This is a genomic window from Pseudomonas sp. FG43 (assembly GCF_057809175.1).
The window spans coordinates 1-57671 of the sequence record NZ_JBMDJL010000009.1; the positions used below are offsets into that span (position 1 = coordinate 1).

Genomic DNA, 57671 nt, shown 5'->3' on the forward strand with positions numbered 1-57671 from the left:
GAAACCGTGCAGCACACCATCATCAGCCTGAGCACCAGCTTCGATACCGTGCGCAAGACCCATACCCTGCAACACTCGCTGCTCAACGGCCAGCCACTGCTCAACCGCGACGACAACGACGTGGAAGTTGCCTACCGCTACGATGCGCTGGGCCGGGTCATCGAGGAAACCGCAGCCCCTGGCACGCTCTACGAAGCTTCGCGCCATTATCGCTATGTGCTCAGCGCCGTGGACGGCCAACAGGCCGAACAGGAAACCACCAACGTCAAGGGGATCAAGACCCGCACCTTGCTCGATGGCATGAACCGTGTGGTGAAGGAGTTGCGGCAGGGCGCCGACGAGAACAAACCTGCCGATTACTTCCAGACCTACAGCGCGCTGTACGACGCTCGCGGGCTGTTGACCGAGGACACCGAGAGTGACTGGCTGCTGGTGGAAATCGAGGATGAGCCGGAGCTGCAATTGCGTGAACTGCCCCTGACCAATACCTATCAATACGATGACTGGGGTGAACAGCGCAGTATCACCGGCCCGGACGGGATCGAGCGGCACAAGGTCCAGGACCCCATCAAGCGCACCACCAGCGAGTGGCAGGCGGGGATGGGCAAGACCGTCACCGTGAACAATCTGTTCGACAAGCCTGATTCTATCGAGCGGCTGGCGCTGGATGAGTCGCGTATCAGCCTCGAAACCACTACTTACGATGGCCTTGGGCGAACCTTCGGGCAATTCGATGCGTTGCGCAATTACCGGGAATCCAGTTATGACGCCTTTGACCGCCTGCGCATCAGTCAACTGCCTGACAGAGCACAGGTAGAGCGGACCTACGCCTTGCACAGCCGCGAGGACTTGCCTGTATCGATTGCTGTCGATGGCGTGGTAGTAGGCGAACAGACATTCGATGGTTTGAAGCGCATGACCGACTCCACCATTGGTGGCCGGGTCAGCCGGTTCGAGTATCCAGGCGCTCAGCTACAGCCCGGCAAGGTCTATACGCCAGGCGGCGAGGCCATTGATTATGTCTACCAGCCTCAATTGGGCGATCAACCGGTCCAGCGCAAGATGCTGAGCAGCACGGCCGATTACACCTATGACCTGCAGAGTGCCCGGCTGCTGAGCAGCAAGGAACAGGATCAGGAGCTGGAGCGCGATTACTACAGCAATGGCGAGATCAAGGAGGAGCGCAGGGTTCAGGGCGGCGAAGCCTATGCCATGCAGTATCGCTACAGCTTAAAGGGGCTTTTGCTCAGATATACCGATGTACTCGGCCAGACCCAGACTTATCGCTATGACGAAAGCGGTCGGCTCGAACAGCTCGATGCTGGCGCGCTGGTCTCGGCTTTTGGCTATAACGCCCAGGGTCTGCTCGACAGCATCACAACCGTGGACAGCGGCCAGAGCCTGAGTGTCAGCCTGGAGTATGACGATGCAGGTCGTGAGGTCTTGCGCAGTTTTACTCTGCCGGGAGGAACGATACAGCAACTGGTTCAGGCCTATGACGCGGCCGATCACCTGAAACAGCGCACCTTGAAAGAGGGCAGTACGGTGCTGCGTGATGAAACCTTCGTTTACGATGCCAGGGGGCGGCTGGAGCTGTACACCGCTTCCGGCCCTGATGCGCCGGTGGACCCGCAGGGCAAACAGATCCAGAGCCAGACGTTCAAGTTCGATGCGCTCGATAATATCCTGAGCGTTGAGACGGTCTTCGCAGGTGGCAGCAATGTTGCCGATTACGAATATACCGGGCGCGACCCGACCCAGCTCAGTGCCGTGCGTAACAGCCATGCCGATTATCCTGCCAATATCGAGCTGGATTACGATGACAACGGCAACCTGACGCTTGACGAAGCCGGACGCGGATTGGAATACGACGCCTTGGGGCGCCTGCTTGCGGTGTCCGCAAACGATGGGTCTGCTGTGGTGGATTATGGCTATGATGCGCAGGACAGCCTGACCCGCTCCAGCGAAGCGGGTGCTCATGAGCGGCGTTTCTATCGGGAGGGGCAACTGGCAAATCAGTTGCAGGGCGCGCAGCAGCGAACCTTTATCGGGAGCAGTGATACCTTGCTGGCCGAACGTCTGGGCGGAGCAACGGCTGCGACTTTGCTGCTGGCGACCGATGCAAAAAAGACGGTAATGGCTGAGGCCGATGCAGGCAGCGTCACGTCTGCCGAATACAGCGCTTATGGTCATCGCAGCGACACACCGGCAGTGGACAGCCGCTGCGCCTTCAACGGCGAACTGTGTGAGCCGTCCACGGGCTGGTACCTGCTCGGTCAGGGGTATCGCGCCTATAACCCGGTGCTGATGCGGTTTCATAGCCCGGACAACCTGAGCCCGTTTGATCGGGGAGGGGTGAACCCTTATGCGTATTGCCTGGGGGATCCGGTCAATTATCTGGATCCGGACGGGCATATTCCATGGTGGGTCGGCTTGGTTGCAGGGGTCGCGGCCACAGTCTTGACTGCTGGCATCGCCGCTCCCGTCAGTGCAGTGTTAGGTATAACTGCGGCTACTGCTTCAATGGTGGGATATGTTGCGGGCAGTGTCTCAACTGTAGCTACAGTTTTTTCTGTGGGGACGGGGGTAGGCAGTTCGTTAACGTCGGGCGGTTTAAGCGAGTCGTTGGCATGGCTCAGTCTTGGGGCTGGAGTTGTGGCGGGAGCTACAGGTGGGTTAGCTATAGGTGTCAATATCGGAGCATCTTTAGGAGGTGCAGCGAAAGTGGTGTCGAGTGCTGGAAGTTCTCCGAAAGTTTCGTTTAGTGCCGCGAGTATATCGTCGAATTCCGTTGTTGATGATACTTCTGGGATGTTCTCGGTCGGTGATCTTAGTCGCAAGGAAATTAAACTATGGAAAAAGGTAAGCGGGCGTCGTGAAGGAGTCATGCGAGGGAGCACTAGTCAAGATGAATTGACTTGGCAACAACGAGACGCGATTCATGAGGCTATCGACGAAGGTGCTAGAGCACGTGTCGCTCTTGAAGATGCGCGTCGTATCGTTAAGAGAGGGAAGGACATTGCAGTCAAGGGAGCTAGTGCGAACACAGTTAGTGAAAAAACTGCCGTTGTGAACCGAGTGAGCCAAAAAGTGAGGTTTGGCCAATGAGTTCAACCGTCAATACTTGACGGTATAGTCCATCGAAATCCCGTTCACACATACCCAAACACCTCCTGCACGAAACTCACCCGCTGTTCGGGCGTCTCCTTTATCCCCTGGCGTGCCAGTTCTTCCAGACGCGCCTCAACCGCCTGGGTCCGGTGAGTCAGCCCGCAGTTGTTGGCGATCTGGATATTCAGGCCGGGGCGGGCGTTGAGCTCAAGAATCAGCGGGCCTTTTTCCTGGTCCAGCACCATGTCTACGCCGATGTAGCCCAGGCCACACAGTTCGTAGCACTCGGCGGCGAGTTTCATGAAACCGTTCCAGTAGGGCAGTTGTACACCGTCCACGGCATTGGTGGTGTCGGGGTGCTTGTTGATGATGCTGTTGAGCCAGGTGCCTTCGAGGGTCACGCCGCTGGCCAGGCCCACGCCGACCCCGATGGCGCCCTGGTGCAGGTTGGCTTTGCCGCCGGACTGGCGCGTCGGCAGGCGCAGCATGGCCATTACCGGGTAGCCCATCAGCACGATGATGCGGATATCGGGCACGCCTTCGTAGCTGATGCTCTTGAATATCTGGTCCGGAATGACCCGGTATTCGATCAACGCCCGGTCACGATGCCCGCCTAGCGAGTAAAGCCCGGTCAGGATGCTGGACACCTGATGTTCGATGTCCGAGTGGGTGATGATGCGCCCCGAGACCGTTTTGTAATGCCCCTCGAAACGGTCGGCCACCACCAGAATTCCGTCTCCGCCAGCGCCTTGTGCGGGCTTGATGACGAAGTCGGTATGCTGGCCGAGGATATCGCCGAGGCGGTCGATTTCCTTTTCCGTGGAAATGACACCATACATTTCCGGGACCTGGATGCCCGCCTGCATGGCCCGTTCCTTGGTGATGATCTTGTCATCGACAATCGGGTACAGGCTGCGCTTGTTGTACTTGAGCACGTAGTCGGCATTACGCCGGTTGATGCCCATGATGCCCTTGGCTTCCAGGGCTTTCCAGGTCTTCCACAAACCGATCATTTGGCGTCTTCTGCTTTGATGAATGCCTTGAAACGCAGCAGTTCGGTCAGGCGGTAGCCACGGTATCTGCCCATCGCCAGCATGAAGCCAACCAGAATCAGCAGCACCGCCGGGAAGGTGAAGACGAAGTAGGTCAGCTCCGGCACACTCATGATCAGGTGCGCCAGAGAGGCCGCGAACAGGGTGCCGATGGCCACTTTCATGGCATGGCCGCCACCGCGCTCTTCCCAGGTGATCGACAGGCGCTCGATGGTCATGGTCAGAATCACCATCGGGAACAGGGCTACCGACAAGCCGCGTTCCAGACCCAGTTTGTGGCTGAACAGGCTGATGGCCGCGATCAGCACCACGACAAAGGTCAGGACCACCGACAGACGCGGCAGCATTTGCAGTTTCAGGTGTTCAAGATAGGAGCGCAGCGACAGGCCAAGGGCCGTGATCACGGTAAACAGCGCGATGCCAAAGCCCAGCTGGGTTTCCCTGAAGGCCAGGGCGATCAGCACCGGGGTAAAGGTGCCGAGTGTCTGCAGGCCGACCAGATTGCGCAGGATCAGGATGACCAGTACGCCAATCGGGATCATCACCATGATCATGAAGGTCTGCTGGGTTTGCAGGGGCAGGCCGTACAGCGAATAGGACAGGAAGTCCGTATCGGTGCTTTCATCGGTCAGCTTGGCCAGCCGCATGGCGTTCATTTCGCTGTTATTGAGGCTGAAGCTGACTGAAGCTTTTCTACCGCCCTCGATGCTGATCAGGTTTTCATCGCCTGTCCACCACAGCAGCCGGTCATCCGGCAGGCCGGCTTCACCGGTGTCCGGGTTGAAATACAACCATTCCTTGCCATTGAAACTGCGCAGCCACAGTTCGGGTGTCTGCGGCTGGTCGGTGATCAGGCGCAGGGTGTGTACCTTTTCCATCGGCACGTGGGCCATGGACAGCAGAAGCTCGGTGATCTGGGCTTTCTTGACGGCCGAGGTATCGCCCGCCAGCAGCAGCCTGGCGTTATCGTCCTTGAGGTTGTTGACGCGCTTGATGGCCTCGCTGATGAAGGTTTCGACATCGGCGGAGTGGCGACGAATAGGCGCAAGCAGCGCTTCGGCGGCGATTTTCTCGGCGCCTTCTACCGCAATGCTGTCGCGAAAGATCGGGCCTTTGCTCTTGGGCTTGTCTGCGCCATAGCGCTTGGTCAGCACCAGTCGGTAATACAGCGTCTGGTTGCCGTTGGCGCGTCGTGAGGACCAGGTCACCTTGCGGTTGCCGTCAACGCGGTTGACGCTGACGCCGTAATTATTGGAAATGAAGCTTTCGTTGAGGCTGATGTAGTCGGTGGTCAGGGGCGGGACGAACATCTGGATCTTGATCGATTCTTTACTGTTGGCCTGAAACTCTACCTTGGCGTCGATATTCCACAGGTTGTCGGTCTCGTCCTCGGTCAGCGGGATGCCGAGAATGACGATCTGATAGGCCGTGATCGCGATGCCCAGGGCCACCAGAAACGTGATCAGGATTTTCAGATGAAGTGTAAGAGAGCGCATTTATTTACTCTGCGTTTTGAACGACGGAGGCACAGGCGGGCTTGCCCGCCACAAATTTAAGACTTGGATCGACCAGCGCATCGAAGTGTTTGAGTGCATCGGAGCCAATCAAAAGCGGGTATTGGAAAGCACTTCGGTCGGTCAAGTTCACTTCTATGGTGCGTAAAACTTCACCCATGCAGATATCGAGGTTGATAACCGGGCGCGCGCTGTATTTTTTTTCGTCATCCGCATCGACATCGTCGGCCCGGCGCTTGATCTGGCTGATGCGCGTCAGTGGCTGTTCGATGGGGTGGGCGTGGCTGTTGTCGATGGCCAGATAGAACCTGACCCAGGTCTCGCCGTTGCGCTTGAAATGCTTGATGTCACGCGCACTCAACGATGCGGTCTTGGCGCCGGTATCGAGTTTGGCGGCGACCTCAAGGTCAATGTTGGTGAGTCTGGCGTATTCGTTCAGGCCGTAGACGGTCTTGTTGGCGGCAGCGCACAGGGCAGGAAGAAACAGCAGACAGAGCAACGTGGTGAGGGTTTCGAGTCTCATAGGTCCTTGCGCGACAGGCGGAAAACTTCAGGGCCGCAGCGCAGGTTTTTCAGCCTGGCGTGTCTGGCAGGCCGTGTCCTTTGAAGAGCTGCACTCGGCAGATGCGGCCGCCATTCTAGCATGAAGGTTTCGTGATGCCAGTTATCCCTGCCTGTCGTAGTAATGCCGATCAGTCAGAGGCATGAATAACTTTGTGAGAGGCAGCTTGCTGGCGACTTGGTGTACAGACGCAGAATATCTGTCGGTTTCACGGGCCTTTTCGCCAGCAAGCTGCCTCCTGCAAGTTTGTGTGTGTTTTCATTGATTGGAATTGGTCTGTAGCTGGGGGAATCTCGTTTTTTGGTAGATTGTCGACAATTATGAGAATTATTTTGACGAGATGTGCCGTATTTACTAGATTTACCCACATGTCATTTTGAAGGTGTCGACAATATGTTGGATGCAGTCGAGACTTCCACGGTCGCCGTCGAGGACTCGGAAACACTTTCCGAAAATGTCTTCAGGCGTATTCAGGCGGCTATCGTCAAGGGCGAGATCGCCCCCGGCAGCAAGATTTCCGAGCCGGAACTGGCCCGCACCTACGGCATCAGTCGCGGGCCGTTGCGTGAGGCCATTCACCGGCTGGAAGGTCAGCGACTGCTGGTCCGGGTTCCGCATGTGGGCGCGCGCGTCGTATCGCTCAGCCATGCCGAACTGATCGAACTGTATGAAATTCGTGAGTCCCTTGAAGGCATGGCCTGTCGTCTGGCGGCCGAGCGCATGACCACCGAACAGATCGATGAGTTGCGCAATGTGCTCGATACCCATGAGCGCGATGCCGCGTTTCAGGCCGGCGTGGGTTACTACCAGCAGGAAGGGGATTTCGACTTCCACTACCGGATCATTCAGGGCAGCGGTAACAAGACCCTCAGCCAGATGCTCTGTGGCGAGCTTTATCAACTGGTGCGCATGTACCGCATCCAGTTTTCCACCACCCCCAATCGTCCGCGCCAGGCCTTTGCCGAACACCATCGCATTCTGGACGCCATTGCCGAGCGCGATGGCGAGCTGGCCGAATTATTGATGCGCCGCCATATCGGTGCTTCCAGACGCAACATCGAGCGCCATTACCAGGCTGCTCCCGACCGAGGTGAAAAATGAGTCACAACAATAAAACTCCCGGCCAGCGTTTCCGTGATGCCGTTGCCAGCGAGCAGCCCTTGCAGGTGGTGGGGGCGATCAATGCCAACCATGCGCTGCTGGCCAGGCGCGCAGGGTTCAAGGCGATCTATTTGTCAGGTGGCGGGGTGGCGGCCGGTTCCCTGGGTATTCCCGATCTGGGGATCACCGGGCTGGATGATGTGCTGACCGATGTGCGGCGCATTACCGATGTCTGCGACTTGCCATTGCTGGTGGATGTGGACACCGGTTTCGGTTCTTCGGCGTTCAACGTGGCGCGCACTGTCAGGTCGATGATCAAGGCGGGCGCGGCGGCGATTCATATCGAGGATCAGGTCGGCGCCAAGCGTTGCGGGCACCGCCCCAACAAGGAAATCGTTTCGCAGCAGGAAATGGTCGACCGCATCAAGGCTGCGGTGGATGCACGAACCGACGACAGCTTCGTGATCATGGCGCGCACCGATGCTCTGGCAGTCGAAGGGCTGGAGTCGGCGCTGGAGCGGGCGGCAGCCTGTATCGAGGCAGGCGCCGACATGGTCTTTCCCGAAGCCATTACCGAACTGAGCATGTACAAGCAGTTTGCCAATCGCGCAGGTGTGCCGATCCTGGCCAATATCACCGAATTCGGTGCCACGCCGTTGTTCACGGTGGATGAGCTGCGGGCCGCTGACGTTTCGCTGGTGCTCTATCCTTTATCGGCATTCCGCGCCATGAACAAGGCGGCGGAAAACGTCTATGGCGCTATCCGTCGCGATGGCACACAAAAGAATGTGATCGACACCATGCAGACGCGCATGGAGCTGTATGACGCCATCGACTACCACACTTTCGAGCAGAAGCTGGATGCGCTGTTTGCTCAGAAGAAGGGGTGATGTACACACTTTGTGGGAGGCAGCTTGCTGGCGACAGTGTGAAGAGATGCAGACTATGCGTCAGTTTTGCTGGCCCCCTCGCCAGCAAGCTGCCTCCCACAGGTGCCAATCGGCATGCATGGAATTCATCCGCCAAGAAAAACGAATCGCCAATTCCCGACAATTTCAAGAACTGGAGAATGCAATGGCTGAAGCAAAAGTATTGAGTGGTGCCGGCCTGCGGGGTCAGGTTGCCGGCCAGACAGCCCTGTCCACCGTCGGCCTGGCTGGCGCGGGCTTGACCTATCGTGGTTATGACGTGCGCGAACTGGCTGCCGAGGCCCGCTTTGAAGAGGTGGCCTATCTGCTGCTGTACGGCGAATTGCCGACCCAGGCGCAACTGACGGCCTACCTGGAACGCCTCAAGAACCTGCGCGATCTGCCACAGGCGCTGAAAGAAGTGCTGGAGCGCATTCCCGCCGACACCCATCCGATGGATGTGATGCGTACTGGCGCTTCGATGCTTGGCACCCTTGAGCCGGAACTGAGCTTCGAGCAGCAGCGCGATGCGACCGACCGGTTGCTGGCGGCTTTCCCGGCAATCATGTGCTACTGGTATCGCTTCTCCCATGATGGCAAGCGCATCGATTGCGTGACGGATGAAACCTCCATCGGCGGCCACTTCCTGCACCTGCTGCTCGACAAATCCCCCAGCGAACTGCATCGCAAGGTCATGGATGTCTCCCTGATCCTCTACGCCGAGCATGAGTTCAACGCCTCGACCTTTACCGCACGGGTCTGTGCTTCGACCCTGTCGGATCTGTATTCCTGCGTCACGGCGGCCATTGGCACCTTGCGCGGCCCGCTGCATGGCGGCGCCAATGAAGCGGCGATGGAGATGATCCAGCGTTTTGCTTCGGCTGAAGAGGCCACCAAAGGCACTCTTGGCATGCTGGAGCGCAAGGAAAAGATCATGGGCTTCGGCCATGCGATCTACAAGGAGTCCGACCCGCGCAACGAGGTCATCAAGGGCTGGTCGAAGAAGCTTGCGGATGAAGTGGGCGATACGGTGTTGTTCCCGGTTTCCGAAGCCATCGACAAGACCATGTGGGAACAGAAGAAGCTGTTTCCCAATGCGGATTTCTATCATGCCTCGGCGTATCACTTCATGGGGATTCCCACCAAGCTGTTCACACCGATTTTCGTCTGTTCGCGCCTGACCGGCTGGGCCGCTCACGTCTTCGAGCAGCGTTCCAACAATCGCATCATTCGCCCGAGCGCCGAGTATGTCGGCGTTGAGCAGCGCAAGTTCGTGCCCATCGAACAGCGCTGAAAAAAGGGAAGGGGAGCCGCTCATGAGTTCCCCTCTCTACTCCCAAACTCCGTGATCGAGTCCTGTGCCATGAACACTGAATACCGCAAGCCGCTTCCCGGCACTTCGCTGGATTACTTCGACGCCCGAGGGGCTATCGAGGCTATCAGGCCGGGTGCTTACGACCTGTTGCCTTACACCTCTCGTGTGCTGGCTGAAAATCTGGTGCGTCGCTGTGATCCTGCCACGTTGAAGGCTTCCCTGAGCCAGCTTGTTGAGCGCAGGCGCGATCTGGACTTTCCCTGGTTTCCGGCGCGGGTGGTGTGCCATGACATTCTTGGCCAGACCGCTCTGGTGGACCTGGCTGGCTTGCGTGATGCCATTGCCTCTATGGGCGGCGACCCGGCGCTGGTCAACCCGGTGGTGCCGGTGCAGTTGATCGTCGACCACTCGCTGGCCGTGGAGTGTGGCGGCAATGACCCGCAGGCTTTCGAGAAGAATCGGGCCATCGAGGACCGGCGCAACGAGGATCGTTTCCACTTCATCGACTGGACCAAAAAGGCCTTCAAGAATGTCGAGGTGATCCCGCCGGGCAACGGCATCATGCACCAGATCAACCTGGAGAAAATGTCGCCGGTGGTGCAGGTCCGCGAAGGCGTGGCTTTCCCGGATACGCTGGTGGGCACTGACAGCCACACGCCCCATGTCGATGCGCTGGGCGTGATCGCCATTGGCGTGGGTGGCCTGGAAGCCGAGAACGTCATGCTCGGGCGTGCCTCCTGGATGCGTCTGCCGGATATCGTCGGTGTCGAACTGACCGGTCGCCGCGAGCCCGGCATTACCGCCACTGACGTGGTGCTGGCTCTGACTGAATACCTGCGCAAGCAAAAAGTCGTCGGCGCCTATCTTGAGTTCTACGGTGAAGGTGCATCGAGCCTGACCCTTGGGGACCGGGCGACGATTTCCAATATGGCCCCGGAATACGGCGCCACTGCCGCGATGTTCTCCATCGATCAGCAAACCATCGATTACCTGCGCCTGACCGGGCGCGAGGACGAGCAGGTGCGTCTGGTGGAGTTGTATGCCAGGCACACAGGGCTGTGGTCCGACAGTTTACAGCAGGTCGCATACGAGCGGGTATTGAGCTTCGATCTGTCCAGCGTAGTGCGCAACATGGCCGGGCCATCCAACCCTCATGCCCGTGTCGCAACCACCGATCTTGCGGCCAGAGGCATTGCCGGGCAGTGGCAGGACGTGCCGGGCCAGATGCCTGACGGCGCGGTGATCATCGCTGCCATCACCAGTTGCACCAACACCAGCAACCCGCGCAACGTGATTGCGGCAGGCTTGCTGGCGCGCAACGCCAATCGTCTTGGCTTGACTCGCAAGCCCTGGGTGAAATCATCGCTGGCACCCGGCTCCAGAACGGTCGCGCTGTATCTGGACGAGGCCGGGCTGACCCCGGAGCTTGAGCAGCTGGGCTTTGGTGTCGTGGCATTTGCCTGCACCACCTGCAATGGCATGTCCGGCGCGCTGGCGCCGAAGATTCAGCAGGAAATCATTGAGCGCGATCTGTATGCCACGGCGGTGTTGTCCGGCAATCGCAACTTCGACGGGCGTATCCATCCTTATGCCCGGCAGGCTTTTCTGGCTTCGCCGCCGCTGGTGGTGGCTTATGCCATTGCTGGCACCATTCGTTTCGATATCGAAAACGATGTGCTGGGCATTGCCGACGGCAAGGAAATCCGCCTCAAGGATATCTGGCCGAGCGACGAGGAAATCGACGCCGTGGTCCAGGCTTCGGTCAAGCCGGAGCAGTTTCGTCAGGTCTACATCCCGATGTTCGCTCTTGAGGAAGATTACGGCCCGAAAGTCGAACCGCTCTATGACTGGCGTCCGATGAGCACCTACATCCGCCGCCCGCCTTATTGGGAAGGCGCGCTGGCCGGTGAGCGGACACTCAAGGGCATGCGCCCGCTGGCGGTGCTGCCGGACAACATCACCACCGATCACCTGTCGCCTTCCAATGCGATCCTGCTCGACAGCGCGGCAGGTGAGTACCTGGCAAAGATGGGCCTGCCGGAAGAGGACTTCAACTCCTATGCAACTCACCGTGGCGACCACCTGACCGCACAGCGCGCCACCTTCGCCAACCCGCAATTGCTCAACGAGATGGCGCTGGTGGATGGCAAGGTCAAGAAAGGTTCGCTGACCCGTATCGAGCCGGAAGGCAAGGTGACCCGCATGTGGGAAGCCATCGAAACCTACATGGAGCGCAAGCAGCCGCTGATCATCATCGCTGGTGCTGACTACGGCCAGGGCTCGTCCCGGGACTGGGCGGCCAAAGGCGTGCGTCTGGCGGGTGTCGAAGCCATTGCTGCCGAAGGCTTCGAGCGTATCCACCGCACCAATCTGGTGGGCATGGGCGTCTTGCCGCTGGAGTTTCAGGCTGGCACCAATCGCCTGACGCTGGGGATCGACGGCACTGAGACATTCGACGTGATCGGCAAGCGCACGCCACGGGCAACCCTGACGCTGGTGATCCAGCGCAAGAACGGTGGGCGGCTGGAAGTGCCAGTGACCTGCCGTCTGGATACCGCTGAAGAGGTGTCTATCTATGAGGCAGGCGGTGTGCTGCAACGCTTCGCCCAGGATTTTCTGGAGTCCGCGTAGGAGCGATTCATCCGCGAAAGGCGATAATCCGTGGAAGGGGCCCTTGGCCGCGACAGCGCAGTTTCAGGCACTGAAAATGTGTTGTCTGTCAGTAGGTCGTCGCGGCCAAGGCCCCTCCCACAGGTGACATGTATGCCCTGACTGATCGGCATTAGTCTTACATATGCACTTGAGGTTTCCATGCCCCACAAACCCCAGATCCGTATCCCGGCCACTTACATGCGTGGCGGCACCAGCAAAGGCGTGTTTTTCAATCTGAAGGACCTGCCGGAAGTCGCGCAGGTTCCGGGCTCGGCCCGTGACGCATTGCTGCTGCGGGTCATCGGCAGCCCCGATCCTTATGAAAAACAGATTGATGGCATGGGCGGTGCGACGTCCAGTACCAGCAAGACGGTCATCCTGTCGCGCAGCAGCAAGGCCGACCACGATGTCGATTACCTGTTCGGCCAGGTTTCCATCGACAAGCCTTTTGTCGACTGGAGTGGCAACTGCGGCAATCTTTCCGCTGCCGTGGGTTCTTTTGCCATCAGCCAGGGGCTGGTTGATGCCGCTCGTATCCCGTCCAGCGGCGTGGCTGTCGTACGGATCTGGCAGGCCAATATCGGCAAGACCATCATTGCCCACGTGCCCGTCACGGACGGTGAAGTGCAGGAAACCGGCGACTTCGAGTTGGATGGCGTGACCTTTCCGGCTGCCGAAGTGCAACTGGAGTTCCTGAATCCGGCCGCCGATGAAGAGGGCGCGGGTGGTTCGATGTTTCCCACCGGTAACCTGATCGATGAGTTGCAAGTGCCGGGTATCGGCACCCTCAAGGCGACCATGATCAACGCCGGTATTCCCACGGTCTTCGTCAATGCAGCCGACATTGGCTATATCGGTACCGAGTTGCAGACCGATATCAATGGCGATGCCCAGGCGCTGGCGAAACTGGAAAGCATTCGGGCTCACGGTGCTTTGCGCATGGGGCTGATCAACAGCATTGATGATCCTTCTTTGCGTCAGCACACCCCCAAGGTCGCTTTCGTTGCCGGACCTGCCGACTATCTGTCCTCCAGTGGCAAGCCGGTCAACAGACAGGATATCGACCTGCTGGTGCGAGCCGTCTCCATGGGCAAACTGCACCACGCCATGATGGGCACAGCGGCCGTGGCCATCGGCACTGCGGCGGCGATTCCGGGCACGCTGGTCAATCTTGCAGCAGGTGGCGGCGAGCGTGAGGCTGTGACTTTCGGGCACCCGTCCGGCACCTTGCGCGTGGGGGCTCAGGCGCAGCAGGAAGAGGGCGAATGGAAGGTTACCAAAGCCATCATGAGCCGTAGCGCCAGGGTGTTGATGGAAGGTTGGGTGCGGGTGCCGGGTACGTCCTGGTAATGCCGGTCAGTCAAGGTATAAACAAAACTTGTGGGGGGCAGCTTGCTGGCGAAAAGGCCTGTGAAGCGGCATATATTCTGCGTTTGTACGCTGAAGTCGCCAGCAAGCTGCCTCCCAAAAAGTAATAGGCACTCCTGCGTGGGAAGGGCTATTTGAAGCGCCGCTCAACCCCTTTCTCCACCAGCACCTTGGCCGAAATCTCTTCCACCGAAAAATGCGTGGAATTGATGTTCGGGATGTTTTCCCGGCGAAACAGGCTTTCCACTTCGCGCACTTCAAACTCGCACTGGGCATAGCTGGAATAGCGGCTGTTGGGCTTTCGCTCATGGCGAATGGCGGTCAACCGATCTGGATCAATGGTCAGGCCGAACAGTTTGTTACGGTGAGCCTTGAGTGCGTCCGGCAGTTGCAGGCGCTCCATGTCGTCTTCGGTCAGCGGGTAGTTGGCGGCACGGATGCCGAACTGCATGGCCATGTACAGGCAGGTCGGGGTCTTGCCGCAGCGCGAGACGCCCACCAGGATGATGTCGGCCTTGTCGTAATAATGGGTTCGCGCCCCGTCGTCGTTGTCCAGAGCGAAGTTTACGGCCTCGATGCGCTCCATGTAGTTGGAGTTATGACCGATGGAATGAGATTTGCCCACCGAGTAGGAGGAGTGTGAACTAAGCTCTTGCTCCAGCGGCGCGAGGAAGGTCGAGAAAATATCGATCATGAAGCCGTTGGAGGTCGCCAGAATCTCGCGAATTTCCTGATTGACGATGGTATCGAAGATGATCGGCCGCACCTCGTCCTTGTCGGCGGCATTGTTGATTTGTTGTACCATCGCCCGCGCCTTTTCGACGCTGTCGATGTAGGGTCGCGTGAACTTGTTGAACGTAATGTTTTCAAATTGTGCCAGCAGGCTCTGGCCCAACGTTTCAGCGGTGATGCCTGTGCCGTCCGAGATGAAGAAAGCGGATCGTTTCATTTGCGCCTTTGGCCTTAAGCTAGTGACGATTCTTGGATATCATAGGCGCGCTTGCAGGCCCTGATGGCCTGCATTCTCACCTTTTTTCAAGGTTGCTGCTTCAAGTCAGTCCAGAACAGACCCGCTGTCACACTGCGCGTGGCTCGGGTCCATGAGCTTTTCCCAACAACAAACACAGTTAGTGGAGAGATCACCTTGGTAGAGTACGTAGTTTCCCTCGATAAGCTCGGCGTCCATGATGTGGAGCACGTGGGAGGCAAGAACGCATCCCTCGGCGAAATGATCAGCAACCTGGCAGGCGCTGGTGTTTCGGTGCCCGGTGGTTTCGCTACGACAGCCCAGGCCTACCGTGATTTCCTTGAGCAGAGTGGTCTGAACGATCAGATCCATGCAGCCCTGGACGCTCTGGATGTCGACGACGTCAACGCTCTGGCCAGAACCGGCGCGCAGATTCGTCAGTGGATCATGGAGGCCGAGTTCCCCGAGAGGCTCAATGCCGAGATTCGCACTGCTTTCGCCGCCTTGTCGGCAGGCAATCCGAACCTGGCCGTAGCCGTGCGTTCTTCGGCAACTGCAGAAGACTTGCCCGATGCCTCCTTCGCTGGCCAGCAGGAAACCTTCCTCAATATCCGTGGTGTCGATAACGTCATTCGTGCCGCCAAGGAAGTGTTTGCTTCTCTCTTCAATGACCGCGCCATTTCCTACCGTGTGCACCAGGGCTTCGACCACAAGCTGGTGGCCCTGTCGGCAGGCGTTCAGCGCATGGTTCGCTCCGAAACCGGTACTGCCGGGGTGATGTTCACCCTTGATACCGAGTCCGGCTTCCGTGACGTGGTGTTCATCACCGGCGCCTATGGCCTGGGCGAAACGGTGGTGCAGGGCGCGGTCAACCCGGACGAGTTCTATGTCCACAAGGACACCCTGACAGCCGGTCGCCCGGCCATTCTGCGCCGCAATCTGGGCAGCAAGGCCATCAAGATGATCTACGGCGACGAGGCCAAGGCCGGTCGTTCGGTGAAGACCGTTGATGTCGACGTCGCCGACCGTGCTCGTTTCTGCCTCACCGATGCCGAAGTCAGCGAGCTGGCCAAGCAGGCGATGATCATCGAGAAGCACTACAAGGCGCCGATGGACATCGAGTGGGCCAAAGACGGCGACGATGGCAAGCTCTACATCGTTCAGGCGCGCCCTGAAACCGTGAAAAGCCGTTCCTCGGCCAATGTCATGGAGCGCTACCTGCTCAAGGAAACCGGCACCGTTCTGGTTGAAGGTCGTGCCATTGGCCAGCGCATTGGCGCGGGCAAGGTACGGATCATCAAGGACGTGTCCGAGATGGACAAGGTCCAGGCCGGCGATGTTCTGGTTTCCGACATGACCGACCCGGACTGGGAGCCGGTCATGAAGCGCGCCAGCGCTATCGTTACCAACCGTGGTGGCCGTACCTGCCACGCAGCGATCATCGCTCGCGAACTGGGTATCCCGGCTGTTGTGGGTTGCGGTAATGCGACTCAACTGCTGAAAGACGGGCAGGGCGTCACCGTGTCCTGTGCCGAAGGCGATACCGGTTATATCTTCGAGGGTGAGCTGGGCTTCGACATCAAGACCAACTCGGTCGATGCCATGCCTGAGCTGCCGTTCAAGATCATGATGAACGTCGGCAACCCCGATCGTGCGTTCGATTTCGCCCAGCTGCCCAACGCCGGTGTCGGTCTGGCGCGCCTGGAATTCATCATCAACCGCATGATCGGCGTACACCCCAAGGCTTTGCTCAACTACGCCGGCCTGCCACCCGAGATCAAGGACAGCGTCGACAAGCGCATTGCCGGTTACAACGACCCGGTCGGTTTCTATGTCGACAAGCTGGTCGAGGGTATCAGCACCCTGGCGGCAGCGTTCACACCGAAGAAGGTCATCGTGCGTCTGTCGGACTTCAAGTCCAACGAATACGCCAACCTGATCGGCGGCAAGCTGTACGAGCCGGAAGAAGAGAACCCGATGCTGGGCTTCCGCGGTGCTTCGCGCTATATCAGCGAGAATTTCCGCGACTGCTTCGAGCTTGAATGCCGTGCCCTCAAGCGTGTGCGCGAGGACATGGGCCTGACCAACGTCGAAATCATGGTGCCGTTCGTGCGCACTCTGGGTGAAGCGAGTCAGGTCATCGATCTGCTGGCGGCCAATGGCCTCAAGCGTGGCGAGAACGGTCTGCGCATCATCATGATGTGCGAGTTGCCGTCCAACGCTATCCTGGCCGAAGAGTTCCTGGAGTACTTCGACGGTTTCTCTATCGGCTCCAACGACCTGACCCAGTTGACGTTGGGCCTGGACCGCGACTCGGGCGTCATTGCGCACCTGTTCGACGAGCGTAATCCGGCGGTCAAGAAGCTGCTGTCCAATGCCATCCAGGCCTGTAACAAGGCGGGCAAATACATCGGCATCTGTGGTCAGGGCCCTTCGGATCACCCGGATCTGGCTCGCTGGCTGATGGAGCAGGGCATCGAAAGTGTTTCCCTGAACCCTGACTCGGTACTGGAAACCTGGTTCTTCCTTGCAGAAGGGCAGGCTCAGGCCTGAGATGTTTCGGATGTGATGCAATAGCGTCTTGAATCGTCTAGGGTTTCAGGCGTTTTGGAAAGGGCGGTTTTTTCGGAAACCGCCCTTTTTCATGTGAGGCCCCAAACCCGCAGTTTCACCAGTCTGTCAGAGGCGACCCGATGCCTTTGAACCAAAGATAAAGAGCAATATGCAAAGCAGCAGCAATCTTTTTCCCGTTGCCTTGATCAGTGCCGAGCGTCGTGGCGATCTGGTCGAGGACGTCTATCGCTTGAAGCCTGCCAACAGCCCTGATCCCAGTGTCGAGCTGGCTGTTACTCGTCTCGGGCTGGTGGATCAGCCTGATGTGCGCGGTGTGCCGGTCATTCTGTTGCATGGCAGCTTTTCCAATCGCCGTTTCTGGTATTCGCCCAAAGGCATCGGCCTTGGGCCGTTCCTGGCGCGTGCCGGTTACGATGTATGGATTGCCGAGATGCGCGGGCATGGGCTTTCGGCCCGCAATCAGGACTATCGCCGCAACCGCGTGGCGGATTATGCCCGCTACGACCTGCCGGCCATTGCCGCCTTCGTTCGCGAGCAGAACGGGCAAGTGCCGCACTGGATCGGCCACTCTCTGGGTGGCACCACGCTGGCAGCAGCGTTGGGTGGCCAATATCTCGGGCCGGCGGGTGCCGCTTCGGTTGCGTTGTTTGGCAGTCAGATCAGCCGTACCTACTGGCCGCTGAAAATCCCGCCCGTGCAATGGTCCGGGCGCTTGCTGCTCAAGCCTTTCGAGCATATTTCCGGGCCTCGCTTCAAGCGCGGGCCAGAAGACGAGCCGATTGGCATCGTCCTGGAAAGCATGCGCTGGCACGGCCTGTTCGGTCGTTTCGGCGATCGCGACAGCAACTGGTGGACGGGGCTGGCCAGTGTTGAAGTGCCGGTTCTGGCGGTGGCTTCGGTTGGCGATCATCAGGACCCGGTGTGGGCCTGTCAGATGCTGTTCGACCAGTTTGGCTCGCAGCAGCGGCAGTTCCTGTGCCTGGGGCGCGAGCATGGTTTCAACGAAGATTTCGACCATGTGCGGATGCTGGTCAGCAAGGGCGCGCAGCAGCAGGTCTGGCCGCGAGTGCTCGGCTGGTTGCAGGAACGCTCTGCAACTGACGCGAGTCCCCGGTTGCAGGAAGCGGTAGGGCAATAGCCCTGTTTTGTGTTTGTATGAAAGTCGGGGCGAAAGTTGAGGTCAAAGCCACTATGCTGCCCTGAGCAACCCATCTCTCACTGACAGGAGTTAGCCATGCATTATTCGACCCCCGACTTGTGTGATGCCTATCCGGAGCTGGTGCAAGTCGTAGAACCCATGTTCAGCAGTTTCGGCGGCCGTGACTCCTTTGGTGGCGAGATCGTGACCATCAAGTGTTTTGAGGACAACTCACTGGTGAAAGACCAGGTAGCACTCGACGGCAAAGGCAAGGTTCTGGTCGTTGATGGTGGCGGTTCTCTGCGTTGTGCGCTGTTGGGTGATCTGCTGGCTGACAAGGCTGCGAAAAGCGGCTGGGAAGGCTTGTTGATCTATGGCTGCATCCGCGATGTCGACGTTGTGGCGCAAACCGATCTGGGCGTACAGGCGCTGGCCAGTCACCCGAAAAAGACCGACAAGCGCGGCATCGGTGATTTGAATGTTCCGGTGACCTTCGCCGGGGTCACCTTTCGGCCGGGTGATTACCTGTATGCCGACAATAATGGTGTGATCATTTCTCCGTCCCCTCTGAAAATGCCGGAATAAGCGAAGCAAGAATGTTCGACGAAGCAAATGCGCAGTGGGGGCTGGTTCATGCTCTCGTATTGGATGGTCAGGGCGGAGCGCGTTTCATTGCTCGAACCGAACTCGATGGTCTTCAGATGCAGCCCCACGAAAGTCTGTGGCTGCATTGGGACCGTAGTCACCCGCAGACTCATTCGTGGTTGCGCAATTCCAGTGGCCTGAGCGAGTTCGCCTGCACGCTGCTGCTCGAAGAAAATACCCGCCCGCGTTTGTTGCCCTTGCCTGATCAGGAGCTGTTGCTGTTCCTGCGAGGCGTGAACCTCAATCCGGGAGCCGAGCCTGAAGACATGGTGTCGGTGCGGATCTTTGCGGCTGCCCAGCGGGTGATTTCCTTGCGGCTGCGGCCTTTGCGGGCGACCGAAGAACTCATTGAGCAGTTGAGTGAAGGCAAAGGGCCGAAGACAGCCTCCGAACTGACGCTTTATCTGGCTCAATACCTGACCGAAAAGGTGCAGGACCTGCTCGGCGATTTGACCGAGTCGGTGGACGAGGAGGAAGAAAGGACCGATGCCGACGAGCGTTACAGCCCTGAACACGGCAAGCTGCTGCAGATTCGGCGGCGGGCAGCCGGGTTGCGCCGCTTTCTTGCTCCCCAGCGTGATATCTTCGGCCAGCTATCGCGTATCAAGCTTGGCTGGTTTGTCGATGACGATGCCGATTACTGGAACGAGTTGAACAACAGCCTGACCCGTTACCTTGAAGAACTTGAGCTGACCCGCGAGCGGGTCGGGTTGCTGCTGGAGTCCGAAGACCGGCGTCTGCGTGAGCGCATGGATCACACCATGTACCGCTTCGGGATCATCACCGGTATTTTTCTGCCCATGAGTTTTCTGACCGGGCTGCTGGGGATCAATGTCGGCGGTATTCCCGGTTCCGACAATCCTTACGGCTTTGTTCTGGCCTGCGCCTTGATTGTCATGGTGGCGGTGGGGCAGTGGTTGCTTTTCAGGCGTTTGCGCTGGTTGTGACGGATAAATTTTCAATGCCGTTTGTGACTCGCCCGAAACTGGTCACGTCTCTCACTGACATTGCGTGAGGTGCCTGATGCACGATCCCTTTGAAGAATCTTTGCGAGACATGCTCAAATCGTCATCCTCCAGCCGGGATGATGACGCTTGTCTTGGCCGTGTCCTGAAAACCGCCAACCGTCAGGTGGGTGCCGGTGTACTGTTCGGGCTGCTTGGCCGCTGGTGTCAGACGATGATGATTGCCCTCAATAACGGTTCTGCGCACGTTTCACCTGTTTCCCGTCGCACACAACCTACTGCTCGCCCTGTCGATAAGGCTGATTGAACATGGAATTGGATCTCTGGACCCAGAGTCTGGTTGCTGCAATGACTGCATTGTGGACCAAAGTTGCAAACTTCATCCCCAACCTGTTCGGCGCCCTTGTGGTGGTGCTGCTGGGCTTCGTGGTTGCAAAGCTGCTCGACGCCCTGTTATCGAAATTGCTGGCCAAGCTCGGGCTCGATCGTCTCATGGGCGGCACCGGGCTGACCAAGCTGATCAGCCGTGCCGGCGTGAAAGTGCCGATCTCCACCTTGATCGGCAAGATCGTCTACTGGTTCGTCCTGCTGATTTTCCTGGTTTCCGCGGCTGAATCCCTTGGCCTGCAACGTGTCTCGTCGACGCTGGACATGTTGGCGTTGTACCTGCCCAAGGTCTTTGGTGCTGCGCTGGTGCTGCTTGTCGGTGTGCTGCTTGCGCAACTGGTCAACGGGCTGGTGCGTGGAGCTGCCGAGGGTGTGGGTGTCGATTATGCGCCGGGCCTTGGGCGAATCGCTCAGGGGCTGGTCATCATCATCAGTATTTCTGTTGCGATCAGCCAGCTTGAGGTCAAGACAGACCTGCTCAACCACGTCATCGTGATCGGCCTTCTGACCGTTGGTCTGGCTGTCGCGCTGGCATTGGGTCTGGGGAGTCGTGAAATAGCCAGCCAGATTCTGGCCGGCATTTATGTTCGAGAGCTTTATCAGGTCGGCCAGCATTTGCAGGTTGGCGAGATAGAAGGGCAAATCGAGGAAATCGGTACAGTCAAGACTACACTGCTGACGGACGAGGGGGAGTTGGTGTCGTTTTCCAACAAAATTCTTCTCGAACAGAGAGTAAGCAGCCGTTAAGCGGGGAATCTGCTAATCTATGCCGCCACAATTTGCCGGAATCTGGGCAGTGGCTGACATTGACCTGACTGTCGGCACGACTCGTTTTGAATAAACCCTTACCGCTTTCGACGCGCTACGACCCCCGCGAGCTCTCAGATGAGGAGCTGGTCGCGCGCGCCCACGTCGAGCTTTTTCACGTGACGCGGGCCTACGAAGAGTTGATGCGACGTTACCAGAGAACACTTTTTAACGTCTGTGCACGTTATTTAGGGAACGATCGCGATGCTGATGATGTCTGTCAGGAAGTGATGCTTAAGGTCTTGTATGGATTGAAGAATTTCGAAGGTAAATCGAAATTCAAAACCTGGCTTTACAGCATCACCTACAACGAGTGCATCACTCAGTACAGAAAGGAACGGCGTAAGCGTCGCTTGATGGACGCTTTGAGTCTGGACCCGCTTGAGGAGGCGTCTGAAGAGAAGACGCCCAAACCTGAAGAAAGGGGCGGTCTCGATCGCTGGCTTGTGCATGTGAACCCGATCGATCGGGAGATCCTGGTGCTGCGATTTGTCGCAGAGCTGGAATTTCAGGAGATCGCAGACATAATGCACATGGGCTTAAGCGCAACGAAAATGCGCTATAAGCGGGCATTGGATAAATTACGTGAGAAATTTGCGGGCATCACCGAAACTTAACTCGGAGCAATTATCTCTAACGAACTGGCAGGGTCTGCTAGACTTGCCGACGAATTGCCCCGGTTACAAGGGGCTGCTTTACAATCACCAGATGGGGATTTAACGGATGAAACTGAAAAACACCTTGGGCTTGGCCATTGGTACTATCGTTGCCGCGACTTCGTTCGGCGTGCTGGCACAAGGCCAAGGCGCAGTCGAGATCGAGGGCTTCGCCAAGAAACAATATTTCGACAGCTCCCGTGACTTCAAAAACGACGGCAACCTGTTCGGCGGTTCGATCGGTTACTTCCTGACTGACGACGTTGAATTGCGTCTGGGCTACGACGAAGTCCACAACGCTCGTGGCAATGATGGCAAGAACATCAAGGGCTCCAACACTGCCCTGGACGCTCTGTACCACTTCAACGCTCCAGGCGACACACTGCGTCCATACGTGTCTGCAGGTTTCTCCGATCAGAGCATCGGTCAGACTGGCCGTGGCGGTCGTAACGGTTCCACCTTCGCCAACATCGGCGGCGGTGCCAAGCTGTACTTCACCGAAAACTTCTATGCTCGTGCTGGCGTTGAAGCTCAGTACAACATCGACCAGGGCGAGACCGAGTGGGCTCCTAGCGTCGGTATCGGCGTAAACTTCGGTGGCGGCAGCAAGAAAACCGAAGCAGCTCCAGTTGCTCCGGTTGCTGAAGTCTGCTCCGACAGCGACAACGACGGCGTGTGCGACAACGTCGACAAGTGCCCGAACACCCCAGCCAACGTAACTGTTGACGCTGATGGCTGCCCGGCAGTTGCTGAAGTTGTTCGTGTTGAGCTGGACGTCAAGTTCGACTTCGACAAAGCTGTGGTCAAGCCTAACAGCTACGGCGACATCAAGAACCTCGCTGACTTCATGCAGCAATACCCACAAACCACCACCACTGTTGAAGGTCACACTGACTCCGTCGGTCCTGACGCTTACAACCAGAAACTGTCCGAGCGTCGCGCAAGCGCCGTTAAACAAGTTCTGGTCAACCAGTACGGTGTTGGCGCTAACCGCGTAAACTCGGTTGGTTACGGCGAAACCCGTCCAGTTGCTGACAACGCAACTGAAGCTGGCCGCGCAGTAAACCGTCGCGTAGAAGCAGAAGTTGAAGCACAAGCTAAGTAATTAGCCTGCTTTAATGAAAAGCCCGGCTCAGGCCGGGCTTTTCTTTGCGTGCGATTCGGCAAATCGATGCTTAATCAGCCAGCACCACCGCGTTGATCAACCTTTTTATTTCCGGTACACAGGAACCGCACTGTGTTCCGCAGCCCAGTTTTGTTTTCAACTGATTCAAGTCCAGGCCATTATCGATTTCCTTCATGATTGCACTCTGGCTGACGTTCTTGCAGTTGCAGAGAATCTTGTCGCGGGCCAGAGAGGCGTTCTTGCCTGGCTCTGTGCTGATGGGGGCCAGCATCCAGCGACGCAATTGCTCGTCCACCTGACCTTGCAGCCATAGATTCTGTAACCAGTGCTGAGCCAGGGTTTCTCCGGCCAGGCGCAAGGCGGTGATGCGGCCGTTGTCGAGACGAATGCGTTTGCCGATAGAGCGCTTGGGGTCGTCATAGGCCATTACTGCCCCTTCATCCAGCCCCAACAGATGATCGATGGTTTCCAGCAGCGAGTGCTCGGGTGCTACGTCATTGGCTGCCCGTATCACAAGCGCAGGGCGTTCGCGGCCGATCAATCCCAGGCTGACATAGGCAAATGCTTCACACAGCGGGCGCAGCGCTGTCAGGTGGCTTTGCACGTCGCCTTCGATCAGCGCGAAGAATTGCCAGGGCAGGTGGGCTTTTTCAATCCGCACCCCCGAGTGTTTGAGTTCCGGTTGTTTGGACAGAGGGTCGAAGGCGGGTTGGGTCAGCACATTGACGCCGCCCTTGAGAAAACGATCTCCCCAGTGCATCGGCAGGAATGCCTGGCCTGGGCGAACACCATCATCGCTGCTGACGGGCACGACCAGATCGCCACGGCGGCTTTTCAAATGGACCAGGTCGCCTGGCTGCAACCGGTAGCGGTCCATTTCTTCCGGGTGCAACCCCAGCACTGCCTCGCTGGCGTGACCAAACAAGCGTGCCGCCGTACCCGTGCGGCTCATGCCGTGCCATTGATCGCGCAACCGCCCGGTATTGAGTGTCAGCGGATAACGCGCATCGCGCAGCTCTTTGGCGGCGACATAGGCATCGCAGACGAACTGTGCCCGCCCCGAAGCCGTCGGGAATACGCCATCGCTGTACAAGCGAGTGGTGCCCGTGCGGGCTCCCTGAGGAAAAGGCCATTGCTGCGGGCCGCAGCGGTCGATGAGGTCGCGGTCGATACCGGACATGTCCAGATCACGGCCTTGAGTCAGGACTTTATATTCATCAAATAGCTGCCGTGGACTGGTGAAGTCGAAGAGGGCTGGCATATCGGGGCGCAGCCTGCGCTCCAGACGTTGCGCGAAATCCACGGTAATCGCCCAGTCGGGACGTGCCTGACCCGGAGCGGGAATGGCCTTGCGTACGTTGGAGATGCGTCGCTCGGAGTTGGTGACCGTGCCTTCCTTTTCACCCCAACTGGCGGCGGGCAGCAGCAGGTCGGCGAAGCGTGCGGTTTCGGTGGTCTGGAAGGCTTCCTGCAAGACAACGAACGGGCATGTGCTCAGTGCCTGTTTGACCTTTTGCTGATCAGGCAGCGATTGGGCCGGGTTGGTGCAGGCGATCCATAACGCTTTGATCTTGCCGGACTGCAACTGCTCGAACAGTTCGATGGCGGGCAGGCCGGTGGTTGCCGGTAGCGTGTCGACACCCCAATATTCGGCGACTTCGGCACGATGCTGGGGATTACCTGCTTCACGATGGCCTGGCAGCAGATTGGACAGGCTGCCGGTTTCGCGGCCACCCATCGCATTGGGCTGGCCGGTAAGAGAGAAGGGGCCTGCGCCGGGTCGGCCGATCTGGCCGGTGGCCAGATGCAGGTTGATCAGGGCGCTGTTCTTGGCGCTCCCGGCCGTGGACTGGTTCAGGCCCATGCACCAGAGCGATAGAAAGCTGGGAGCCTGGCCAATCCATCGGGCGCAGGTTTGCAGTTGCTCGACCGCAATGCCGCAGGTGTGTGCGACGTATTGTGGTGTGTAGTCGCGCACCAGGTTTTTCAGGTCTGCATAACCTTGGGTGTGCGCGTCGATGAAGTCGTCATCAGCCAGGCCTTCCCATATCAGCAAATGCAGAATGCCGTGAAACAACGCCACGTCCGTTCCCGGCAGGATTGCCAGGTGCAGGTCCGCCAGCTCGCAGGTGTCTGTGCGCCTGGGGTCGATCACGATGATTTTCATCTCGGGTCGACGGCTTCTGGCTTCTTCCAGACGACGAAACAGGATGGGGTGAGCGTAAGCCATGTTGCTGCCGACGATCATCATGCAATCGCTCAGCTCGATGTCTTCATAGCTGCACGGTGGCGCGTCGGCGCCCAGACTGCGCTTGTAGCCAACCACTGCCGAAGACATGCACAGCCGGGAGTTGCTGTCGATGTTGTTGGTGCCCACCAGTGCCCGGGCCAGCTTGTTGAAGGCGTAGTAATCCTCGGTCAGCAATTGCCCCGAGATATAGAACGCTACGCTGTCGGGGCCGTGTTCCTTGATGGTGTCGGCAAAGATATTGGCGGCATGTTCCAGCGCGGTGTTCCAGTCGGTGACGCTGCGTGCCAGGTCTTTGCTCAGGCGCAGTTGCGGGTCGAGCGCTCGCGCCGACAGGTCGCCAGTCAGGTGCAGGCTTGAGCCTTTGCTGCACAGCTTGCCGAAGTTGGCCGGGTGCTGTGGGTCGCCACTGACGCCGAGAATGTTCTGTCCGTCATGTTCGATCAGGACGCCGCAGCCAACGCCGCAGTAGCAGCAGGTCGAGGCGGTGATTTGAGTGGTCGAGGGCTCGGTCATGCGCATGCTGCCTCGCCGGTAGTCTGTTCGCCAAACATCAGGTGATTGCGAATGGCATCGATCCCTCGGTTTTCCCGGATCTGCTGCAAGTACCAACTGCCGTCGGCGGTGTCGCCATACAGGCAGGCTCCGACCAGTACGTCATTCTTGATGACCAGTTTTTTGTATATGCCGCCTATAGGGTCCGAAAGAGTGATGCTTTCAGTGCCTTCCCCGCCCAGAAAGTCGCCGGCAGAAAACAGGTCGATACCGGTGACCTTCAATTTTGTTGACGTGACCGAGCCCGGATAGCGGGCGAAACCCAGTTGTGCGAGATGATTGGCGCAGACTCGGGCTTGCTCGAACAGCGGCGCGACCAGGCCATAGGCGATGCCGCGATGGCTGACGCATTCGCCGATGGCATAGACCCGTGGGTCGTAGGTTTGCAGGGTGTCGTTGACCAGAATGCCACGGTCACAGGGCAGGCCTGACTGCGCGGCCAGTTCCATATTGGGGCGAATGCCCGCGGCCATGACCACCAGATCGGCGTCAATTACAGCGCCGCTTTTGAATTGCACGGCTTGAACCTGACCCTGCTCATCGCCGAGAAAGGCTTCGGTCTGTTCATTGAGGCGGAATTTCAGGCCGCGCTGCTCCAGGGCCGCTTGCAGCATCTGGCCGCTGGTCCTGTCCAGTTGCCGCTCCAGCAGCGATTGGCCGTTGTGGATCACTGTCACATCCATGCCCCGCAACTTGAGGCCGTTGGCTGCTTCCAGCCCCAGCAGGCCGCCACCGATGACCACGGCGCGGCGGTGGGTGGTTGCAGTATCGATCATCAGTTGCGTGTCAGCGATGTCGCGATAGCCGATTACGCCCTTGAGCGTATTGCCGGGAACCGGCAGCACGAAAGGGCGTGAGCCGGTGGCGATCAGCAGGCGGTCATAGCGGGCCTGAGTGCCATCGTCTGCGATGACGATCCGTTTGGAGCGGTCGATCTTTACCACGCGGCGGTTGAGCAGCAACTGAATGTTGTGCTCTCTGTACCAGCCCAGGTCGTTGAGCACGATGTCTTCAAAGGTCTGCTCGCCAGCCAGCACCGGGGAGAGCAGGATCCGGTTGTAATTGGGGTGCGGTTCGGCGCCGAAGACGGTGATCTCGTAAAGCTCTTCGTTCAGCTTCAACAGTTCTTCAAGGGTGCGAACCCCGGCCATTCCGTTGCCGATCATCACCAGTTTGAGTTTCGCCATGTTGCCTCCGAGTGAACGACAGGGTCGTGCTCGATAAATTCTGCGCAAACAAAAAAGGCGTCCCGCCAGTTGCCTGACGAGGACGCCTTTGTCCGGTCCCGTTCTTTCGGGAAATGCAGCCCTCATCGTTGAAGGTTGCAGACTTGTGAATTACATGGAGCTGCTCATGCAGCGCTTGTGCCAAGTCGCAAACAACCTGTTTACCGGGCTTCTGGCGGTCGAACGCACCCGGTTTGTGCACTGCCGTGAAGCGTTGCGCACAGATGGAGGGCGCAACTGAGTGGTTTGCCCTGTAAATGCAAGCTTGCCTCGCACCCGGGCCGGCACATGTCTATAATCGGCGCCCTGAATTCAGCTTCCAACGAGCCTTGCCCGCCCATGTATAACCTGGCCCGCCAGTTACTCTTCAAACTTTCCCCGGAAACCTCCCACGACCTGTCGCTGGACTTGATCGGCGCCGGTGGCCGGCTGGGGCTCAATGGCCTGCTGAGCAAGGCGCCTGCGCAGTTGCCGGTCAAGGTCATGGGCCTGGATTTCCCGAACCCTGTAGGTCTGGCGGCCGGGCTGGACAAGAATGGTGCGGCTATCGACGGCTTTGCGCAGCTGGGTTTTGGTTTTGTCGAGATCGGCACCGTGACGCCACGTCCGCAGCCGGGCAACCCCAAGCCTCGCATTTTCCGTCTGCCCGAAGCCGAAGCGATCATCAACCGCATGGGCTTCAACAACCTGGGCGTGGATAACCTTGTCTCCCGGGTTCAGGCCGCGAAATACAAGGGCATTCTGGGCATCAACATCGGCAAGAACTTCGATACGCCTGTCGAGCGCGCTGTCGATGACTACCTGATCTGTCTGGACAAGGTCTACGCCCACGCCAGCTATGTCACCGTCAATGTCAGCTCACCCAATACTCCGGGCCTGCGCAGCCTGCAGTTTGGCGACTCCCTCAAGCAATTGCTTGAGGCGCTGAGCCTGCGTCAGCAGGAGCTGACGCAATTGCATGGCAAGCGTGTGCCGCTGGCGATCAAGATCGCGCCAGACATGACCGATGAAGAAACCGTGCTGGTCGCCACGGCCCTGATCGAGTCCGGCATGGATGCGGTCATTGCCACCAACACCACGCTCAGCCGTGAAGGTGTCGAAGGCCTGTCCCATGCTGACGAAGCGGGCGGGCTGTCCGGTGCTCCCGTTCGGGAAAAGAGCACGCATACCGTCAAGGTGCTGGCTGCCGAACTGGCAGGACGCATGCCGATCATTGCTGCCGGTGGCATCACCGAAGGCCGGCACGCAGCCGAGAAGATCGCTGCCGGTGCGAGTCTGGTGCAGGTGTATTCCGGGTTCATCTACAAGGGGCCGGCGCTTATCCGTCAGTCGGTGGATGCTATTGCGGCCATGCCTCGCGGCTGATTTGCGGCGAAAAAAAGGGGCTCCTCGAAGGAGCCCCTGGGCCGTAGCCCGCCGCCCGGATGGGGCGTGCATGGTATTGGGTGTAAAAGTCAGTAGAAAATTTGATGGACTGGTCGGAGACTACCTTATCCGACCGCGTGAAGTTCGTTGAGTCTGTGGATTCCCGCAGTGCCGGTCATACCGTCCCAGTTGTCGCCACGTCCTTCTCGCCAACCATTGATCCATGCCTGGCGTACTGACGGTAGAGTAAAAGGGCAAAGCTCACGGGATTTACCAGTAACGCCGTATTGATATCCGCGCAAAAATGCTCTTTCCAACGGATCACGCTTGAGTCTTCTCATAGGGTATTGCCCTCGTCTGTTGACTGTTATATCCCTGAAGACCTCATGTCGAGGTCGGGCAGAATTATCTGCCGTTGGTGCCCGCTGCCGGCGTCGCGGGCCTTAGTGTCATTACCGTTGCGGTGATGACCTGAGATGAGTTCTAACCAAAGCTTGAGACGGTGTGAATGATCGTTTTGTCATAAGCACGTCACATTTAGGTCTGTAGAGCGATAAGAGGGAGGGTGTTTCAAATTTGATTCTCCTCGTAACCCTACTGACCCGCGGGTTTCAGGCGGAAGTGAGACGGGCTTGCAAATGCGAGTGATGGCGTAATGCAAACAGGGTCTATTCGACGAAGGGTCACTATGTGACTTTTTATTACCTACGTCATAGGTTCCAATATTCACTTTTTTACTGATACAAGACTGCCGTAATGACATGACAGGTTCATACGGTGGATCGGCACAAATTGTGTGCCACGCAGGCGCTCTCCATGAAAGACGCCTGTTTTAAATCTGGTCGGGCAATGCGTTGCCCGCCGCTGACGGCTCAGGCCCTGGAATACTCATGTCGGATCGCTACGAACTTTTCCTCACTTGCCCCAAAGGCCTGGAAGGCCTGCTTGCTGAGGAAGCCACTGCGCTTGGTCTTCAGGAAACACGCGAACACACATCAGCCATTCGCGGCACGGCCGACATGGAAACCGCCTATCGGCTTTGCCTGTGGTCACGCCTGGCGAACCGGGTGCTGCTGGTGCTCAAGCGTTTTCCGATGAAAAACGCCGACGATCTTTACGAAGGTGTACTGCATGTGGACTGGCAGGACCACCTGGAAGCCGATGGCACGGTGGCGGTCGAGTTCAGTGGCCATGGTTCGGGTATCGACAACACCCATTTCGGTGCGTTGAAGGTCAAGGACGCGATTGTCGACAAGCTGCGTACCTCCGATGGCCTGCGTCCTTCGGTGGACAAGATCAACCCTGACCTGCGCGTGCATCTGCGCCTGGACCGTGGTGAAGCTATCCTGTCTCTGGACCTTTCCGGTCACAGCCTGCACCAGCGCGGCTATCGCTTGCAGCAGGGCGCGGCGCCGCTCAAGGAAAACCTGGCGGCGGCAATCCTGATCCGCTCCGGTTGGCCGCGTATCGCCGCCGAGGGTGGCGCTCTGGCTGACCCGATGTGCGGTGTCGGTACTTTCCTGGTGGAAGCCGGCATGATTGCCGCGGATATTGCGCCCAACCTCAAGCGCGAGCGTTGGGGCTTTTCGGCCTGGCTCGGCCACGTCCCGGCCTTGTGGCGCAAGTTGCATGATGAAGCTCTGGAGCGTGCAGCCGCAGGGCTTGCCAGGCCACCGCTGTGGATTCGTGGCTATGAGGCCGATCCGCGTCTTATCCAGCCGGGTCGCAACAACATCGAGCGTGCAGGCCTGAGCGACTGGATCAAGGTCTATCAGGGCGAAGTGGCGACTTTCGAGCCGCGCCCGGATCAGAACCAGAAAGGTCTGGTGATCTGTAACCCTCCCTATGGCGAGCGCCTGGGTGACGAAGCGAGCCTGCTGTATCTCTACCAGAATCTGGGCGAGCGTCTGCGTCAGGCTTGTCTCAACTGGGAAGCTGCTGTGTTCACCGGCGCGCCGGATCTGGGCAAGCGCATGGGGATTCGCAGCCACAAGCAGTACTCCTTCTGGAACGGCGCCTTGCCCTGCAAGCTGTTGCTCATCAAGGTCCTGCCGGACCAGTTCGTCACCGGCGAGCGCCGTACCCCCGAGCAGCGCCAGATCGAGCGCGAGACGCAGGTTGAAGAGCCGGTCAGCACGAACCACGAGAAGAAGCTCAACAAGAATGGCAATCCGATCAAGCCGGCTCCGGTTGTGGTCGAACAGGCTCGTTTGAGCGAAGGCGGGCAGATGTTCGCCAATCGTCTGCAAAAGAACCTCAAGCAGATGAGCAAGTGGGTTCGCCGCGAGGGCATCGACTGCTATCGCGTGTACGACGCCGATATGCCGGAGTATTCCCTGGCCATCGATCTGTACCATGACTGGGTTCACGTTCAGGAATATGCTGCGCCTAAATCCGTCGATCCAGAGAAAGCCTCGGCACGTCTGTTCGACGCGCTGGCGGCTATCCCTCAGGCCTTGAACATCGACAAGAGCCGTGTGGTGATCAAGCGTCGCGAGCGTCAGAGCGGCACGAAACAATATGAGCGTCAAAGTGCTCAAGGGCAGTTCCAGGAAGTCAACGAAGGCGGGGTCAAGCTGCTGGTGAACCTGACCGATTATCTGGATACCGGTCTGTTTCTCGATCACCGCCCGATGCGTATGCGCATTCAGCGTGAGGCGGCAGGCAAGCGCTTCCTCAACCTGTTTTCCTATACCGCCACTGCCAGCGTTCACGCGGCCAAGGGCGGGGCGCGCAGCACTACCAGTGTCGACCTTTCCCGGACTTATCTGGACTGGGCGCGGCGCAATCTGTCGCTCAACGGCTTCTCCGACAAGAACCGTCTGGAGCAGGGCGATGTCATGGCCTGGTTGCAGGCATGCCGTGAGGAGTACGACCTGATCTTTATCGATCCGCCGACGTTCTCGAACTCCAAGCGCATGGAAGGGATCTTCGATGTACAGCGTGATCAGGTCGAGTTGATAGATCTGGCCATGGCGCGTCTGGCTCCTGGTGGCGTGTTGTACTTCTCGAACAACTTCCGCAAGTTTGTGCTGGACGAGAACCTTGGCCAACGCTACGCCGTCGAGGAAATCACCGCCCAGACCATTGATCAGGATTTTGCTCGCAACAGCAAGATCCATCGCGCCTGGAAGATCATGACGCGCGTGAACTGATTCTCGTTATTCGGGCTAGGCAAATTACTGGCGAATAGCTATAAGAGAACCACGGCCAGCGTCGCGGGTTCTCTATATGGCGTCGAAACAGTTCCGGCCCAGAATTCTGGGATTCATCAGTGAACAGGCCTCTGCATGGTTGGTTGCGGCGCTGGCTTTTGCCGCCGGAGCTGCACTGACCGTCATGCTGGCGTTAGCCAATTTTGAACTGTATCAGCGTCAGTTGCGTCAACGCTTTGATCTTCTGGCCGGCGAGCGTTTCAGCCGCATTCAGGAGCGGCTGGATGGGCAGGTCAAAAGGCTTGATACCCTGCGCCGCTTCTTTCTCTATTCCGAAGAGATCACTCGTGCAGAGTACGAGGGTTTTGTCGGGCCTATGCTGGTCGGTACCCAGGCCTATACATGGACGCCCCGCGTTACCCGTGACCAGCGTGAAGCTTTTGAAGAGAGCGTTCGTCAGGCGGGCGTAAAGGATTTCTCCATACGAGAACTCGATCAGAACGGCACATTGAAAGCAGCAGCCGTGCGCGACGAGTACTTTCCGGTCGTGTTTATCCAGACGCTCAGCAAGAAGCCTCCGCCCCTGGGCTTTGATGTGTATTCCGAACGGATCCGGCATCTCGCCGTCGAGCGTTCTCGCACGCTGGGCAGAATCGTAGCGACGCCGCGTATCGATCTGGTCAGTCTGAGCAAGTCCGATACCCGTGGCATTCTGCTGATGGCGCCGGTGTTCTCGCCTGTCGCGGCCCTCGATTCGCCGACGCCTGTCTTGCGCGGCTTTGTGATGGCGATAATCAGCCTCGACCAAATGATGAACGAGGGATTGCCGAGTCAGGACAACCTGGCAATGAGCATGCTCGATTTGAGTTCGCCCGATGACTCCGAGGTTTTATATCGCTCTGCCACTGTGGCGGCCGAGAGTGACCTGCATGTCAGTACCTTGCTGAACATGGGGGATCGCGACTATTTGCTCGAAGTCCGTCCTACCGAAGCCTTTCTGCTGAGCAATCAGTCGATGGCCGGCAGTGTGGCATTGCTCGGCGGGCTCTTGAGCCTGATGCTCAGTGCTTTGCTTTACAGCCTGGTCAGCCAGCGCCAGCGTGCCTTGTACATGGTTGAGCAGCGCACCCGCGAGTTGCGTCAGCGCGAACAGCAATTGCGGGTTACCCACGGGCAATTGCGCAATGTGCTCAACTCTGCGACTGAAGTGGCGATCATTGCTACCGATCTCAATGGTGTGATCACGACCTTCAATGTCGGCGCGCAGAAAATGCTGGGTTACTCGGACGATGAGGTGCTTGGCAAGTTCATGCTCAAGGACATGCATCGGCTGTCGGAGCTTGAGGCTCATGCCAAGGAGTTGAGTGAAGCCCAGGGGCGTCCGATCACGGCGGCGCAGGCCATGTTCGTCGATGCCAGTGAAGAGGGCAGCCATACATCCCGGGAATGGACCTTTCTGCGTCGCGATGGCAGCACGCTGATGGTCAATATGCTGATTACGGCGGTGCGTGACGATCAGGATCAGTGGATCGGTTATCTGGCGGTATGCATTGATATCACCGAGCACAAGCGTGTTTATGAGGCGCTTGAGGCGCGTGATCAGTTGCTGAAAAAGCTCAGCTCTCAAGTGCCGGGCGGTATCTACCAGTACCGGCAGGATGCCGATGGCCGTTCACGCTTTACCTACGCCAGTGTCGGCATGTGTGAGTTGTTTGAACTGAGCGAGGAGGAGTTGCTGGAGAATGCCGAGACTCTGCTTCGGCGTACTCATCCGGCCGACATCATGCGCCTTCGCGACTCCATCCGTATCAGTGCCGAGCTGTCCTTGCCCTGGAGCGAGGAGTACCGTATCGAGCTGCCGCACAAAGGACTGCGCTGGGTGCGAGGGGCCGCCACTCTGGAGCGCCTGCCCGATGGTGGCGTGCTCTGGCATGGATTCATCTCGGATATATCCGATCTCAAGAGGGTCGAGCAGGAGCTGCGAGCGCTGTCGGTGACCGATGTACTGACCGGTGCCTATAACCGCCGTTACTTCCAGGAGAGGTTGCAGTCCGAGCTGGCGCGTATCGATCGGCACGGTGGTTATCTGTCGGTCATCATGCTGGACATCGACCACTTCAAGCGCATCAACGACAAATACGGGCATGCTGTCGGGGACTCGGTGCTTCAGGCCATTTCCCGAAAGATCAGCCAGCGGCTGCGCTGTGATGATGTGTTCTGTCGTATCGGAGGGGAGGAGTTCGTCGTGTTGTGCCCCGGAACCCAAGGGCCTCAGGCCTATCAACTGGCCCTTGGTCTGCGCGAGGCCTTGCGCAACCAGCCGCTGGATACGGTCGGGCAGGTCACTGCCAGTTTCGGCATCGCCAGCTGGCGGCCGGGAGAGGGCGTTGATGCATTGCTGCTGCGGGCCGACTCAGGCGTCTATGCCGCCAAGATGGCGGGCAGGGACAGGGTCGAACCGGAGCTCGACTGATACGAATTCATTCGCGAAGGGGCCGCCTTCCATGACGTCTCGCGAATGAATTCGTTCCTACCGGTTGCGCGGCCGCTCAGGGTTGCAGAATGGAGACCGTGCTGTTGGTCAGTTTCGGTTGGCGATAAAGATCGACCAGTACTTCGTCCAGAATCGATGACGCGCCAAACGGACGTGGATCATTGAGGATGGCCACGACCGCCCAGGTATTGCCATTGCTGTCACGACTGAAACCTGCAATTGCCCTGACGGTGTTCAGCGTACCGGTCTTGATATGAGCCTCGCCCAGCAGTGGGGTGCGCTTCAGACGCTTGCGCATGGTGCCGTCCATACCGACCAGAGGCATGGAGCTCATGAATTCGGCGGCATAGGGGCTGCGCCATGCCGCTTGCAGGATGATTGCCATTTCCCGTGCGCTGACACGTTCTGCGCGTGACAGGCCTGAACCGTTTTCCATGACCAGATGCGGTGCAGTGATGCCTTTCTTCGCCAGCCACTGGCGGATTACCCGCTGTGCTGCCCGTGCATCATCGCCGTCGGCGTCATTGCGAAACTCCTGTCCCAGACTGAGGAACAGTTGTTGAGCCATGGTGTTGTTGCTGTATTTGTTGATGTCGCGGATCACTTCAACCAGGTCTGGCGAGAAGGCCTTTGCCAGCAGCTTTGCGCTGCCGGGCACGACGTCGACACGATCCCTGCCCAGAATGCTGCCGCCCAGTTCCTGCCAGATGGCCCGCACTGCGCCAGCGGCGTAGGTCGGGTGGTCCAGCAGCGAAAGGTAGGTCTGGGAGTTGCAGCCATTGCCCAGCTGGCCACTGACCGTCACGTTGACGCTGCCATCAGGCTGCGGAACCGGGTTGTAGCGTACATCGCCCGTGCATTGTTTGGACGGCAGCGCCTTGACCTGATTGTCGATACGGATGGTCGCAATGGGCGGCTCGACCGAAACCCGGATCTTGCCGTCATCGTTGCGGGTGACGAAGCGCAAGGCTTTCAGGTTGACCATCAGCGAGTCGGGCTTGACCAGGAACGGCTTGTTGTCGTCATTGCCGTCATCATTGAACTCGGGCAACTGGGGCTGCACGAAATGGCTGCGGTCCAGCACCAGATCGCCCGTCACCTGCTGTACGCCGTTGGCGCGCAGGTCGCGCATCAGCAACCAGAGCTTTTCCATATTGAGCTTGGGATCGCCGCCGCCCTTCAGGTACAGGTTGCCTTGCAGAACGCCATTGCTCAGGGTGCCATCGGTAAAGAATTCGGTTTTCCACTGGTGAGTCGGGCCGAGGATTTCCAGCGCGGCGTAAGTGGTGATCAGCTTCATGGTCGATGCCGGGTTCACGGACACGTCGGCATTGAAGACTGTCGGGGTGCCAGGGCCGGTGAGGGGCAGCATGACCACTGACAGCGCGTTGTCATTCAGCTTGCTGGCCTTGAGGGCTTGCTGGACCTTGGCGGGAAGAGTGGTGTTGATGACGGCAGCATGAACAGGAAGTGCCAGTGGCAGGAGAAATGAGGCAAGAAGCAATGGACGCAAAGATTTGATCATCAAAAAAACCCTACAGCAAAGAAGGGGAACAAAAAGAGGGCATGGATGAATTCCCTCGGTAACAATAATAGACGCCTGAGGCCCAAGGGTAATAACACAAGGCCAGCGCTGTAACAGAACGGCATTATGCCCCAAGCCGGACCTGCGTGGGCTGTAGCATGGTGTTGTAACAGGATTTTTTTGTATGGGAGAACATCTGGTCGACTGCGCTTCGGGCCGCCGGTGTCGGGTGCTTCTCGCAGCCGTTAGATTATTGGAGGTTTGCGCAATTCCTGAATCTGGAGTCGGCATCGCAGAGGAGTTTCTGCATCATCTGGGGGGACTGTCCAAACGCGCGCAAGAAAGCCTGGCGCATCCGCTCCCGATCCCCGAATCCGGCTTCGCGAGCTACCACTTCGACCGGATGGCGACTGGTTTCCATCATGATCCGTGCCGACTCAACCCGCAGTCGCTCCACTGCTTTAGCGGGTGTTTCCCCTGTTTCTTCGCGAAACACACGGCTGAACTGCCGGGGGCTGAGCCTTGCGACCTCAGCGAGCGCTTCCACTGAAAGGTCGCTGCGCAAGTTTTCCCGGGCATAGGCCAGCACCAACTGCACTCTGTCGGACTTGGGGTCCAGTTCAAGGAGTGTCGACAATTGAGATTGTTCGCTGCTGCGTCGCTGAGGAATGACCAGTTTACGAGCGACTTGCCGCGCAAGGTCACTGCCAAAGTCGTTTTCGACCATGGCAAGGGCCAGGTCAATGCCAGCGCTCATGCCAGCCCCTGTCCAGGCTTGGCCATCCACGACGAACAGACGATCCTCTTCGAGCTGGATATCGGGGAATCGTTTCTTGAATGCAGGTACATGCATCCAGTGTGTCGTCGCGCGTTTTCCCTCAAGCAAGCCTGCTTCTGCGAGCACAAAAATGCCTGTGCAAAGTGATGCGACCCGACGCGATTGTGAGGAGACGCTCCGTACGCAATCCAGCAGTGACGAGGAGGGGACGCCCACTTCAAGGAACCCGCTCACTATGACGGTGTGGTAACCGGCCGGATCAAATGCGGCGGTGTTCACCGAGAAGCCCTGGGATGACATGACTGCGCCCCCAGTCTCCGAAATCACTTGAAAGTCATAGACGGCTTCACCACGAAGCAGATTGGCGCACTCGAATACTGACCCCAGAGACAGGCTCAGCGCTTGGAATTTGGGGTATACCACCAGCGCAACGGTATGCATCAGGCCTCTTCCAAAGTGTTTTTCAGCGGGGATTGTCGTTAGAAGCCCGCCCGTTGGCAACGATCTTTCCTGGTGCGGGAGTCGTGTCCGAAATCCTTGCAGATATGACATTGTTCGTACCGCTTCGGTCTCGTAGCATTCTCTTCAACGGCCTAGACGACTGGTCTAATTCAGGTTTGGAGCTATGAAGACGACTGGATGCAACACTACAAGACAGCGGATTCTGGATTCGGCGCTGACCATCGTGGGGCACAAAGGCTTTTCGGCTGTCGGCCTTAACGAAGTGCTCAACGCTGCCCATGTCCCAAAGGGCTCGTTCTATCACTACTTTGACTCCAAGGACGTTTTCGGAAAGGCCTTGCTGGAGCGCTATTTCGAGCTGTACCACAGCGATATGGACGCCATTTTCCGGGACCCTGGCCTGTCGGGAAGAGAGCGGTTATTGAGGTACTGGGAGTATTGGGCAGCAAACCAGACCGGCACCACCGATTGCAGGAAATGCCTGGCCGTAAAGCTTGGCGCTGAGGTCGCGGACTTGTCCGAGTTGATGAGGCTGGAGCTTGAGCGCGGCACGTCAGTGACCATTGCACGGCTGACCCTTGCGATTGAAGAGGCTGTCGAGGACCGTTCTGTCTCTATCCGGGAGCCTGCTGCAAGCGTTGCCTACAGACTGTACGAGTTGTGGCTCGGAGCCAGTGTCATGGTCAAGATCACCCGAACGGCAATGCCTTTCGATCAGGCGATGCTTGAAACCCGACGTGTATTTGCAGAGGGATGACGCATCCCGCCCCATGACCATGGCGAGTGAGTACCTGTTTTTCGTTCGGCGCCGACACTCGTAGTCAAGGCAACCTCTATCGACACTCAATCATTTGTTTTCGGACAACAGCCCGGAGCATGGGCTCGTTCGTCCTTGAAAAATCATCAGCATCCACAGGAGCGTATATCGTGAATCACCCGCAGCTTTTTTCCCCTGTCAGATTGGGTAGCCACTCTCTCAGGAACCGTATTGTCCTGCCTCCGTTGACCCGCCAGCGCAGTGCTCAGCCTGGAGATGTTCCTACGGATTTGATGGCTCTCTATTATCGCCAGCGTGCCAGTGCAGGGTTCATGGTCAGTGAGGGCACCCAGATCGAGCCTCGTGGGCAAGGATATGCATGGACGCCGGGTATCTACAGCCAGGAGCAGGTCGATGGCTGGCGCAAGGTCACCGATGCGGTACATGCCGAAGGCGGTGTGATCTTCGCACAGCTATGGCATGTCGGTCGGGTTTCCCATGCGCAGTTGCAGCCGGGCGCAGAAGCTCCTGTTGCGCCCTCGGCCATCGCTGCCGAGAAGGTCAAGGCGTTCATCGAGACCGGGCCGGGTGCCGGTATTCTGGTTCCGCCTTCTACTCCGCGTGAACTGAGTCGTACGGAGATCCATGAACTGGTGGCCTTGTATGTACAGGCTGCACGCAATGCGATTTCTGCGGGTTTTGATGGCGTAGAGGTCCATTCTGCCAATGGCTATCTGGTCAATCAGTTCATCTCGGCGCACTCCAATCAGCGTGATGACGAGTACGGTGGTTCTCTCGACAATCGCCTGCGCTTTTTGCGAGAGATCGTACAGGCGGTGGCTGACGCTGTTGGCCCGCAGCGTCTGGGTGTCCGTTTCACGCCTCTGTTCACCAGCACCGATCAGGATCGTGTCTACATCGGTCTGGTCGAGGAGGACCCGCACGCGACCTACATCGAGGCTATCAAGGTTCTGGAAGACGCTGGAGTGGCTTATGTTTCCCTTGCCGAAGCCGACTGGGACAATGCTCCCGATCTGCCTGAGCAGTTTCGTCGCGATGTGCGTGACACGTTCAGTGGCCGGATCATGTATGCCGGGCGTTATACGCCGGAACGTGGAGTACGGCTCATCGAGGAAGGTCTGGCCGACCTGATCGCTTTCGGTCGCCCCTTTATCGCCAACCCGGATCTACCGGCCAGAATTGCAAATGGCTGGCCGCTTAACGAACTGGATACTGCCAACATGTATGGGGGCGCAGAGAAAGGGTTTACCAGCTACCCCACCTATGCCGCAGAGTAATCTTCGTCGTTTGTTGCGAGGGGCATACGAGGTGATGCTTCATTGAAAACAAATCGGGCCATCACAATGGATGGCCCGATATGCAGTCACTCAGTTAGCCGGATTGATCGGCTTTTCCGGGTACCAGGCGTCCAGCAGCGGGCTGACTTCAACCTTGACCACTTCGCTGCGGCCTTTGAGCCAGGCTTCTACTGCAGCGCGTTGCTCTTCGCTGACCGAACCACGATCAGCCAGGCAAACCAGACCGTAGTCATCGCCGCCAACGTAGTCCAGACCGTTCGCGTCCATGGCTTCTGTCAGGAAAGCGTCCAGGAAGGCATCAACTGCCTCGTCATCCAGATCCTCTTTGAATTCCAGATTGAGCTCGAAGCCCAATTCCTGGAACTCGTCTACACAGAGCTTTTTGCGCAGACGACGGGAGCGGTTAGTGGCCATGAAGCGATCCTCTTAGGTAATTTCGGGGCGCAGTCTATCAGTTAAGCGGTGACGGTGCCTGCTTCACTGTTGTTTCACTTTCTGTTCCTGCCTTGTTACTGCCCGTTGTTTCCTGCCTGTTGCTCGATCAATGCTTCTTCCAGTGCAAGCATCGCGGCGTCTACTTCCTGATGACAGGCTTTGAGGACGTCGGGGGGCGTGCCAGGCTTGCATGCCTCTTCCAGGGCTTCACAGCTTTCGATTACCCGCGCTGCGCCAATGATTCGTGCTGCGCCTTTGATGCGGTGAGCCATCTCGCCAATACTTTCGTGCCTGTTCCGGGCCATCAGGTCGTTGAGTGCCTGGCGGTCTTCCTGGCTGCTGCGCAGCAGTTGCGCGAGCAGGCGCTGGATCATTTCCGGTCGGCCTGCGGTCAGGTTGTCCAGGCTGTCCAGGTTGAGGGCAGGTATTGCAGGGGCCACGGACAGGTCCGAGCGGCTCGGGACCTTGGCCAGTAGCTCGCTGAGGGTTGTCAGGCCGATGGGCTTGAACAGGCAGTCGTCCATTCCCGCCTGCAGACAGCGCTGGATCTCCTCGGGCAATGCATTGGCCGTGAAGCCCCAGACAATGCACGGCAAAAGGTGTTCGGCCTGTTCATGAGCCCTGATTGCGCGGGTGAGGTCATAGCCATTCATGACGGGCATGTTGCAGTCTGCTACCACCAGATCGAACGGTTCGGCCAGCCAGCGCTCAAGCCCTTGTGCCCCGTCTTCAGCCACTTCGCAACGATGGCCGAGAAAGCCCAGTTGCTGGCAAAGCAGCAGCCTGTTGGCGGGATGGTCGTCGACGATCAGGATATTCAAGGGCGGGCGAGGCTGGAGCGAGACTGTTTCGGGCTTTGAGGGGGTGGCCAGCGGTTCAAGCGTGGTCAGTTCCAGTGTCATGTGTACCCGTGTCCCGTGACCCGGTTCGCTATGCAGGGTCAGTGTGCCGCCCATCATCTTGCAGAGGCTGCGACAGATGACCAGCCCCAGCCCGGCGCCGGTGCGGGCCATCCGTGCCTGATTGTCGGCCTGGCTGAAAGGCTCGAACAGGCGTTGCTGATCTTCGGCGCTGATGCCTATCCCGCTGTCTTGAACGGTGACGCTCAAGTGCAGTTGCTGCTCGCTGGAGCTGTTTTCGGCTTGCAGCGTGACGCTGACCTGACCCTGCTGGGTGAACTTGATCGCGTTGCTGATCAGGTTGGACAGAATCTGCTTGAAGCGCATGGGGTCGATCAGGACATCGGTGTTGGTCCGGCTGTCGAGCTCCAGCAGCAAAGCCAGTTTCTTTTGCCGGGCCAGACTGTCGAACACGCGGGTGACCGACTCCACCAGTTGGCGCAGGTTGGCCCGTTCGGGGCTGAGGGTCAGGCGTCCGGATTCGATGCGGGCGATATCGAGGATGTCGCCGATGAGTTCCAGCATGTCCGTGGCCGAGTTGTAGGCGACTTCGATGGCGGAGCGTTCCAGCACACCCTGGTCTGCACGCTTGAGGGCCAGCTCCAGCATGCCGATGACCGCAATGAAGCGCCTCATTCGTAGAAAAGCTACAATCCATCATCTACGGGGCTTTGAGCGTATCCATGACCATCATCAATCCACTCCCTCGGGCTTTCGCTGACGTATTTCAGGGCGACGAAAACATCAATGTGTACAGCTACATACGGTTTTCGTCCAAATCGCAAAAACTCGGTTTTGGCGAGATTCGACAGCTGGACCAACTTAACCGATTTTTTGACCAGTATCCGCAGGCTCGGCAGGTCGAACGTTATGAAGATTTGGGAGTTTCTGCATTTAAGGGTAAAAATCTAAAATCCGGGCAACTGGCAAAATTTGTCGAACGCATTAAATCAAGGGAAATACTCCCTAATGCCCTTTTATTGGTTGAGTCATTCGACCGCATTAGCCGGATGGGCGGATACGACGCATTAGAACTCATCATCTCAATCATCCAAGCTGACTGTGCCATTTATACACTATTCGATAATCGCCTTTACTCGAAACGAAAAAAGGATAGTAGTGTAGATATTAGTCTAATCCAAAATATTCTTGAAAGAGCCAATGACGAAAGTAGGGCGAAGTCTGAACGTATATCAGACGCAAAAGCTCGCAACCTAGAAAAAGGTCTAAATGGCGGGATAATTACAAAGCGCTGTCCGTTCTGGATTTCTTTTATTGGTGGAAAATTTGTTCTTAACGAAAATGCGGAGGCAGTAAAAAAAGCCACTGAACTGTGTTTCGATTTTGGTTTTCAGGTTGTTGCGCAGGAATTGAACAAACAGGGTTACCCGAAAAAATATAGTGCTAGTAGCATAGGAAAGTTTCTACACAGTCATGCATTATACGGCTCTTTTTTGGCGTTGAAACTCGATGAAAATGGTCAGCGTAGCATTGTTAACAAAGAGGTAAGAAATTACTATCCAGCACTTATAAGCGAAGCCGAGTTTCACCGTATCAGTGCAAAGTTGAAAGAAAGACTCGACCCTAAGCTTGCCGGTCGTAAAGCAGATGAGTTTAAGAATATTTTGCGAGGGATAGTGTTCTGCAAGTGCGGCTCGACTTTCCGCTATCACGCACAAAAAAGTCAGTATGTCGATTTAGTCTGCTCTGCGTCGATGATAGGGAAATGTGAGTTTGCAAAACAGGGCAAAGGAGTAAGGCACAGGTATGCACTTGTCGAGCAGTTATTTCTGATCTTCCATGCGCAAATACCATTCCATAAAATAATCATTAAGTCGGATGATGTTAAGGCTCTTGAAAGAGAGCACGAGAATGTTTCGGGTTTGATCATTCTCAAAGAAAAAGCCCTCGCCAACAATTTTGCGATACTTGAAAAGTCCTCGGAGAGTGCTCAGAAATATATCATGAGCAGAATTGACGAGGTTAGTTTTGAACTTGATAATCTCAAGTTAGACGAGCATCGACTAAAGGTTCAAATTAATTCTTTACACATAGCTAGCAAGTCAGAACTAAAGGTGATTGAGATTTACCGGCTATTGGTAACCGAGAAAGGTCGCGTCAGAATCAATAACTTTCTTCACTCTCAAAATGTGAAAATGATAATCACCCCAATCTTGAAAAAATATTTCTCGATTGAAATCATGCACGGCGAAAACTACATAGACACGATTGACGTAACCCCAACCGGTTACACTGCGCGCATAAATGCACATTTAAAATGACTAACCCAGAATGCATCCAATAAAGGAAGCATTATTAAAATAGCATAGCCCGATAAAATCCCGAATTAAAAATTCAGAATTTTATCGGACTTCAACTAAAGAAATGTTTGTTAAGTTCTGTTATCCTATTTAACTATGCTACAATTAATTTAAGCGTATCCATATGTGGTGTGATGAGTAACTCGCTACACTTTCCACCACACTTTTGCTTCGCAAAAGATGAGGTTTCAAGTTTCACTCGTGCTTGTCAGCATGACAGAAGCAAAATCAAAAGCGAAACAGAAGCAAAAAACATCACTCGAACCTGCAAAAAAATATCGCGAATGCTCATCATTTTTTTGTCAGGTCCAGTAAAAGCTTTGAAGAAAATATCGCTTTGGCGCTCAAAATTTTCTTCAAACCTTACAAAAAGGAAACTATAAAATCATATAAACCGGTAAAGAAAAATGGCTGAACTAAAAACAACAACAATGATTTACAAACATCTTAATTACAAAAACAATGGCAAAGGTATGTCTGCACTTTTCAAAAGCTTGGCTCATTCCCTTCGCATAGCTCCAACCGTAAAAAATAAAATACTTGCCACGAAAGTTTTAGAGTGGGACGAAAATCGGTCCCATCTGAATTACGTTTGGACACCTGAATTCGGCAATGCTCCTGTCAAATTAGACACCCTTTCTGAAAAGCAAAAAGTAAGTATCCAAGAAAATTTTATTGCACCAATCGTCAATGAACAAAAAATCAAAGACGAGAAATCCGGACTCCTCGACACTTTAAGCAAGTATAAATCAAAAATAAATAAATGGCACAACTCACTAACAAGCGATGACCCTTTAAAGGCTTTTCTTGTAAATATTCTATCTGAAAAAAATGTTGTTGATATTGAAATCGCCACTACCCAGTTACAACAATTTGCATTTGCTCGCAAAAATCAGAAGTCTGAAAGCGTAAAAAAATATCTAGAGCTTCACAACAAAGTTACTGAAAATAGGTCTGATTTATCAAGAAATAAAATTTTTGTCCAGGAGGCGTTTTTCAAAATTCCACTGCATAATAATGTACACGTATCCACTGCTGACCTTATCAGCAATATCAACTCGTTTTACAAAGTCAATTTTCCTGACTATCCAATTAAGCTCATTGTGTTTCACGGTGACGAAATGGGAAATCACCCTCATATATTCGTTGATGCAAAGAATAAGCGGACTGGAAAATATGATTTGCTCACCGCGCAAAAACACTTCGTGAATGATAATATTGACAAGCTTAAAGCAGAATATCCCGAAGCGGAAGCGTTGAAATTTTCCAGAAATGAAAATGATTATTTCGATAAAAAACTTCAAGCCCAATATTTCCAAACCTTGTTTTATCAACATGCCAATAAGATGCTCGCCAAGTATAACGTCCAAGCTAAAAAACTTGAAAATACAAAAGAGAATAATGCTCGTATGGCTTTGATAGAGGCTGATGCTAAAAAGCCTAAAATCCAACGACAGTATAGTTTTTACAACGCCCAGCTAAAAGAACAGCAGCAGGCTATATTGGACGCTGATGAAGAGTTAAGTAAAAAGACGAAGTCGATAGAGCTTATTGATGAGTCATCAAAAGACCTACTAAAAATCAACAAGGACTTGGTTGATGAAAATGAAACGTTAATGAAAACCAATTACGCATTAGAAACTAAAGTTGCCAACTTATCAGAACGCTTCGACATGATGGTTGAACGTCTAAAAGACATTGCGAGTTCGGTGAGTGCTTTTGTCGTTGACCTTATGACTAAAAACAACGCTCAAAAGTCAAGATATGACATTGAAGCAAAACAAAACGATTTCTACCAACAATTTGAAACCTATGACCCTGTTAATAGCACTCTCGAAAAGATGAGTGAAACGGTACAGGATTACAAAATCAGAAATGAGTTGCTTGGATTAAGGAAGCTCTGAAAGTGCTACAATGTCTTTAACCTATAACACTACTAATATAATAATGAGGAAATCAAATGAAGAATAAAAATATTAAACCAACATCCACCAAAACCCACCCCGGAAAGTCCCGCGCCGAACTCTTGTTCGACAATATGGAAATGGAAGACAAGCTGGTAAAATTAGTTAGGAAGAAAAAAGACAATACACTTAACGGCTTACCTGACCTTCACCCGATAAAGATCGGTAGAGCTTAATGGTAAAAAACGCAAATAGAGCCTTGGGCTCTTTTTTGTTACCTGAATACTGTCTTCAAACTGCACTCGAACTTCGTTCTTAAACATTCATCAGTGCCCTTTATCCTGTAACCCCATCGCACCTTTTTGATAAATTCAAAACCACTCCACGAAATCTCATCATGCTCAACAATGACGGGCTGAATGAACTCATTAGCATACCCACAAAAAGCCCAAAACTGACCAGATTGTCTGAATTTTGCGAGTTGAACGAAAACCTCGTTCTTCAACGTGCTAAAAAGCTCATGAGGCTCTTTATCGAAAAACCTGTCAAATGCACGCCATAAGATAGTTTGAGTTTTACCAAAAAACCCATACATTCTAAACCCCCATAAACGGGCAACTGCCTTATTCTTCATTGACTCATCAGACTTTTCGCGCAAACTTTTGATTACGTACTTTGTGATATATGAGGCAGGACTGGCGTATTCTTTACCTGATTTTTTTGCTGCATCTTCTGATATACGGACTATTTTCACAGCATTCTCACTGTGAGAATAATGCTTGTGAATAAGAGACACCAAATCGTCGGCTTGATCAGGACGAACAAAAAACATTGAATGCATATGAACACATTGGTCCTTATGAGCCTCCTTGCACCACATTCCAAGCGTTTGTATCTCGTGCCTTTGTCTGTCTTTGTTTAATGCCACAAGCCTCGTAGAAAGCCAATCAGACGCTTCCCTAGGCGTAGCACCATTCCAGCAGTTACGACCGCTAGCAGGATTCGAATGAAATTCCGCTGGGCATGTAAATGTAGTAAACAGCGAAATGTATCCCTTGCTTTGGGCGACCTTCTCCAAATCCTTAACCTTCATATAGATTTCAGCAGACTTGCGTTCATCTGTTAAGGCAAATTTAGCAAGAGGAATTTCCTGTTTTCCGCCATTCTCGCTTGTATAAGTGATAATTGAATTATCTATAAACTCTTGTTGTTCAACATCCTTATCCAATTGATACTTTAAAAGCTCATTACTACAATATGCTTCTCCATTACCGCCTATTTTTGCACGTTTTAGCAGATGCATTTCTCTTTGCTTTCTCGCCACAGCTTTAACAATTCTTGCAAGTTTTCTAAAAATACTTCTGTATTTGCCATCAACATCTTTGCTGTAAATACTTTGTTCACTGGCGTAACGTATTCCTTCATCGTCAACAAAAAACTCATAAAGCTTGTCAAGGACAGTGCCAGGACAACGCAAGTCGGCGAACCTTACATCTTTATAAAGCTCGATTTGATTCAGCTCGTTCCTGAAATTCTGGTGCGCGCTTGCTTTCAAGATTAGCGTTTTAATATGTTCATCAAAACATAGAAAACTGAAAAGCCGATTTATCATCTTGGCTAATGCCAAAGCCTCCTTTGCATAGTCATCAATCTTGTTCTCATACCCAAAAACCTGTTTTTGATAGGCTCGGAGAACGTTTAATTTTTGTCCGGGTACTTTCGTGCGTTTTGTAAAGCCGAGTTCGTCAGCTTCATCATCACTCAAAAATGGCAAGGAAGACTCAACTTCATATCGATTCGAAAACTCGAAAGTTCTTGTTAATGGGTTGAGTTGAGAGATTATAACTTTCAGCTTCGCTGATAACTCTGATATGTTAATATCTGGGTTCAGGAAAAGTTCGGCATTAGATTTCACTACTGCAATGTTTTCTTGTGTTAGTGCTTGGCTTTTATTTTTATATGGTACAATAGATTTATGGGTTGTTTTCATTTCTTATATTTTTGTGTGGTAACTTCAGTATAACAAATCAAACCCAATCACAAGAGCCTAACGGCTCTTTTTTATTGCTTGTGTTTTTTAAGCCCTAGGTGCTGTAAGCATTTGCTGAATAAGTCATTGCGCTGGCAGCCACGGATTTAAAGGTTGCGACAGTTGTTTTAGAATTATCCAAGAAGAGCAAAAAACTTAAAGCCGATCGAGTGTACTGCTAAGTAAACATTTACCACATGATACAATTTAGAAAAAAGAGAACTTAAATGAACGGAAGAGGATTAGACTGTATTTTAGTGCCATTTTTAATCATGTTTATGTTTCTTCTGAATGTGAAATATCCTTTCATGCCTCCATTTACAAATGGCATGACAAAGGATGGTTCGGGAAAAGTCATCGTAATTACCCATGAACAAGCAACGATAAACAAAGAAAAAGAAAAACTTCGAGTTGAGCAGCTTGCAAAGGAAGCAGGAGAAATCAAATCCAGTTACGCGAAAGCATATCGAGATTGCAACGGAAAGTCTTGGGAAAAATATGGCTCGACAAGCGCAATATCTGTGGAGTATGCATTTAACTCGTATGATAAGACTTGCTACAAAACCACAATGACTGGTGATTTGACCAAGGGAACGGAGGGTTTATACAGAGATAATTTCAAAATCACTTATGAAACTGAGTTTGTTCGTAGTGAGTTGCGAGATTATATGCTTGTTTATCGGGAGTAAAAGAAAAATCAAAAGCGACTAAAAGCCATTTCAGTTAAGCACCTGCGGTTCCCAGAGCAAAGGCTTAAAGGACTATTGAGCCATTTTCACAATGCTTATAGCTAACGATGTAAGCGAAACCACTATTGCAATTGAGGACAGCCACACCGTTGTTTTAAACTTGCTGTTATCCGCTTGAAGCCCAGCGAGTACAGATGAAAGCATCGGAAAATGGACGCATTTATAGTCCGCACCTACTTTTAAAGCAAATAATGGAACCTTCGATTTATCCTCATTTTCATAGGAGTGTAATTTATTTAGATGGTTGTATAATCTACCGAAAATTATATCCGAATCGACTCCCAGTTGAGTGGCTATCAGCTTACAATCTATGGGCAGATAGACTTTGCTTTGGCGTCCATTTTCCTCTCCTTTTTGATAGTTGCTAAACTCTTCATAATAGCGATTGTAAATAGCTTCTAACACTTGTAAATCGGTTGGTAGCTTCATAGCAATTCCCTAATTGATAGATTCAGCCTTTTCAGAACGGGATGTCATCATCAAATGAATCAAATGACTTTGCATTTACTTTTTCTGCTTTTACAGCGGGCATAGCCTTTCGAGAGGCTTTGATTTTTGTTTCATTGGCTAAAATGTATTCTAGACCGTCAGGAGTAACAGAGTATGTGTAATACTCATACATATTATCTGCACGTACTTCTTTTTCGATAAGCCCCAAACGCTCTAATTTAATAACAGCGATAGAAAAGAATTCGGTTGCGTTCGAGTCGTTAAATACTTCACCTGAAACCACTCCTTCTACGCTGTGGAGACCTTTTTCGAATATCTCTAATAACAGTCGCAACTCGGTCTCACCAACTTCATAATCAAAGCCGGTCTTCTTTGTTCGTGCTTTAATGATTTTCACATCGTCAGTAGCTAAACCTAATCTGATGATTTCTTTTTTCACTTTGTTGCAAGGAGCGTTAACAGCCATTGACAGGTCGTTGTCTGACCTGTTCCCATTGAAGTCAGCAGGAGTCAGTCCTAAAAGGTCAGTAGGAAAATGAAGTTCGACATCACGCGGCTTTATTATGAAACAGCGCTCTTTCGACAAACTGCCGATAAATAACCCAAGCTCGAATAGCACGTTATCCCGCGCCACTGGGTGGCTTTTCTCCCGTATTGTCGAAACATCGTCTGGGGTAAAGACAAAAATAGCAAAGTCAACGGTCCTTGCCCTTTCCTGCAACTCTTCAATTGTCTGCGTCGATAGTTTGAAACTGTCTTTCCAATGTACGACTTCGGCATCGTAGTCAAGGCACTCGTTGATTGCGTTCGCTACATCCAAGCCCTCCACAGAAGAAGCTAAAAATATTCGCGGTTTTCTCATTTTGATTCTGCCTATTTTCAATCGCAACAGTTTTATTATTTTCTGAGGATAATCATCTTAAGTAGTGAAAGTTAAACATCAACGAATCGATATTGCCCTCGTCAAAAGCCAAACCTTTTTGAGATAAACTCCTTTTGTACGAGCCATAGTTAAGCTCCACCATTTTAAAACCTTGTGCAACTGTATGTATGGTATTTTCCGATGATGCCAAAGCCATCAGCCACCGCATAACAGAGTCTAGATAATCATGCGTATTTTCAACAAGAATTTCTGTATAGGAAGGCGTTGACCCATCGTGAACAATCGTATTTCTCGCTCGATATATTCTGCGAAGTTGCCAAGCTACTCTTTTAGAGTGGGCGTCTAGCACGTCCACTATTAATTTGGGGCTCGATAGAATTTTTTGCAGATGCTCGTATCTGTCGCGCAACAGATGAAAATCGCCAAAGCTCTCTTCTAGGTCTTTACGAAGATGCTCATACTTACTTAATGCTAATAAATGAGCAGTTTTTGAAACAACACCTTTTGCGTCCACAGCCTTGTAAATCCGACGAACGACTCCCGCGTTCCAAGTGAGCAAGTCCTTTGAAAATCTTGTTAGCAGCTTATTTACATATTCTAAGTTAAGAAATGGCATTATTGAGTTAGCAAGGTGGTCAATATGTGCAGTATCTTTGTCTTTATTACTAGGAATAAGAGATTCAAGTGCTATCCAGAGGTTAATCATCTGATTCTCAACAGACTCACTAGCGAGAGCTAGTGAATGCAACTCCGCACTTCTATGAAATTTTGCAAACGATTCTGGTTGTAAGCTAAATGCCTTCATAAAAGAAGAAAGTTTTTTAGACGCCACCGTCTGAACCGTGTCGTGGCACTTATGCATTGGATTGGTATGCCGAGAGATCTTTGTGCAAGCGCCTGTCTCGGAATTCCTTACTAGACAGTCAGTAATTGATTTGGGACTTTCTTTATGATGATAAAGCCCTATTAAAGTCTGGATGGTTTCAATTTTTCTATCAGATTTTAGCTTAACTATATTTGGCTCTTTACCCTTCACCTTAGCAATGAACAAAAATACTTCGCCAGCACCAAGATTTAATTTGTTCCTAGTTATTTCCTCTTGGGAGATAGGAGTTCCGTCCAACTCTCCCGAAACCAGTATACCTAACCTTTCAGCAGCTTCTGCAAACTCTTTAAAATATTCTGGCGCTTTATATATGACATCGAATTCAACAGGACGTACATTAAACTTCTCAAAATACGCTGTGATAGCCTCGTTGTCAGTTATACGGTCCGATGAGTAATGGAAAAATTGCTGTGATACTTTTCGGATATATTTATCAGTGTATCCGTAATTCAGAAGTGTAGTTATATATGACCTTGTCAGCCTTCTTAGTTTGGACCTATCCTGAGACGTCCTCAACTCGACTAATATAAAAACCTCAGTCATGACTTTGTAATCATGTAAAGGTACTTGACGCATCAGCAATTCAATTACTGTGGCGACGCTTCCATCAGAGGATTTAGGACTTTGAAGTATAGTAGTGACGCCCTCTATGTCCACGGTCATCATCCGCTGAGCGACTTCATCAGATTTTAGATTTTCGCAAAGTTCATTGAGGATATGAGCCAAATTCGGCTTCATCACAACACCAGCATCAATTGCCTTAATGGTTGTTACAGCCTCTTTTATTAGTAGTGCGGTATTCATAGCAGACGGCTTATAGGTGTCGAGCGTATAGTCAAACATCAACTCATCTATAAGTTGCGCTACAAATATTAGTCCTTTTGATTCTTCGCGATTGTCCCACTTCCCTAAGCTTCTGAACCGCATAATGACTCCATTCGATAGTGAGCGTTCGACCGTAGCATGGATGATGTCACATTGATGCGCCCATAGGAACCTGACCCACAGCACATCATTCCCGGAGCTACACAAAGCTGATTTTCATTGTTCGTTGTTCACCGCTACCGTTCGAATACGGGGATATTGGTACGTTTGCATCGTAAACCGGCTGTACATTTTACAAAAATGGTCGATGTGGTCATACTCTAAAGAATTCTACGAATAGCGCCATTCATCGCGTTCATGGGCGTGCGGATTTCGTGGCTCATGGTCGCAAGAAAGGTGCTCTTTGCCCGGTTGGCATTGTCGGCCAGTTCCTTGGCTGCTTGCAGTTCTTCGATCAACTGACGGCGTTCGCTGATATCGATCCAGCCACCGATGATGCCTTGCACTTCGGCGAGGGAATCGCGAAACGGCAATATCCAGTGGTAGATGGTCAGCTGGCGTTCGCCGATATGCAGGGTCCGATCGAGAATCAAGGGCGTGCCGCTGGCCATGACGCGCTGGTAGTCGGCGGCGTATTCACTGGCCTCGAATGCATTGCTCAGCACGCCTTCGGTAGCGCTCTTGCCGATGATGTTTTCACGGCGGGCCTCGAATACATTGAGGTAGCTGTCGTTGCACATGCGCAGCAAGCCTTCGCGGTCACGGACGTAGATCGGGTGCGGTGTGCCGTTGACCAGCGCGCTCATGAATTCCAGTTGATCGCCCAGCGCCCGTTCTGCTGCCTCACGCTGTTTTATCTGGCGGCGCATGTAGGCATTCCAGACCAGCAGGCCGAGCAGCAGCAGGCCGGCGCCGGTGAGGATCTGATAGATGAGGCGCTGGTAGTTGTGCCATGTGACGCCGACTGGCGTATACGAGCGCCAGCGGTTATTGATGGTTGCCAGGTCCTGTGGCGCAATGCTGGTCAGGGCCTTGTCGAGAATCGAGGTGAGTTCGAGGGCGTTGCGTGAGGTGGCCATGGAAATAAGCGCCGGGTCCTCGCCAACGGTGGCCGTGATCTGTAGCCGTTCCTCGAATACACCTGAGGACAGGAAGTAGTTTGCGCTGAGCAGAGACGTGATCGCGCCCTCGACCTTGCCAGTGGCAAGCATGTCCAGCGCCTGGAACGGGTTATCGATTTCTACCGCGACAACATCGGGGTATTCGCGTCGCAACCAGGGCAGTATCGGGCTGCCCTGGATGATTGCAAGACGCATCTTGCCCATCTGTTCCAGATAGGACGGAGCGTCCGGGTCCTTGCGGGTTATCAGGACGAAGGAGTTGTCGATATAGGGACGGCTGAAGCTGAACAGGTCTGCGCGCTCATCGCTTGAAGCCATGGCACCGATCATGTCTGCCTGCCCCTGAATCACCTGGTTCATCATGTCGCTTGAGCTTGATGCGCGTATCACCTCGAACTTCAGGCCGGTACGCAGGCGTACGAGTTCAAGCAGGTCTGCGGTAATGCCCCGGAAATTGCCGTTGGCGTCGTAAAAGGTCAAGGGAGCATAGGTTTCGTTGACGGCCACGCGCACTGTCGGGTGGCGGGCAATCCAGCGCTCTTCGCGTTGGGTCAGTTGCAGTTTCTGGTCGGTCAGCAGCATATCGATGCCGGCGCCCCAGCGTTTGGAAATGTCGATGCGCTCGTCGACCGGAATGGCCTTGAGTGTCTGATTGACGATGCCCAGTAGCGGTGAGTTTTCATTGCTGATGGCAAAGCTGAAGCCGTTGGCTTCGTGCTTGCCGAAACTGGCCATTTTTACATTGTTCAGATAGCCCTTGTTGATGATGTATTGCGTGGAAATGGTGTCGCCGAGAAAGACATCGGCCTGATTGAAAGCCACAGCATTGATGGCGTTCTGAAAAGAGGGGTAGGTTTGCAGGATTGCATCGGGATAGAGCGCCTGAACCTCGGCCAGGGGCAGGTAGTGATAGACCATGCTCAGACGCATGCCCTTCAGGCCGTCGGTCAATGAACGTGTATCGCCTGAGCGCACGAGCAGAACGGGCTGGTCCACTGCGTAGGGTATTGAGAGTCTGATGTTGCGGTCCACGGCTTCAAAGCCATTGGCGCTTCCCAGGAGGTCTATCTGGCCGGTTATGAGCGCGTTCATCGCGGCTTCACGGTTTTCAAAGCGCTGGACCCTGACGGGGAGGTCCAGTGCCCGCGAGAGGATGCTGGCGTAATCGGCCGTGATGCCTTCGTAGTCATTGCCGGAAATGGTGATATCGAATGGCGGGTAGTCCGGTGCCGATGTGCCAAGAGTCAGTTCACGCTTGCTACGTACCCATTGCCACTGGGCGCTGTCCAGCTTCACATCCATGTGAGTCGGGCTTGAACGGCCGAGCAGGGTGTAGTGGTCCGCCGCCTCAAGGTTGGTAGGTATGCTCCAGCCTAGGCATATGCTCGTTGCCAGTATCAGAAAATGTTTAAAGCACTTGGGCATCCGGGTTCTCACACTAGCGCGTTGCGTTTTGCCATCTCGATAAGTTCTACCAAGGTTTTTGTTTTCAGCTTTTGCATGAGTCGGGTCTTGTAAGTGCTGACGGTCTTGTTGCTGAGAAACATGCCCTTGGCGATTTCCTTGTTGGAGCGCCCCTGGGCAAATAATTGCAGTACCATCAATTCGCGATCATTCACCAGTTTGAACAGTTCTATTTCGCTGGGCTGGCCATCTTCGCGAACGGCCGGGGTCAATGCCTGACTGGGAAAGTAATTGTAGCCGGATAATACCGCTTTAACAGAACTCAGGAGTTCGCTCAGGTCTTCCTGTTTACACACATAACCGGCTGCTCCGGATTGCATGCAGCGAATGGCGAAAATAGTGGGGGTTTGCGAGGTCAGCACGAGGATTTTCGATGACAGGCCCATGCTGTTGAAGCGGGCCAGTACTTCCAGGCCATCGAGCTTGGGGATACTGATGTCAAGGATGATCAGGTCAGGCATGCATTCGCGGACCATTTGCATGGCGTCCACGCCGTTATCGGTTTCGCCGACCACTTCATAGTTTTCGTTTTCCAGCAGCATCCTGACGGCCAGGCGAATAACGGGATGATCGTCGATGATAAAAACTGAGTTCATAATTCAATCCATACAAGCAGCGAAGAAAGCGCGCACCTTAGCTCAGATGTTCGGGCAGGCACATGAATGGACCCGCTCGGCAGGTGTATATAGGAAAGTTCCTACAGTAATTAGAGTATCGGAGTACGTAAAAGCCCACGTCGGGATTTAAGTTTTTAAAAAAACAGTCTGTTCTAGTGTGCGGATCAGTTATTGAGTTTCATCTTGTTTATTGCGTTTGGGAATTACCCTTCACAGGAATCGTCGGTTGCCTACAGTGCAAAGGTGTATTCACTGGCGTAGTGCCAGTCTTGATACGCTGGAGCCGGAATATTGAAAACCCGGGAGTCAGCGGCCGGGCAGTCTGGCCAGCAGGCGGGAGAGGTCTGGGCCGTGCAGAGGCTTGCTCAGGCAACCCAGCAGCGGAATCCCGCGCTCAATGGCCTGTTGCTCCAGCTCTTGAAGATGTGACGGGTCCAGGCCGCTCAGAACGATGGCCTGTCGTATGAAACCCTTCTTGTAGGCCTCGTCGATCAGGTCGAACCCCATGTGCTCGGGCAGGCACTGGTCGCACAGCAGAAGGTCGTAGGGTTCCGTGCTGCGCTCCATGGCGGCCATGGCCTCCAGGGCATTGAGGGCCGGAGTCAGCAGGAAATATCCTTGGTTGTTCAGCAGGATCTGGGTGGCGATCAGTTGAAAGGGGTGATCCTCTACCAGCAGGATTCGCAAGTCGTTTTTAAACATGGGGTTTCCGGCAAGGCGGCAGAGTGCCTCGCTGGCGTTTGCCAGTCCGGCAGTTAAAGTGGCTGGATTATTGGGGGAGCTGTGAAGGGGAGGCGATAGGACGTTTTTGGCCTGTGTGTAGGCCTTTTCTGAAGTTGTTGTGCATGGCCGTGATGACCGGACACATGAATCGAGTGTGTCCGGCCAGTCGGTACTTCATATCTGCCCGGAGCGTCCGGTCATTTCCCTGGCCATTTCGGTGGCATAGCTGTCGGTCATGCCGGCGATGAAGTCGATCATGCGCAGGAATGACGTGTGCAAGGGTGCCTTGGGGTCGGGTGCGTTATTGCCCAGCAGGTCAAGGATGCGCCTGTTCTTGAACGATGGCGCACGTCCTCCGAATTGCTCGACAGCCGCGCCGCAGAAGGCATTGAGCAGGATTTCAAGGGTGGTATAGGCACCGATCTCATGCAGGGTCTTGCGCTTGTCCTGGAAAATCTTCTTGCGCGCCATGTCCTTGGCGTTCAGCACGCAACGCTTGGCCGGACCATGCATGTGCTCGACCAGATCGCCGGGAAGCGTACCGGCCAGCAAGGCATCCTGCTGCTCAACGAAGGCGCGGGCGGCGGCATTGGTCAGGTGCTCGATGGCCTTGCCGCGCAATATGGCCAGTTTGCGGCGGCGCGAGTCACCGGGACCCAGTTGGCGATAGGTTTCGGGCAGGTCATCGCCTACCAGCCCCAGCAGCAGTGACTCGACTTCTGCGTAGTCCAGCAGCTCCATTTCCAGCCCGTCTTCCAGGTCGATCAGGGCGTAGCAGATGTCATCGGCGGCCTCCATCAGGTAAACCAGAGGGTGGCGCGCCCAGCGCTGATCTTCCAGTTGTGGCAGGCCCAGTTTATGGGCGATCTGTTCAAGGATCGGCAGTTCGCTCTGATAGCAGCCGAACTTGTGCTTCTTGTAGCCCAGTGAGTCGGCGTGCCGGGCGGTCCACGGGTATTTGAGGTAGGTGCCCAGAGTGGCGTAGGTCAGGCGGGTGCCGCCGTCGAACTGGTGATATTCCAGTTGGGTCAGGACACGAAAGCCCTGGGCGTTGCCTTCGAAGTTGAGGAAGTCGTTGCGCTCGGTTTCGCTCATCGCATCGAGCCAGCCGCGTCTGGCAGCCTGGTTGAACCAGTTGCGGATCGCGTCTTCACCCGAATGGCCGAACGGCGGATTGCCGATGTCATGGGCCAGGCAAGCCGATTGCACCACCATGCCCAGGTCGCTGGGGTCGCACCAGTCGGGCAGGGCGCCGCGCAGGGTTTCACCAACGCGCATACCCAGCGAACGCCCGACGCAACTGACTTCCAGCGAGTGGGTCAGGCGTGTGTGGATGTGGTCGTTGCTCGAAACCGGATGGACTTGTGTCTTGCGCCCCAGACGCCGGAAGGCACCCGAGAAGATGATGCGGTCATGGTCTTTGTGGAAAGGGCTGCGCCCCAGTTCTTCAGGGCTATGCAGCGGCTTGCCGAGTCGTTCGCGGTTAAGCAGGGTCTGCCAATCCAAGGCTTTCACTCCGTTATTTTCGAGACGGGCCTAGCTTCCCGGTTCAGTCGTCGGACCGCAAGGCCTGTCACATCCCGGCGGCGTCGATATCGATCAGCAGCAGGCGGTTGCCATTGTCGAAGAACTGCCCGGCGGTCAGGCAATACTGATTGCTTGTCGCATCGCGATAGGTGTTGGACAGGGTCAGCCTGCGCTCGTCCCAGCCTTCGGCCAGAAGGTGATAGAAATAGGGTCGCCAGGACCAGTTATGCCCCAGATATCGTGCATCGGCGTGCCAGGCACCATCGAGCCATTCCAGGTTTGGCGTGAGTTGGGTGCCATGCCGGTCGCATTGATAGAAACGCAGCAGCCACGGATAGTTCTGTACTTGTGGCAAATCGCTGACCGGCAGTTTCTTTTCTGCCCAGCGTTGCAGGAGCTGCATCAGTTGTGTCAGTTGCTGGCGCAGCCCCATCAGTCGGGCACGCTCTGCGACCTTTTGCAGGACGTAACGATCTCGCAGTTCTGCAAATTGCCTGACGAAGGCATCGGCGGCAAAAAAGTCCAGCTCACCCCTGGCGAACAGATACCCCTGAACATAGCGCGAGCCGCATTCCAGGGCGAAATTCAGTTCGGCCTCGGTTTCCACGCCTTCTGCAATGATCCAGCAACCGGTCTTTTCTGCCATCAGGGCCAGAGCCTTGACCACATCACTGCTGGGGCCGCCCCGTGCTGCGGCCTGGAACAGGCGCATGTCGAGCTTGAGAATGTCCGGTTGCAGGGCCAGCACGCGGTCCAGTTGCGAGTAACCGGCACCGAAGTCGTCAATGGCGATACGGGCTCCGGCCTCGCGATAGCGTGCGACAACATCGGTCAGCCGCTGGCTGTCACCGCCCAGTTCGGTTATTTCAAACACGATGCGTTCAGGAGGAACGTTGTGTCGATACAACTGCTCAAGGCTGGGGAGGGCTTGTCCGGGTCGAAGACGGCTGATCCAGCGGGGCGAGATATTCAGGCTCAGAAACCAGTCATCGGGCGCTTCATGCAAACGGCTCAGGGCATTGTCCCTGATCATCCGGTCAAGGTGACGCAGGTCGGCGGCAGGCACTTTCGGGTCAGAGAACAACGGGCCGACCGATTCCAGCTGGCCGTTTTCCTTACGAATTCTTCCCAGAGCTTCAACACCGGCAATGCGGCCGGTAGCGGTATCGATGAATGGCTGAAAGCAGGCAAGGGGTTGCCCTTTCACATATTTCTCCTTACTTACACAGCACCAAGACGCGCCCCGAATCAGATTCGGGGCGGGCACTTGTTACATATGTTGCAAGAATGTAGCCAAACGCAGGTCAGTGTTTGCCCGTACGGTTTTGCAGTGCGACCTTGAGCAGGGGCAACAAGGTGACCCCCAGTTTGACCATGCGGCTCAGGGCGCTGGTCTGTCCGCTTTTGGCCCCTCGTCCACTGAAGAAACCCAACAGGGCGACGGCACCCATTCCCCACAGGGGCGCATGCTTGATGCCCAGGGCGCCTTGCCAGTCGTTTTTCAGGCCGCGCACCCGTTGCAAGGGCTGTAGCAGGTGTGCCGACTCGTGACGTATTTCCTGGCGATGCATTTCCATGCGCAGGCGAATCAGCGCCTTGCGCAGTTCACGCCGGGTATTGCCGCTGTGCGACTTCGGTTCATTCATGGCATCAATCGCTCACGGTCGTTGGCCAGTTCTTCGAGGGTCGCACTGAAGGGCGAAGACTCGTCGAAGATTGCCTCTTTCAGGCGCAATCCACAGAACACCGCTGCCAGGAAATAGAACGAGCACAGGCCAATGATGCCGGCCAGACGATAGCTGTCCCACAGAATGATCAGGAGCAGTGCCGATAGTCCGGTCAACAGCAACAGGGCAAATACCAGTGCCAGCCCGGCGAACAGCAGCAGGCTCAAGGTGCGGGCTTTCTGTTCCTGCAACTCGATCCCGAACAGTTCGACATGGCTGTGCAGCAAGCCAAGAAATGCAGCGCCCAGGCGCCGCGGTGAAGAGCCCTGGTCAGCCTTGGGCGACCCTGATTCAGTTCCGAGGCTCATGGGATCAGCGCCTCGTGGCCAGCAGGCCCAGGATGAACCCGACACCGGCAGCGATACCCACCGATTGCCAT

The 57671-nt window shown here is 55.0% G+C and carries 43 protein-coding genes and 3 pseudogenes (1 of these 46 running past the window's edge); 23 read left to right on the plus strand and 23 right to left on the minus strand.

Annotated elements, in window-relative coordinates; genetic code table 11:
• The coding region (locus ACODS3_RS12470) for an RHS repeat domain-containing protein (RefSeq protein WP_489034515.1) at positions 1–3108 on the plus strand (3108 nt) is incomplete at its 5' end.
• Positions 3109–3152: 44 nt separating this feature from the next.
• Here the strand turns inward: ACODS3_RS12470 and ACODS3_RS12475 are convergent.
• From ACODS3_RS12475 to rloA, 3 genes are read right to left on the minus strand one after another with little or no spacing between them, the layout of a single operon-like run.
• Complete coding sequence (locus ACODS3_RS12475; RefSeq protein ID WP_489034729.1) at positions 3153–4121, minus strand: alpha-L-glutamate ligase-like protein; 969 nt, start codon at positions 4119–4121, stop codon at positions 3153–3155.
• Positions 4121–5659 carry an osmotic stress tolerance membrane protein RloB gene (gene rloB / locus ACODS3_RS12480; RefSeq protein WP_489034517.1) on the minus strand — a complete coding sequence of 513 codons (1539 nt, stop codon included), beginning with the start codon at positions 5657–5659 and terminating at the stop codon, positions 4121–4123. Before rloB ends, ACODS3_RS12475 begins: the two co-directional genes overlap by 1 nt.
• A 4-nt stretch (positions 5660–5663) precedes the next feature.
• Complete coding sequence (rloA, locus tag ACODS3_RS12485) at positions 5664–6200, minus strand: retropepsin-like aspartic peptidase RloA (RefSeq protein WP_489034519.1); 537 nt, start codon at positions 6198–6200, stop codon at positions 5664–5666.
• A 432-nt stretch (positions 6201–6632) separates the two neighbouring features.
• On the opposite strand from rloA, the gene ACODS3_RS12490 reads away from it, so the two are divergent.
• From ACODS3_RS12490 to prpF, 5 genes are all read left to right on the plus strand, one after another.
• Positions 6633–7340 (plus strand): GntR family transcriptional regulator, encoded by a 708-nt coding sequence (locus ACODS3_RS12490; protein ID WP_201019039.1) that lies wholly within the window; start codon positions 6633–6635, stop codon positions 7338–7340.
• Positions 7337–8230 carry a methylisocitrate lyase gene (gene prpB / locus ACODS3_RS12495; RefSeq protein WP_201019040.1) on the plus strand — a complete coding sequence of 298 codons (894 nt, stop codon included), beginning with the start codon at positions 7337–7339 and terminating at the stop codon, positions 8228–8230. Before ACODS3_RS12490 ends, prpB begins: the two co-directional genes overlap by 4 nt.
• A gap of 184 nt (positions 8231–8414) precedes the next feature.
• On the plus strand, positions 8415–9542 hold the full coding sequence (gene prpC, locus ACODS3_RS12500; RefSeq protein ID WP_201019041.1) for a bifunctional 2-methylcitrate synthase/citrate synthase: 1128 nt from the start codon (positions 8415–8417) through the stop codon (positions 9540–9542).
• Between the two features lie 69 nt (positions 9543–9611).
• The gene (gene acnD / locus ACODS3_RS12505; protein ID WP_489034521.1) at positions 9612–12194 is read left to right on the plus strand and encodes a Fe/S-dependent 2-methylisocitrate dehydratase AcnD; all 2583 of its coding nucleotides are present in this window, start codon (positions 9612–9614) and stop codon (positions 12192–12194) included.
• 180 nt (positions 12195–12374) lie between these two features.
• A complete protein-coding gene (gene prpF / locus ACODS3_RS12510) occupies positions 12375–13565 on the plus strand; it encodes a 2-methylaconitate cis-trans isomerase PrpF (protein ID WP_489034523.1) in 1191 nt (396 codons plus the stop codon).
• Positions 13566–13713: 148 nt separating this feature from the next.
• Here the strand turns inward: prpF and ppsR are convergent, their stop codons facing one another.
• Positions 13714–14532, minus strand: a complete 819-nt coding sequence (gene ppsR / locus ACODS3_RS12515; RefSeq protein ID WP_201019044.1) for a posphoenolpyruvate synthetase regulatory kinase/phosphorylase PpsR — start codon at positions 14530–14532, stop codon at positions 13714–13716.
• Positions 14533–14727: 195 nt separating this feature from the next.
• Between ppsR and ppsA the strand changes: the two genes are divergently transcribed.
• From ppsA to ACODS3_RS12555, 8 genes are all read left to right on the plus strand, one after another.
• The gene (gene ppsA, locus ACODS3_RS12520) at positions 14728–17103 is read left to right on the plus strand and encodes a phosphoenolpyruvate synthase (protein WP_201006859.1); all 2376 of its coding nucleotides are present in this window, start codon (positions 14728–14730) and stop codon (positions 17101–17103) included.
• A gap of 169 nt (positions 17104–17272) precedes the next feature.
• The gene (locus tag ACODS3_RS12525) at positions 17273–18262 is read left to right on the plus strand and encodes an alpha/beta fold hydrolase (RefSeq protein WP_489034525.1); all 990 of its coding nucleotides are present in this window, start codon (positions 17273–17275) and stop codon (positions 18260–18262) included.
• A gap of 96 nt (positions 18263–18358) precedes the next feature.
• Complete coding sequence (gene rraA, locus ACODS3_RS12530) at positions 18359–18847, plus strand: ribonuclease E activity regulator RraA (protein WP_201006863.1); 489 nt, start codon at positions 18359–18361, stop codon at positions 18845–18847.
• Positions 18848–18858: 11 nt separating this feature from the next.
• Complete coding sequence (locus ACODS3_RS12535) at positions 18859–19854, plus strand: zinc transporter ZntB (RefSeq protein ID WP_489034527.1); 996 nt, start codon at positions 18859–18861, stop codon at positions 19852–19854.
• A gap of 76 nt (positions 19855–19930) precedes the next feature.
• The gene (locus ACODS3_RS12540; protein WP_201006865.1) at positions 19931–20179 is read left to right on the plus strand and encodes a CrfX protein; all 249 of its coding nucleotides are present in this window, start codon (positions 19931–19933) and stop codon (positions 20177–20179) included.
• A 2-nt stretch (positions 20180–20181) separates the two neighbouring features.
• Positions 20182–21006, plus strand: coding sequence for a mechanosensitive ion channel family protein (locus ACODS3_RS12545; protein ID WP_201006866.1), 825 nt, complete (start codon positions 20182–20184; stop codon positions 21004–21006).
• A gap of 86 nt (positions 21007–21092) precedes the next feature.
• Positions 21093–21683 carry an RNA polymerase sigma factor SigX gene (gene sigX / locus ACODS3_RS12550; protein WP_122317373.1) on the plus strand — a complete coding sequence of 197 codons (591 nt, stop codon included), beginning with the start codon at positions 21093–21095 and terminating at the stop codon, positions 21681–21683.
• A 106-nt stretch (positions 21684–21789) separates the two neighbouring features.
• On the plus strand, positions 21790–22827 hold the full coding sequence (locus tag ACODS3_RS12555; RefSeq protein WP_201019049.1) for an OmpA family protein: 1038 nt from the start codon (positions 21790–21792) through the stop codon (positions 22825–22827).
• Between the two features lie 70 nt (positions 22828–22897).
• On the opposite strand, the gene ACODS3_RS12560 is transcribed toward ACODS3_RS12555, so the two are convergent.
• Together ACODS3_RS12560 and ACODS3_RS12565 are read right to left on the minus strand one after the other, a co-directional pair.
• Positions 22898–25612, minus strand: coding sequence for a nitrate reductase (locus ACODS3_RS12560; protein WP_489034530.1), 2715 nt, complete (start codon positions 25610–25612; stop codon positions 22898–22900).
• An 11-nt stretch (positions 25613–25623) separates the two neighbouring features.
• Positions 25624–26838: pseudogene (locus ACODS3_RS12565) on the minus strand (NAD(P)/FAD-dependent oxidoreductase); the annotation flags it as partial.
• 378 nt (positions 26839–27216) lie between these two features.
• Between ACODS3_RS12565 and ACODS3_RS12570 the strand changes: the two are divergent.
• Entirely contained in the window at positions 27217–28242 is a 1026-nt protein-coding gene (locus ACODS3_RS12570; RefSeq protein ID WP_201019052.1) for a quinone-dependent dihydroorotate dehydrogenase, read from the plus strand.
• 125 nt (positions 28243–28367) lie between these two features.
• Here ACODS3_RS12570 and rmf read toward each other — a convergent pair whose 3' ends face one another.
• The gene (gene rmf, locus ACODS3_RS12575) at positions 28368–28583 is read right to left on the minus strand and encodes a ribosome modulation factor (protein ID WP_074569014.1); all 216 of its coding nucleotides are present in this window, start codon (positions 28581–28583) and stop codon (positions 28368–28370) included.
• Positions 28584–29132: 549 nt separating this feature from the next.
• Here rmf and rlmKL point away from each other — a divergent pair.
• Together rlmKL and ACODS3_RS12585 are read left to right on the plus strand one after the other, a co-directional pair.
• Positions 29133–31397 (plus strand): bifunctional 23S rRNA (guanine(2069)-N(7))-methyltransferase RlmK/23S rRNA (guanine(2445)-N(2))-methyltransferase RlmL, encoded by a 2265-nt coding sequence (gene rlmKL / locus ACODS3_RS12580; protein WP_201019053.1) that lies wholly within the window; start codon positions 29133–29135, stop codon positions 31395–31397.
• Between the two features lie 76 nt (positions 31398–31473).
• Positions 31474–33870, plus strand: a complete 2397-nt coding sequence (locus tag ACODS3_RS12585; protein ID WP_489034533.1) for a sensor domain-containing diguanylate cyclase — start codon at positions 31474–31476, stop codon at positions 33868–33870.
• Between the two features lie 76 nt (positions 33871–33946).
• Here the strand turns inward: ACODS3_RS12585 and dacB are convergent, their stop codons facing one another.
• Positions 33947–35416, minus strand: a complete 1470-nt coding sequence (gene dacB / locus ACODS3_RS12590; protein ID WP_201019055.1) for a D-alanyl-D-alanine carboxypeptidase/D-alanyl-D-alanine endopeptidase — start codon at positions 35414–35416, stop codon at positions 33947–33949.
• A gap of 250 nt (positions 35417–35666) precedes the next feature.
• Positions 35667–36635, minus strand: coding sequence for a GlxA family transcriptional regulator (locus ACODS3_RS12595; RefSeq protein ID WP_489034535.1), 969 nt, complete (start codon positions 36633–36635; stop codon positions 35667–35669).
• A 184-nt stretch (positions 36636–36819) separates the two neighbouring features.
• Between ACODS3_RS12595 and ACODS3_RS12600 the strand changes: the two genes are divergently transcribed.
• Both ACODS3_RS12600 and ACODS3_RS12605 read left to right on the plus strand, forming a co-directional pair.
• On the plus strand, positions 36820–37413 hold the full coding sequence (locus ACODS3_RS12600; protein WP_201019057.1) for a TetR/AcrR family transcriptional regulator: 594 nt from the start codon (positions 36820–36822) through the stop codon (positions 37411–37413).
• Positions 37414–37583: 170 nt separating this feature from the next.
• Positions 37584–38711 carry an alkene reductase gene (locus tag ACODS3_RS12605; RefSeq protein ID WP_489034537.1) on the plus strand — a complete coding sequence of 376 codons (1128 nt, stop codon included), beginning with the start codon at positions 37584–37586 and terminating at the stop codon, positions 38709–38711.
• A gap of 90 nt (positions 38712–38801) precedes the next feature.
• Here ACODS3_RS12605 and ACODS3_RS12610 read toward each other — a convergent pair whose 3' ends face one another.
• Together ACODS3_RS12610 and ACODS3_RS12615 are read right to left on the minus strand one after the other, a co-directional pair.
• Positions 38802–39146 carry a YggL family protein gene (locus ACODS3_RS12610; protein ID WP_201006879.1) on the minus strand — a complete coding sequence of 115 codons (345 nt, stop codon included), beginning with the start codon at positions 39144–39146 and terminating at the stop codon, positions 38802–38804.
• Positions 39147–39241: 95 nt separating this feature from the next.
• A pseudogene (locus tag ACODS3_RS12615) lies at positions 39242–40687 on the minus strand (ATP-binding protein); the annotation flags it as partial.
• Positions 40688–40749: 62 nt separating this feature from the next.
• Between ACODS3_RS12615 and ACODS3_RS12620 the strand changes: the two are divergent.
• The 3 genes from ACODS3_RS12620 to ACODS3_RS12630 all read left to right on the plus strand — a co-directional run bounded on the left by ACODS3_RS12620 (position 40750) and on the right by ACODS3_RS12630 (position 44527).
• Positions 40750–42348, plus strand: a complete 1599-nt coding sequence (locus ACODS3_RS12620) for a recombinase family protein (protein ID WP_122689681.1) — start codon at positions 40750–40752, stop codon at positions 42346–42348.
• 446 nt (positions 42349–42794) lie between these two features.
• Positions 42795–44291 (plus strand): hypothetical protein, encoded by a 1497-nt coding sequence (locus ACODS3_RS12625; protein ID WP_489034539.1) that lies wholly within the window; start codon positions 42795–42797, stop codon positions 44289–44291.
• A 56-nt stretch (positions 44292–44347) separates the two neighbouring features.
• Positions 44348–44527, plus strand: coding sequence for a hypothetical protein (locus tag ACODS3_RS12630; protein ID WP_122689679.1), 180 nt, complete (start codon positions 44348–44350; stop codon positions 44525–44527).
• 38 nt (positions 44528–44565) lie between these two features.
• Here ACODS3_RS12630 and ACODS3_RS12635 read toward each other — a convergent pair whose 3' ends face one another.
• Entirely contained in the window at positions 44566–46281 is a 1716-nt protein-coding gene (locus tag ACODS3_RS12635; RefSeq protein WP_489034541.1) for a replication endonuclease, read from the minus strand.
• Positions 46282–46547: 266 nt separating this feature from the next.
• Here ACODS3_RS12635 and ACODS3_RS12640 point away from each other — a divergent pair, with 266 nt between their 5' ends.
• A complete protein-coding gene (locus tag ACODS3_RS12640; RefSeq protein ID WP_122689677.1) occupies positions 46548–47009 on the plus strand; it encodes a hypothetical protein in 462 nt (153 codons plus the stop codon).
• A gap of 72 nt (positions 47010–47081) precedes the next feature.
• On the opposite strand, the gene ACODS3_RS12645 is transcribed toward ACODS3_RS12640, so the two are convergent.
• From ACODS3_RS12645 to ACODS3_RS12695, 11 genes and pseudogenes are all read right to left on the minus strand, one after another.
• A complete protein-coding gene (locus tag ACODS3_RS12645) occupies positions 47082–47498 on the minus strand; it encodes a hypothetical protein (RefSeq protein WP_489034543.1) in 417 nt (138 codons plus the stop codon).
• 31 nt (positions 47499–47529) lie between these two features.
• Entirely contained in the window at positions 47530–48381 is an 852-nt protein-coding gene (locus ACODS3_RS12650) for a TIR domain-containing protein (protein WP_122689675.1), read from the minus strand.
• Positions 48382–48433: 52 nt separating this feature from the next.
• Positions 48434–50215: a hypothetical protein gene (locus ACODS3_RS12655; protein WP_122689674.1), complete on the minus strand. Its 1782-nt coding sequence runs from the start codon at positions 50213–50215 to the stop codon at positions 48434–48436.
• 221 nt (positions 50216–50436) lie between these two features.
• A pseudogene (locus ACODS3_RS12660) lies at positions 50437–52659 on the minus strand (transporter substrate-binding domain-containing protein); the annotation flags it as partial.
• 8 nt (positions 52660–52667) lie between these two features.
• Positions 52668–53294, minus strand: coding sequence for a response regulator transcription factor (locus ACODS3_RS12665; protein ID WP_201006881.1), 627 nt, complete (start codon positions 53292–53294; stop codon positions 52668–52670).
• Between the two features lie 327 nt (positions 53295–53621).
• Positions 53622–54017: a response regulator gene (locus ACODS3_RS12670; RefSeq protein ID WP_201019060.1), complete on the minus strand. Its 396-nt coding sequence runs from the start codon at positions 54015–54017 to the stop codon at positions 53622–53624.
• A gap of 195 nt (positions 54018–54212) precedes the next feature.
• Entirely contained in the window at positions 54213–55544 is a 1332-nt protein-coding gene (locus ACODS3_RS12675) for a deoxyguanosinetriphosphate triphosphohydrolase (protein ID WP_489034547.1), read from the minus strand.
• A gap of 67 nt (positions 55545–55611) precedes the next feature.
• Positions 55612–56772 carry an EAL domain-containing protein gene (locus ACODS3_RS12680; RefSeq protein ID WP_201019061.1) on the minus strand — a complete coding sequence of 387 codons (1161 nt, stop codon included), beginning with the start codon at positions 56770–56772 and terminating at the stop codon, positions 55612–55614.
• A 97-nt stretch (positions 56773–56869) separates the two neighbouring features.
• Positions 56870–57211, minus strand: a complete 342-nt coding sequence (locus tag ACODS3_RS12685; protein WP_201019062.1) for a hypothetical protein — start codon at positions 57209–57211, stop codon at positions 56870–56872.
• Positions 57208–57600, minus strand: coding sequence for a phage holin family protein (locus ACODS3_RS12690; protein WP_117165662.1), 393 nt, complete (start codon positions 57598–57600; stop codon positions 57208–57210). The genes ACODS3_RS12685 and ACODS3_RS12690 overlap by 4 nt, the downstream gene beginning before the upstream one ends.
• A 4-nt stretch (positions 57601–57604) precedes the next feature.
• Positions 57605–57671, minus strand: the 3' end of a protein-coding gene (locus tag ACODS3_RS12695; RefSeq protein ID WP_201019063.1) for an ElaB/YgaM/YqjD family protein. The gene runs 248 nt beyond the window's last position; 67 of the gene's 315 nt are visible here — the last part of the coding sequence; the start codon falls outside the window, past its right edge; it ends in the stop codon at positions 57605–57607.

Coding starts and splice junctions, on each gene's coding strand:
- ACODS3_RS12570 (WP_201019052.1), top strand. CDS start 27,217: ATGTATAACCTGGCCCGCCAGTTACTCTTCAAACTTTCCCCGGAAACC.
- ACODS3_RS12625 (WP_489034539.1), top strand. CDS start 42,795: ATGGCTGAACTAAAAACAACAACAATGATTTACAAACATCTTAATTAC.
- ACODS3_RS12655 (WP_122689674.1), bottom strand. CDS start 50,215: ATGCGGTTCAGAAGCTTAGGGAAGTGGGACAATCGCGAAGAATCAAAA.
- ACODS3_RS12635 (WP_489034541.1), bottom strand. CDS start 46,281: ATGAAAACAACCCATAAATCTATTGTACCATATAAAAATAAAAGCCAA.
- ACODS3_RS12555 (WP_201019049.1), top strand. CDS start 21,790: ATGAAACTGAAAAACACCTTGGGCTTGGCCATTGGTACTATCGTTGCC.
- ACODS3_RS12665 (WP_201006881.1), bottom strand. CDS start 53,294: ATGAACTCAGTTTTTATCATCGACGATCATCCCGTTATTCGCCTGGCC.
- rloB (WP_489034517.1), bottom strand. CDS start 5,659: ATGCGCTCTCTTACACTTCATCTGAAAATCCTGATCACGTTTCTGGTG.
- ACODS3_RS12610 (WP_201006879.1), bottom strand. CDS start 39,146: ATGGCCACTAACCGCTCCCGTCGTCTGCGCAAAAAGCTCTGTGTAGAC.
- prpB (WP_201019040.1), top strand. CDS start 7,337: ATGAGTCACAACAATAAAACTCCCGGCCAGCGTTTCCGTGATGCCGTT.
- ACODS3_RS12685 (WP_201019062.1), bottom strand. CDS start 57,211: ATGAATGAACCGAAGTCGCACAGCGGCAATACCCGGCGTGAACTGCGC.
- rloA (WP_489034519.1), bottom strand. CDS start 6,200: ATGAGACTCGAAACCCTCACCACGTTGCTCTGTCTGCTGTTTCTTCCT.
- prpF (WP_489034523.1), top strand. CDS start 12,375: ATGCCCCACAAACCCCAGATCCGTATCCCGGCCACTTACATGCGTGGC.
- ACODS3_RS12540 (WP_201006865.1), top strand. CDS start 19,931: ATGCACGATCCCTTTGAAGAATCTTTGCGAGACATGCTCAAATCGTCA.
- ACODS3_RS12585 (WP_489034533.1), top strand. CDS start 31,474: ATGGCGTCGAAACAGTTCCGGCCCAGAATTCTGGGATTCATCAGTGAA.
- ACODS3_RS12525 (WP_489034525.1), top strand. CDS start 17,273: ATGCAAAGCAGCAGCAATCTTTTTCCCGTTGCCTTGATCAGTGCCGAG.
- rraA (WP_201006863.1), top strand. CDS start 18,359: ATGCATTATTCGACCCCCGACTTGTGTGATGCCTATCCGGAGCTGGTG.
- ACODS3_RS12600 (WP_201019057.1), top strand. CDS start 36,820: ATGAAGACGACTGGATGCAACACTACAAGACAGCGGATTCTGGATTCG.
- ppsR (WP_201019044.1), bottom strand. CDS start 14,532: ATGAAACGATCCGCTTTCTTCATCTCGGACGGCACAGGCATCACCGCT.
- rlmKL (WP_201019053.1), top strand. CDS start 29,133: ATGTCGGATCGCTACGAACTTTTCCTCACTTGCCCCAAAGGCCTGGAA.
- rmf (WP_074569014.1), bottom strand. CDS start 28,583: ATGAGAAGACTCAAGCGTGATCCGTTGGAAAGAGCATTTTTGCGCGGA.
- ACODS3_RS12490 (WP_201019039.1), top strand. CDS start 6,633: ATGTTGGATGCAGTCGAGACTTCCACGGTCGCCGTCGAGGACTCGGAA.
- ACODS3_RS12640 (WP_122689677.1), top strand. CDS start 46,548: ATGAACGGAAGAGGATTAGACTGTATTTTAGTGCCATTTTTAATCATG.
- ACODS3_RS12670 (WP_201019060.1), bottom strand. CDS start 54,017: ATGTTTAAAAACGACTTGCGAATCCTGCTGGTAGAGGATCACCCCTTT.
- ACODS3_RS12545 (WP_201006866.1), top strand. CDS start 20,182: ATGGAATTGGATCTCTGGACCCAGAGTCTGGTTGCTGCAATGACTGCA.
- ACODS3_RS12595 (WP_489034535.1), bottom strand. CDS start 36,635: ATGCATACCGTTGCGCTGGTGGTATACCCCAAATTCCAAGCGCTGAGC.
- acnD (WP_489034521.1), top strand. CDS start 9,612: ATGAACACTGAATACCGCAAGCCGCTTCCCGGCACTTCGCTGGATTAC.
- dacB (WP_201019055.1), bottom strand. CDS start 35,416: ATGATCAAATCTTTGCGTCCATTGCTTCTTGCCTCATTTCTCCTGCCA.
- prpC (WP_201019041.1), top strand. CDS start 8,415: ATGGCTGAAGCAAAAGTATTGAGTGGTGCCGGCCTGCGGGGTCAGGTT.
- ACODS3_RS12560 (WP_489034530.1), bottom strand. CDS start 25,612: ATGACCGAGCCCTCGACCACTCAAATCACCGCCTCGACCTGCTGCTAC.
- ACODS3_RS12650 (WP_122689675.1), bottom strand. CDS start 48,381: ATGAGAAAACCGCGAATATTTTTAGCTTCTTCTGTGGAGGGCTTGGAT.
- ACODS3_RS12535 (WP_489034527.1), top strand. CDS start 18,859: ATGTTCGACGAAGCAAATGCGCAGTGGGGGCTGGTTCATGCTCTCGTA.
- ACODS3_RS12690 (WP_117165662.1), bottom strand. CDS start 57,600: ATGAGCCTCGGAACTGAATCAGGGTCGCCCAAGGCTGACCAGGGCTCT.
- ACODS3_RS12645 (WP_489034543.1), bottom strand. CDS start 47,498: ATGAAGCTACCAACCGATTTACAAGTGTTAGAAGCTATTTACAATCGC.
- ACODS3_RS12630 (WP_122689679.1), top strand. CDS start 44,348: ATGAAGAATAAAAATATTAAACCAACATCCACCAAAACCCACCCCGGA.
- ACODS3_RS12620 (WP_122689681.1), top strand. CDS start 40,750: ATGACCATCATCAATCCACTCCCTCGGGCTTTCGCTGACGTATTTCAG.